Here is a 57671-nt window from a genome sequence, read left to right as displayed (position 1 = left end):
GTGCCGAGCTGACCGGGCACACTGTCGACGGCAGCGAGACCGCACTGGCCAGCCGGATCTGCGAGCGGGTGCATCGCAACCCGCTGTTCGTCCAGTTGGCGGCGGGCCGGTTGATCAGACAGCCGTTGCCCGCCATCCTGCGCGAGTTGACCGGCACCGTCGACGACCAGCGGATGCGCTGGGCCCACGGCCCGCGCGTCGGGGCCGACCCGCGCCACCGCAGTGTCGAGGAGGCCATCGCGTGGTCCTATGACCTGTGCCAGGAGCAGGAACGCCTGCTGCTGGAACGGATGTCGATATTCACCCCGGGATCCGACTCGAATCCAGTGGAGGCGACCGGCTTTCGGACCATCAGCGGCGGCGTCGACCTGCCAGCGGTGCGCGCGATCTGCGCGGACGACCCGGACGCAGACACCGCGGTGCTGCTGGCGGACGAGGACATCGAAGACCTGCTGTTCCGGCTGGTCGACCAGTCACTGGTCTCGGTCGAGCGCACCGCTGACACCGTCCGCTACTTTCTGCTGGAGACCACCAGGGTCTTCGCCCAGCAGCGGCTGCGCCGGCGTTCGCGCACCGAGCCGGACGTGCTTGCCGCCCGCCATCGCAAGTACTTCCGTGATCGGGTCGTCTATGCCGCGACCCACTGGGCGGGCCCTGCGGAGCAAGAACTGCTCGACTGGGCACGCGCCGAGTGGGACAACATTGTCGCCGCGATCGAAAGCAGCCTCGCCACACCGGATTCGGCTGTCCTCGGCGTGGAGATCGCCACCGGGCTCATCACGTTGCGCGCACCGTTCTTTCGTGGGACGCCCTGGGAGATGCGGCGATTGGCCGAGCGAGCGCTCAACGCAGCCGGTGGCGTCAGCGGACTACCGAACGATCTCGGCATCACCGCGGGTGCGATGGTCTCCTGGATGTGCCTGTGCCAGGGCAGCAATGACACCGCGGCGCGACTGCTCGACGACTGTGTCGCGGCGGCGACCGGGCGCACCGACCAGGCATGGCGGCACGCGGAGCGCTCGGATCTCGAGTTGCCCGCGGCGGTCGACTTCGCCTGGGGTGTCGAACTCTTACTGGTGCACCGGGATTCGCGGGCCATCGAGATATTGGCGGACGCCAACCGAAAATGGCACCTGCTCGGCGATCGGACCTGCGCGTTGCTCGCCGAGATGTGCCAGGCGCAGGCGGCGGGTCTGCTCGGCGCGCCGCCGCAGGCCGTCGACACCGCACGCCGTCACCTCGACAACGCGAAGGCCTCCGGTGCGACCGGGGCACAGGCCGCCGCGGAACTCACCCTCGCCATCGCGCTCACCAGGCACGGCGACCCTAATCAGGCACTGGCACTGAGCCGTTCGGCGCTGGCCTATCAGATGCGGCAACTCGACTCATGGGGTGCGCTGCTGTCGGTGCACGTGCGCGCGTGGGCGCTGGCGCGCATCCTGGCCGATCTCGTCGCGGGTGCGACCCAGCACCGCGACCGATCACGGACGCTGGCCACCGAAATCGCGCACCTCGTCGGCGGCGCGACGACGTCGAGCGCGGACATCGAGGCCGATGTCGACAAGCTCGTTCCGTTCGCCGACGAAACCCGGCGGGCGATCGCCACCGCGCGCGGCGTGCTCGGCGCGGAACGCTACGACACCGCGGCGGCCGAGGGCGCCGCGCTGCGGCCCGAGTTCGCCGAGGTCCAGCGACTTGCGTTGGGTACGTTGACCATCAACGCGGTTCCGTTGCACAACGGACGCCGCAACAGCACGACGCACTGGACCGACCTGTCCACCGCCGAACAGCAGGTCGCGATTCTGGCCGCGGCGGGCTGGACCAACACCGCCATCGCGGCGCGCCGGGGTAGTGCGGCCAAAACGGTCGACACCCAGATGACGTCCATTTTCCGCAAGCTCACCATCACCTCACGCGAAGACATCATGCGCTTCGTGCCCGAACACGAAATCCAGCATGTCCGAACCGAATCAGCGCGCAAGCCGGAACGGCCGAGCCGCGCGCTGACCGGTGAGGCCTCGTGACGCGAATCTCGAGCACTGTCTACGCCACCCCCCGATGCGGATCGACTACCTAGACGTCGAGCATCGGGGTTTCTGCTCTGTACCGAATCCCGTTACCTGCGTTGGAGTCACCTCATTGAACTCGCCCCAGAAGACCACGCCATCCATGGGATCAACGGCGTCGCACACCATCTCACCGGGCGGCACCGACGGTCCACGCGTCTGCCTCTACGGCGCCGAGTTCGCTGCCGACCCGCACCGCGCCTACCGCGAGATGCGCGCGCAGTACGGCGCGCTGGTTCCGGTCGAGCTGGCCCCCGGTGTGCCCGCCACTTTGGTGATCGACCATCGGACCGCGGTGCGCATCATGCACGACGAGTCGCACTTTCCGGCCGACCCGAGGACCTGGCAGCAGAGGATCCCCAGTGACTGCCCGGTGCTTCCCGTCCTCGAATGGCGGCCCAATGCGCTGCGCAGCGCGGGCGGCGAGCACACCCGCTACCGGCAAGCCAACACCGCGGCCATCGACGGTGTCGATCTGAACCAGCTGCACGACTCGGTGGAGCAGAGCGCGGTAGCGCTGATCAACGGCTTCTGCGCCGTGGGGGTGGCGGATCTGGTCGCCCAGTACGCCTTTCCGCTCGCCTTCGATGCCATCAACGCCATGCTCGGGTGTCCCGCCGACATCGGGCAACGGGTGACGGCCGCGACGATCGCGCTCTTCGACGGTGTCGACGCCGAACAGGGCAACCGGCTGCTCGGTGCCGCGATCGGCGAGCTGGTCGAGCTGAAACGCGCGCAGCCCGGCGACGACATCACCTCCCGGTTGCTGCGGCACCCTGCCGAATTGAACGAGGCCGAACTCGCCAATCAGCTCGTGGTCTTGTACGGGGCAGGCATCGAGCCGCTGCTCAATCTGATCGTCAACACGGTGGTGTTGATCCTCACCGATGATCGATTCGCCGGCGGCGTGCTCGATGGGAGCCTCTCGACGCGCGACGCGCTCGACGAGGTGTTGTTCAACGATCCGCCGATCGCGAACTTCAGCGTCACCTATCCGCGCCAGCCGATCCTGATCGACGAGATCTGGTTGCCCGCCCATCAGCCGGTCGTCATCAGCCTGACCGGGTGCAACAACGACCCCGCGATCAATTCGGGCGATCGAGTCGGGAACAGATCGCATCTGGCGTGGGGCGCAGGTCCGCACGTGTGCCCCGCGCGGTCTACGGCCTACTTGATGGCCGAGGTCGCCATCGACCAGCTGCTCGACGCGCTGCCCGACCTCCGATTGGGCACCCCGAAGCACGAGTTGACATGGCGCCCCGGCCCGTTCCACCGTGCGTTGGCCGCGCTGCCGGTGACCTTTCCACCTACTGCCCCGATAGCGCCGCCGACGCCGTAGGTCCGGTGTCCCAATGCGTTGTCGCCTTCGTCAATCCGCAACCTCATGGCCGAGCCGCGCGGCGAGATCGCCCATGGCCGCAGGCCTGGCGAAGGTATCGGCGAACGCGTTCGCCAGCACGGGATCCTGCTGGGCGGCGAGCGCGAGTTGCTGTAGCGGCGGGGGCGGGTCGAGCAACGCCTCGGTCCATCGGGCCGCAGGGTGGGCGATGTCGGTAAGCCACTGTGCCGCAACGGCGTCCATCCACTGCCGATCGAAGGGTCCGTCGCGATGACCCAGTATCGCCGCGGCGTAGTTGGCAGCGCAGTGCGCGGCATTGTTCGCGCCCTGCGCGCCGCCGGGATCCATGCGGCACACCACGTCGCCACCGCCGAGGATCGGACGGCCCGACGGCAGCGACCCGATCGGCCTGCGCATCGACGGCGTCACCGCCCCGACCAGGGTGGCGCCGCTGTCGGTGAGCTCGGCGGTCGCGTAGCGCTCGGCCGTGCCCGGCGGTAGGTGTGTTGCCAGTAGTCGCATGGCATGCCCTAGTCGTTCGCCCGCACTGAGCTCGGGACCGAAGACGTCGAGGCATCCGCCAGGCACCGCCTCGAAAAGCAGCATCTCGCACTGCTGTTCGCGACCGGGCAGTCCGGTCAATCCCCGATAGGAGACCACTTCCCCGTGTCCAGGCAGCACTGTGTAGCCGCCGAAATCGTCCGGATCCGCCGCAACACCGAACAGGTACAGCACCGCCAACCGCCGCTGTGGCGTCGACGGCGTGACCCATGCTGGATCGGGCGCGAAGCGGTCGGCGAGCATGCCGGTCGCCCTGGTCACGATCGTCAGTTCGTGCGCGGCGGCGTATCGGTCGAGCTGCTCCATGCTCGGATCCGCGATCCGCAGCTCGCCGCCCGCGGCCTCGACCTCGGCAAGCCATCTGGCGAAGACCGTGCGCTGATCGACGCTCTGCGCCGGGCGGCTCAGCTTGCCCGTCCACTGCACCACCGGCTGCCGGTCGACCACCATGGTGAAGCGGATCCCGTTGATCTTCGGCGCGCTCGTGTGCCACATGCCGATTCCGGCATCGGACTCGAGATCGAGCGTCGGTGCGAACTTGACTTGGGTGCTGGTGACCCCGCCTGCCAAGATGGCTTCCGCGTCACGAGCGGTCAGCAACGTGACCGCAACTCCGCCGCGCAAGAGTCGATGCGCCAATGGCAGCCCGCACTCACCAGCACCGAGAATAAGCACCTGTCCCACTTCTGGCCCTCCCAATCACGAATTCTCTTGTGGCACTGGAAGAATCATCGACCTATAGGTGTGTCGGCCACATCGGTATATCCGAAGCGGACATGACGATGTCCGCGGCGTCCAACCCAACCGGATGGTTCACTGACGGTATGTCGCGTCCCACGGCAGCCGCCACCAGCACTGGGAAGCGGCCGCACCTGTGACACCATCCCGAAGTGGCCACGCACCCGAGGCTCGACATTCCCCAGGAATAGCGCATGTTGTGGATCGATCCGGATGGCTTGCGCGCCAATGGAGCAGAGTTTCACGACCTCGGCGCGCAAGCCGCGCAGACATTCGAAGAGCTACGCGCGGCCCTGGCGCGGGAGGGCCGCTGCTGGGGTGACGACGAGCCGGGAAAGGCATTCGAGCAGAACTATCTGCCCGATGCCGAGCGCGGCCTCGACGCACTGCAACAGCTCGCAACCGCCCTGCAAACCTTCGGGGAGCAGCTCAGCGCCGCGGCCGACAGTTTCGAGGCGCAGGACGCACGCGGTGCCGAGATCATCAACACTGCGGCCGCACCCGGCACCGACAACACACCGGTCAGCTGGCTCCCCGATGGGCGATCGGCCGCCGCGCCGCTGATCAATGCCGCACCGGCCGTTGACAATACGTCGACGATGTTCGCGCCGCAGCGCACCGATACCCAGCCGAGCCAGGCCGTGCCGACCGATCAGCGCTTCCCGTCGAGTCCAGTGGCCGACCCCGCCACGGCCAACCCCAACCCGGTCGCCGCACCGATATCCAGCAGGCAACCCGGCGACGGCACCGGACCGCGCTCCGATCCGCGAGCCACCCGCCACAGCACCGCACCGGCCTCCGCCCCAGGCACAGTGACCGCCCCGGGCACTGTGACTGTCGCCGGCCCACCCGCCGCGCGAAACACCGCGCCCGCCACCGCCTTCGCGCCACGCACCACGCCGACGCCCCCGAGGACGATCGGTCCCGGCACCACCACCGCGGCGACGCCGTGGCAAGCCGGGGCGCGGCCGACCATCAGCGCGGCAATGGACCGCAGGCCACCGAACACTCCATGGTCGAACAGTCCCTACGGCGGTGCGCCGTGGTTGCGGCCAGGCGGGCGGCCGGTCGAACCCGGCGCGGCCGACCGTGCCAAGACCGGAAACCGCAGACCCACGGTGACCGCGCCGGCCACCACGCCGTGGCTCGCCAGATCGACCAAGGACTGCCATCCGCTCGTCCGCGACCTTGTCGATCGGCACCGCCTGACGTCGGCGGGATTCGACACTCCCGGACTCGACGAAACCGTCGTCCGCGAATTCGTCACCGCCGTCGACACCGTGCTGTCGGACTATCCGGTCCTCGAGCTGCGCCGCGTCACGCTCGACCAGCTCGCCGCCAACGAGGTGGTGCGCGCACAGCGACAGCGCACCGACGACGTGCGACGGCCCTTCACCTGGTCGATCGTGCTCAACCATGACCTGGCGACCGCGCCGCGCCGCATCGCCGACCTCGTCAACACGGAGATGACGTCGGGGTCCACTGTGCCGGGTGCGGCCGAACGCCCGGTGTACGCGATGACCTTGCGCGAACTCGGCGCCGCCCTCGATATCTCCGGCAACCGCCTGGCCCGCCGGATGGCCCAACGCGGACTGATCGCCGAATACCTGCACGGCAACACCGATTACCGGCGCACCACCCTCGGCACCGTGGTGCACGGCTACAAGCGATGGCGCGACCAGCTGTGCGGCCACAGCTTCGACCGCGGTTGTTTCGACCCGCCCAAGGCGCTGGCCTGGGCGTTCACCGATGTCGTCGCGAACGGACCGCGCGCGACCGAACCGGCCGAGGTGCTGCACCGGCTCGTCGTCGACGCGGCACGGATGATGGCGGCGATGCGCCGCGACGCGAGTGCTGCCGACCGCTCGCTCGGCAAGGTCGGTTGATCAAGGCCGACGCGGTCCGACGGACTTGCGGCCGGGGCGCTGCGCTGCCTCGGTGCGCACCCGGTCGAGCTTGTCCTGCGGGACGAATCCGAGAATGCCGGTGCGCGAGGTGATCATCAGCTTCTGCAGAATCGCGGTGATCTGAGCGTCGACGGTCCGGAACGAACTCCCCCGTCGCGCGGCGATCGCGGTATTGGCGAAGCCCGCCGCCGCGAGCAACGCGACCTCCTGCTCGGCCGTCGTCAAGTTGTGCCATGGCGAACCCGAGGCGGCCGCGGGCACCGGGATCGCGGGGATCGCCTCGGTCGGCAGGGTGCCGAGGGCGAGCCGCTGCACCTCCTGCGCCTCCGGACGCAACCGCGTGCCTTGCCGCAGCACCGCCGTGAAGGTCTCCGCACCGAGCACCTGACGGCAGAGGGCGATCACCCGCCCGCTTTCCTCGGTGAACGGGCTCGGTTCCGCGAGCTCGACGCCGACGGCGGAACGCAGGGTGGAAATCCCGCCGGCCAGCCACGCTATTTCGGTGGCAAGCGCAAGCACCCGATCGGTGTCGGGTTCGGGGGCCGCGTTGAGCTGATCGATGATGCGCGCCAACGCCCACATGCGGATCTGCACGGCGCACATCTCGCCCCACGGGTCGTGGAACTCCAGCTGGCCCGCCAAGGCGGTCCGCGACGAGGCCAACGAGGCGACCGGATCACCGTGGCGCGCGAGCGCGATCGCCCAGGCGAGTTCGGACCAGGCGATCGCCCATTTGGCGCCGACCGAACGCAGGCGTTCGCGGTGCCTGCGCGTCGTCGCCATGGCCTGCTCCGCGGAGCCGAACAGCCCCGCGGCCAGCGACTCGACGATTTCACACATCGCCGCACCACCGGGATAGCCTGCGCGCGTGAACTTTTCGCGTCCGCGAGCCAGCACCGTGATGGCATGGGGATCGCGATCGAGCATCATCAGCTCCATGCCCCACGCGTACTCGACGACCGGGGGCAGTCCCAGATCGTCCGCCCAGCGCTGCCGCCAGCCCTGCCGCGCCGCCGGATCCGGGATGGTGGCGGCGACGCACTCTTCCAGCCACTGCTTGGCGTCGGCGGTGCGGCCCTGGTTGTGCGCGATATAGCACCCGAATGCCATGGCGTCGATCCGCAAAGCGGCGAGCTCCGGCCCCGCATCGCTGGTCGCCGCCAGCGTGCGGTCGATCCAGGAGCGCATCTCGCGCAGCGTGCCGCGGAGCAGCGGCGCCCGCATGGTCAGCAGACCGACCGCGATCTCCAGCCCCGTCGCGGCCGCATCCGGTGTCGCCAGGCTGCTCTCCACCGCGACCCGCAGGTTGCCCCAACCGGCCCGCGCCCAGTCCAAATGCGCCAATTCCGAAGGCCCGAACCAACTTTTGCCGAGTGCGACCACCTTGTCCCGGTAGTACCGGCGATGCCGATACGCCAGCCGCGCAGGCTCGGCAACGCCGCGTTCGCGCAGGCGCTGCGCCGCGAACAGTCGGATGCTCTCCAGGAGCGAGTACCGCACCGTCGTCGGCGCGATGTGCACGATGACCAACGACTGATCCGCGAGCCGTTCCAGCAGGGCCGAGATCTCCTCGCGCACCAGCGTCGGGCCGGACACCACCGCGCCGGACACGGAATCCTCTTCGGCACAGACGATTTCGATGGCCTCCAGCTCGGCGCCCACCTCGGGGTGGACGCCGTCCTCGTCGTCCGGGTTCACATCGTGTCCTGCGGCGAACACCGACATGCGGTCGAGCAGCAAGCGCTGCTTGTCGCTGCAGAGGTCGTAGGACCAGGTGATGACATCGGCAACGCCCTGGTGCCGCGTTTCGGTCTCGGCCCGCATTCGATTCGACCAGCGCATCCGCCGGTCGTCGGCGGTACCGCTCAATTCGCGCAACACCACCGACAGCGGCTGGTAGCGCAGCCTGGCCGCGGCCAACTGGATATAGAGCGGATTGTTGTGCACCTGCCGGCAGATCGCGCCGACGGTGTCCGCGTATTGACGGTCGGTCGCCGGATAGCCGACCAGTCTGGCTCGCCATTCGAACAAGGTCTCGGCCTCCCGCTTGGTCAGCGGAGGCACCGCGACCAGACGTTCGTCGACCCAGCCGATCGCTTCTCTACTCGTCGCCAGAATCGTCAGTCCTGGCACCACATCCAGCAATTCGGCGATCAGATCACCGGCGTCGACGAGCACATGCTCGCAGTTGTCCATCACCAGCACCGTCTGCAGATTCCTGCCCACCGCGTCGGTGCGAGTAAGAGTGTCTACCAACACATTCCAGGCCGACCGGTTGGAGAAGTTGACATCGAGCACCGACTGCACGATCTCTTCCTCGATCGCGCCGCCGCCGGAATCCTTGGGCAGCCTGGCCAACCGGACCCAGAAGACCGGAATCCCGGTGCCCTTGCCGTACCGGTGCGCAGCCTCGGCGGCCAGCCTGGTCTTGCCGATGCCGCCCGAGCCGACCAGGGTGATGAGGCGCGCTCCGTCGAGTAATAAGCCACTGATCTGGTCCAGTTCGCTGCTGCGACCGATGAAACGGTTCACGGTCGCGGGCATATGACCGAAAGATCCAGTTCGGAGGCCCGTCATGCTTTCGAATCCTAGCCCGATGACCGCCTATTCGCCGCGACCTGCAATTCCGGTATCTGCCATTTCCGGATTGCTGCGCTATGCCTCACCGAGTGCGGTAAGTGGGGCAGCTGTCGACCGTGACCACCGAAGTGGCTTGATGGAGCGGAAAGCCGCGAACGGCGACGGTGCCGTCCGGCGCGAGCACTAGCGGTCCGCAGTAGGCCTTGCCGTCGAATACGGCGATGACCGAAGAGGGTTTCACCGCAGGTGTCGGTTTATCCGCGAAAGCCACCGAAAGAGCCGCGACCACCAAGGTGAGGGCCGCGAGCACACCGAAAACGATCGACCACTGCTGGCGACGGTGGATCACCTCGACGCGCCAGTCGTCCGCATCTGCGGTGATGCCCGCCGCCGATCCGGCCAGGGTAGCCGCCAGGAAAGTGGCCGCCATGGACACTGTGATATCCACTTGCACAAAGACTTTCGCCGCACCGTCGAGTTCGTCGAGCACCAGGAGGCCTGGGATCATCCCGACAAAGGCGAGCACGCCGAGCGCAATAACGAGTAACGCAGCCCAATTCGTGGCGAAACTATGTGCCGAGCGATAGGTGTCGCCGTTGTCTTGCGGCACGCGATCTCCTTTCCGAGAGGAAAAGACCCGCCCCTGGTTCCCCAGGTGTGTGGGTACAGGGGACCCAGGGGCGGGATATCACGAATCGCCGACCCGCTGCCGCGTGCTGCCGTACACGCTCGACTCGGACCACAGGGAAGAGGTTTGGGGATCCCGTGGTCACTGCGATTCGCCGGGTGGCCATTCGTGAAGATCTTCAGTGGATTGCGTTCGGCGCGAACCGTACTCGGATCAATCCGGTGCGTCGATTCGCCTTTTCCCATCGATGGGAAGCTGCTGCATCCGCCGCGCTTTCCCGACGATGGGAAGCGACCTGATAGCGGAAACACACTAACCTGTGGACCGCGTGCCGCCACTGGAAGACCGCCCTTTCACAACGCCTGACCCGCAGCACGCCGACGGCGACGACAGGAAGGCTCGACCGTGAACAGCCGGATTCTGCGATTGCGCGGTGAACGCGAGCCAGGCCCGTTCCTCGACACCCTCCGCGATATCGTCGGCCCCGCCCATGTCCTCACCGATCCGGCCACCACGCGTGGATACACCACCGACTGGACCGGCCGCTGGGCCGGATCCGCTGTCGCGGTCGTGCGCCCGGCGAGCACCGCCGAAGTGTCGGACGTGACCGCCGCGTGTTTCAAGGCGCTCGTGCCGATCACCGCGCAAGGCGGGAACACCGGACTCGTCGGCGGCGGCATCCCCGAATCCGGATCGATCGTGCTCAGCACCCGGCGACTCGACCGCGTCGAAGCCGTCGACCCGATCGGCCGCACCATTGCCGCGGGAGCAGGCGTCACGGTGGCCGGCGCCGATCAGGCGGCCTCGGTGCACGGACTCCGTTTCGGCGTCGATCTGGCGTCGAAGACCTCGGCGACGCTCGGCGGCATCGTCGCCACCAACGCGGGCGGCGCACGGATGATTCGCAACGGCGACACCCGATCTCAGCTACTCGGCATCGAGGCCGTCCTCGCCGACGGTTTCGTGCTGTCGCGCTGGACCTCGCTGTGCAAAGACAACGTCGGTTACGACCTACCCGGCCTGCTCACCGGCAGCGAAGGAACGCTGGCCGTGATCACCAGGGTGCTGATGAAACTGAGCACGCCGCCTGCCGACGCGCACGTGTTCCTTGCCGGTGTCGCGACCATCGATGCCGCGCTGCGCCTGTACGACCGGGTCGTCCGCAGCGGATTGACGGTCGAAGCAGCCGAGCTGATGACCGAGGACGGCATCGATCTGGTGTGCACGCACACCGGCGCCAAACGCCCCTTCGATACCCACTCCCCCGTGCTCGCACTGTTCGAAGTATCCGCACACCGCGACACCGAAGCGGCTGTCGTCGAAATCCTTTCCGCGAGCGAGGATCTGATCGACAACGCGGTCATGGATCCGCCGCCTGCCCGCCGACTGTGGCAGCTGCGGGAAAGCCACACCGAAAGCATCGGCCGCGAATCCAGCACGCCCGTGGTCAAATTGGATGTCTCGATCCCCCTCGGATCGATGACCTCCTTCGTGCGCGATCTCGAATCATCACTCGCACAACACCATCCCGCTGTCCGCGCGATCCTGTTCGGCCATTTCGTCGACGGCAACATCCACGTCAACCTGCTCGACGTCGCCAAGGACGACGTGGACTCGCTCACCGACGGCGTCTTCAGCCTCGTCGCCGACCACGAGGGCAGCATCAGCGCCGAACACGGCATCGGCCGCGCGAAGAACTCCTGGGTCCATCTCGGCCGCACGCCCATCGACGTGCACACGATGAACAGAATCAAATTCGCACTCGACCCACGCCGCATCCTCAACCCTGGTGTGCTGTTTCCCCGTTGAGCTCCGTCCGGCGGCAGTTGTCGCGGCACTGCTCGATGCGCGGCGCCGAGGGTCGGAATCCGAACTTTCTCCGGCGGCGGCGCGAGTGTCGGCACAGGAAGGCTGATCGCCAGGAGCGCAGGACTGCGCTGTGGTAGTCGTACAGCGTGGATGGCAAGCCCTTCGGGCGGTACCGGCTCCTCGAACTACTCGGCGCCGGCGGGATGGGGCAGGTCTATCGGGCCTACGACACCGGGACCGATCGCGTGGTCGCGCTCAAGGTGTTGTCGCAGCAACTGGCGCAGGATCCGAAATATCGCGAGCGATTCCGGCGTGAGGCGCACGCCGCGGCCAGGTTGAGCGAACCGCACGTCATCCCGATCCACGATTTCGGTGAGATCGATGGATACCTGTACTTGGATATGCGATTGGTCGAGGGCCGGGATATCACCGCGCTGCTCGCCGCCGGGCCGATCGCGGTCGAGACCGCGGTGGCCTACATCCGGCAGATCGGCGCCGCCCTCGACGCGGCACATCGGGCCGGGCTCGTGCATCGCGACGTGAAGCCGTCGAACATCCTGGTCACCGCGGATGACTTCGCGTATCTCATCGATTTCGGGATCGCCGTGAGCAGTGGCGACGCCAGTTTGACCACCACGGGCGCGACCATCGGCAGCTTCGCCTACTTGGCGCCGGAACGGCTCTTGCGCGGCACCTGCGATGCCCGATCGGATGTGTACTCGCTGACCTGTGTCCTGCATCAATGCCTGACGGGTGCCCAGCCGTTCCCCGGCGCCAGCGTCGAGCAGCAGATCGCCGCGCATCTGCACACGCCGCCGCCGCGGCCCGCCGAATCGGGCAGGGTGCCGTCGGCCTTCGACGCCGTGATCGCGCGCGGGATGGCGAAGAACCCGGGCGACCGCTATCGCAGCGCGGGGGACCTCGCCGCGGCGGCCGTCGCCGCGCTCGGGGCGACACCCGCCGCCACCCCGAACCCGGCCAGGCTGGCCACCACCCAGCTCAATCCGGCTTCGCAACCGTCGAGCCGCAATCGCTCCGGGTTGCTGCTGGTCGTCGTGGTCGCGGCTGTCGCGGCGATCGCCTGGTGGGCGCTCAGTGCCGGGAAACAGGACGACTCGCCGCCTGCGCATCCGACCTCGGTCACCTGCGTGCGGACACCGCCGACAGCGGTCACCAGCCCGGCGCTTCCGACGGCACCTCCGCTCGGCTCGCCTGCCGACCCGTGCCCGCGCTGAACCCTCTGATCGACGGCACAGCAAATATCAGAACGCGGGCTTCGGCATTGGCTGAGGTCGCGGTATCCGCAGTGCGGAACTCGGCAAATCTACGCATTCAACAGTGACGGCGTCAAGATTCCGGCAATTTTTTGGCAATCTCCCATACCTGACGAATTTCGAGGCGTCCAGAGGGTTTCTGACGCAAAACGATAACAACTATCCGCAGCGGAACCTCTCCCCAGGTCTTCTACCTGCGGTTATGTCGAATGTGTTCCAAAAGGGACTTGTCTGCGCTAGTGAGCCGTGCGAATCATGATGCTTGCGTCATCCGATCTACCCGCATGGCAAATCTGTAGCTATCTGCTCCTGCAGGGAGCGCTCAGTGTTCCTCAACGACCTTGACCGTCCGCTGTCACGCGCTCCCCCAGTACTCGTTGGCCTGCCCCACACCTTCAGGTCCCGGGGTTGCTCACGCAGTACGGGTCAGCATGATCGAAAGGCATAGGCGAGACATGCAGTCAGCAAACGACCACACACCCGGCATGAAGACCCGATCCACCAAGGCAGGTGGCAGGCACCGGAAGAAGACCGCGAGCAACTGGCGAGGCCTGTACGCGGCCGCCGCGTTCGCCTCGGTCGCAACGGCCTCGGTCGGCGCGGCCGGTGCCGCGCAGGCTGATGTCGGCGGCGTCGCCCATACCGACACCGCGCCGACCGCGCCGACCCCCGGGGTCGGCGGGCTGCTCACCCAGTTCGGGACGTCTGTCACGGCGAATCTGGACCCCGCCGTCCGCGCGCAACTGGCGGCGACGGTGGATGGGGCCGAGTCGTTGGCACAGGGAACCCCGCTGGCCCACCCGATCGGCACCTTCGCCGACGTCGTGCACGGGCCGCAGGAGCAGGCGGCGCCTGCCGTGCCGCCCGTTCCGGAAGCATTCTCCGCGCCGACGGCGACGATGCCCGTTGTCAGTCCGGCCATGCCTGTTGTCCGTCAGGCCGTACGTCCGGCCGTGGTCGAGAACGAGACAGTCGCCGCCAACGGCGAGATCGGTCGTGCGCCGACGTTCGTCGAGGAGATCGCGGGCGCGGTCGGTCAGATCGCGTCCTCGGGATTGAATCTCACGCAGATCAGCACGTGGGCCGAACAGGTGCCTGCCGGGCCGCTGGAGCAGCCGGTGCAGGACCTGCTGAGCTTCGTCAAGAACGCCACCGAGATGGCGGGCGCCAAGCGCACCGATCCGGCGGCCAACGCGATCGACACGCTCGTTGCTCGCGCGCGCGAAGTCTTCGAATTCCCGACCAAGGGTGACGATCCGACCAAGGCCCTGCGCGAGATGCTCGCGCCCGCCGCCGGTGCCGATTGGTCGCCGGTGCTCGCACAGATCGCTCCGGCGCTGCGCGACGTCGCAGCCGGCGCCGACATCACCAAAGTCCTCACCGAGCGCCTGACGCCGCTGCTGCAGTCCGGACCGCTGGCCGACGCCATCCGTCCGGTCATCATGCAGTTCGCGCCCGCGCTACGGGAAGTGGCGCCGACACTGACCGCCGTCTCCGCGGGGACGCTGCCGATGACCGCGCTGATCGGCGCGTTCGAACAGGTGGTGCAGTCCGGGACGCTGGCGGCCTCGCTCGCACCCTTCACCGGCTTCCTGACGCCGCTGCTGAGTGCGATCGCTCCTGGCACGGCACTCGGCGCGGTATTCGCGCCGGTGCGCGACACCTTGCTGCAGTCGGTGCGTGCGCTGCTGCCGACCCACAACAGCTTCGTGGTGGTCGGCGTGGCAATCGTGCCCGTTGGGCTCATCATCGCGGGCTTGGTGATCGGCGCCATCGTGCTGTCGCCAGTTATCTTGGGCGCCTTGGTTGTCGGCGCGATCGTGCTTGCGCCCTTCGTCTTGGGTGCGTTGGCGATCGGTGCCGTCGTACTGGCGCCGTTCGTGCTCGGTGCGCTGGCGATCGGCGCCATCGTGCTCGCCCCCTTCGTGCTGGGAGCATTGGCGATCGGCGCAATTGTGCTCGCGCCCTTCGTACTCGGCGCATTGGGAATCGGTGCGGCCGTGCTGGGTGGCATCGCACTCGCGCTCGGGATCGGTGCACTCGTGCTCGGCGCAATCGTGCTCGCGCCCTTTGTGATCGGTGCGTTGGTGCTCGGCGCTATCGTGCTGGCCCCGCTCGTGCTCGGCGCACTGGCGATCGGTGCGGTGGTGCTGGGTGGCATCGCGCTCGCACTCGGGATCGGCGCGCTCGTGCTCGGCGCGATCTTCCTCGGGCCGATTCTGTTGGGTGCGGGCCTCATCGCACTGCTCGGCCTGGCGGCGTTGGCCGCGGTGGTCGCCGGTGTGGTGTTCATCGGGTTGCCGCTGCTGGTGGCCGCTTTCGTGCTCTTCCAGATCGCTGCTCCGTTCATCCTGACCGCCCTGCTCGTCGGCATCGCGGTGGTGGGCGTCGCCGCGATCGTCGCCGCGGCCGTCGCGCTCGTGATCGGAATTGCCCTGACCGCAGTCGCGTTCGTGCTGGCCACGGTCGCGGCGGCGATCATAAGCACGGTGCTTGCGCCGCTGGCGCCGATCCTGCTGCCGCTGCTGTTCGGCGGCGCCCTCGTCATCCTCGTCGGCGGGCTGTTGCTGACCGCCGCGGCGACGTTCGGCCTGCTCTTGCTCGGCGCGCTCGCGGTCGGCGCGCTCGCGGTGATCACCGGTGTGCTCTCGCTGTTCACGCCGTTCGGCCTGCTGGCACTGCCGATCCTGGCCGTCCTCGTCGTCGCCTTGGGCGTGGTCGCCGTCGCGCTCGGTGTGGTGGCGCTCGTGGCGCTCGGCGTGGTGGGAGTCGCCGGTTTGGCGATCCTGTCGGTGGTGACCGGTGCCACCTTCATCGTTCATCTGGCGCTGTCGCTGGTGGGGATTGCGGTCGCCATCGTCGCCGGTGTCGTGATGGGCTACATCCTCGGTGGCATCGCGAAGTTGCTCGCGATCGCCGGGATCGTCGTTGTCGTCCTCGGCTTGGGCCTCGGCACGGTCGCGGCGGCACTGGCGATCCTCGGCCTTCCGGTCATCGGTCCGTTGATTGCTCCGCTGCTGTTCCTCGGACTGGTCGCACTTCCGGTGGTCCTCGGGCTCGGCTTCATGTTCGCCGGGTTCGCGCTTGGCACGATCGCCACAGTGATCGGTGTTGTCGTCGGTCTCGGGATCGTGGTCGGCATGGCCGGACTGGTCTTGGCCGGCTCGGTGCTCCTGATGGTGCTCATGCCGTGGGCCATTCCGTTCATCCTGCTCGCGGACATCGTCTTCGCCGCGATCGTTGCGGTGACGCTGGCCGCGATCACCTTGGGCGCCACCGCGCTCACGCTGGGTGAAGGCGGTGCCTTCATGCTGGCGATGGCCGTGGTGGCGGTCGCCGCCGTCGGCCTGCTCTTCGCCAGTGGCTTCGTGCTGACGGCGGTCGCCTTCGTCGGCTTCGTGCTTGCCGCGATCGTCGCGATCATCTTCTGCCCGCCGCTGGCACTGCTGGCAGCACCGCTCATCTTCGGTGTGATCGGGGCGAGCCTGTTGGCCACGATCGCGACGACGGTGGTCACCGGCGTCGTGGTCGCCCTGGGTGTCGCGGCCGCGTTCCTCGGCCTCGGCTTCCTCTGGGCGGTGTCGATTCTCGCGTTCGCCGCGGCCTTGCTCTTCGTCTCGGTGCTGTTCCCGCCGCTGTGGGTGGTGACGATTCCGGTCGCGATCGCGATCGTCGCGGCCTTCTGGTTGGCTACCGCCCTCGGGATCGGTGCGGCACTGGTGCTGCTCGGGGCGATGGTCGCGGTCGGCATTGTGGTCGGCCTCGCGTTCGCCGCGGTCGCGGTGGTCGCAACGGCGATCGTCGCGGTGGCCGGTATGGCGATCGCCGGAGCGCTTTCGGTCGTGTACGCGGTGTTCCTGCCGGTCGCGGTGTTCGCGTTCCCGTTGGTGGCGATCGCGCTCGCCGCGGTGCTCGGCCTGGTGTCCCTGGTCGCGCTCGCGGGCGCAGGCCTGGTAACGGCCATCCTGGCCGCGGCCGTCGTCGGGGTGCCGGTGATCGCCGTTGGCATTGCGGTGGTTTCGCTGCTGGCCGCCGGTGGCATCTTCCTCGGTGGCGGTGCGTTCGCGCTGCCGTTGCTGCTGGTCTCGAAGCCGATGGGCGGCGGGTCCACGCGGACCTTGCGCGGCGGCAGGCGCAGTGTCAGCGGGGATCTCAGCACCTCGGAGCTCGTGGCCGGGCTGCAGGACGTGTTGAGTCCCAAGCCGGTTGCGGCCGAGGCAGTTGCGCCAGCGGCGGTTGCGCCCAAGGCCGAGCTGCCGACCGTCGGAGCAGGTGTGGCCGAAGGTCCGGTCCAAGCCTCGACCAACCGCCTGGTGGCGGTGTCGCTGTGATTTCTTGACCGCAGCCCGTGGTCGGCCCACCCGCTCGGGTGGGCCGACTGCGGGTCTCATCTCCGACTTCTTTTGCGACAGTGCGTTTTTCGACGCTGGAAAGGATTCGATCATGGTGCAGAGAATGACCGCGCTCTTTCCAGGGCAAGGGGCATATTTTCCGGGTGCGTTGACGGCTGCGCGGCAGCTGCCCGAGGCCGATCAGGTGCTCAGGGAGATCGACGCGGTCGCGCAGCGATCGACCGGCGAGACTGTCTCGGACCTGTTGTTCTCGCCGGATGCCCCAGCCATCGACGAACTCTTAGCGTCGAATCCGGACCTGCTGCAGTTGGCGATCTACAGCACCTCGGTGCTCGCCCATCGCGTGCTGCTCTCGCGCGGGCTGCGGCCGGATGTGTTGGTCGGCCACAGCTTCGGCGAAATCGCCGCGCTCGTCTGCGCGGGCGCGTTCTCCGTCGCCGACGGCGCGGAGATGATCTGTCACCGGTGCGCGGCGCTGCGCTCGGTGGGTGAGCTGGACGGATATCAGCTCGCGTTGGGTACCGATCTGCTCAGGTCAGAGCGGATTCTGCAGTTGATCGGCGACCCGGATGCCGTTGCGGCAGTGGAGAATCACGAGGGCCAGACGGTCATCGCAGGCCCGCGCGCGTCGCTCGACACCGCGCGCACCATCGCCGGTGCGCTCCGGATCGGTGCGGTGACACTGAAGTCGCCGTACCCGTTCCACAGTCCGATGCTGCGCGACGCGGCCTTCGATTTCGCCAGCCGGATACGGCATATCCCGCAGTACCGGATGGAGGTCGAGGTCTACTCGCCGATCCTGGGTCGCGCATATCGCAACAGCGACAACCTGGTCACCGCGCTGGCCGGTCATCTGACCCGCCGGGTGCATTTCGCCACCGCGGTGCGGGCAGTCCGCGACACCGGCGTCGGCACGTTCGTCGAGTGTGGTTCGCTCGATGCGTTGACCAAGATCACCCGACGGGTGCTCGGCGACGGACCGGACGTTGTCCCGTTGCTGTTGCCTGGTACATCGCTGATGGAAACGCTCGCGTCACTCGGCGAGGACCGAGCCCGGTCGTCGACCCAGTCCGAGCAGGTGCGGCTGGCACTGGCTCCCGGGCTGGGCAACGCCGAGTTCGAACGACTGTGGACCGCACGTGTCGACCGCATCGCGCGGCTCGTGATCAGTGAATTCTCGGCCACCGCTGACACCTCCGGGTCAGCTCGGGCCGAGCTGCCTGTCGAGCTACCAACTCCGGCAACCGATTTCGTGCTCGATCGGGCACCTGACCCGCCACCCGTCGAATCCGGTCGCTCCGCTCCGGCCGATAGCGCCGAGCAAGCGCGCGCAGTGCCTGCTCGCGACGAGCTCTTTCAGCAACTGGTCGGCATCTACGCGGAAGCACTGGAGTATCCGCCGGAGGTTTTCGACGAGCACGCCGACCTGGAGGCGGAGCTCGGCGTCGATTCGGTGAAGCAGACCGAGTTGCTGCGCAAGATCGGCGAGACCTATCAACTCGGGCCGCTGCCCGCGGATTTCAAGATCGGTGAGCACAACACGCTCGGGCGGATCGCCGACCTGATCAGTGCGGCATAGGCAGCGGACATGGCAGGCAAATTCGAAGGGAAGATCGCGCTGGTCACCGGCGGCGCGCGAAATGTGGGACGGGCCATCGCCTTACGGCTGGCCGCCGATGGCGCACTGGTCATCATCAACCACTTTCGCTCGCCCGCCGAGGCTCGGGCCACCAAGGCCGACATCGAAGCCGCGGGCGGATGGGCACACATCATCCGCGCCTCGGTCGCGGACGCGGCCCAGCGGGATCGGATGTTCGACGAGATCGCCACGGAATTCGGGGCGCTCGACATTCTGGTGAACAGCGCCGCCGACGGCCGCCTCGCCGGCTATGCCGACGTCGACGAGGCGATGATCGATCGGGCGATCGACACGAATCTCAAAGGCGGACTCGGGTGTGCGCGCAGAGCGCTGCCGCTGATGCAGCACCGGCCAGGTGCGAGCATCGTGAATGTCTCGACGCTCGGCGGCGGTCAGCTCGTGATGGCCAATTATCTGGCCTGCGGGCCTGCCAAGGCCGCGGTCGAGGCGATGACCCGCTATCTGGCCGTCGAGTTCGCCGAATTCGGTGTCCGAGTGAACACCGCCGCCGCCGGGATGTTGGAAAGCCCTGTGGTTGACCAGTTTCCGGACGCGGTGGCGATGCAGCGGGCGACCATCGCCGCAACACCGCTGCAGCGGCTCGGCACGCCGGACGAGCTCGCCGCTATCGTCTCCTTCCTGGCCTCGTCGGATGCGAGCTGGGTGACCGGGCAGGTCCTGCTGGCCGACGGTGGTTTGTCCACCGGCGCCGCGCTGCTGTCGCCGCCGCGAGACGCTGCCGCCCAACCGGTCGTCACCCAACCGGTCGGCGCGCAACCCGTCGTCTCGGAATCGGTCGTCGCGCAACCCGTCGCGACGACCCCGGCCGACGACGCGACGGACGGTGCGAACGCGGCAGACGACCTGAACCACGCAGACGACCTCGACCAGGCGGACGCCATTGTCGTTGTCGGCATGGGCATCACGGTGTCCGGCGCCAACAACCCGGACGAGTTCTGGCGCGAACTCGTCGACGGCGACGATCGTTTCACCCGTGTCCCGTCCGATCGATGGGACAACAGCGCCTTCTACGCATCGGATCGGACCGCCGAAGACAAGTCCTATTCCCAACATTCGGCGTTCATCACCGATTTCGTTCCGCATCCTGCCTTGGCGGCGGAGCTGGCCGCCGCAGGTGAGACGCCCGGCGATATCGAATCCACCACGCTGTGGTTGCGCAACTCGGTCCTGCAGGCAATGGATTCGGTGGTCCGGCGGCCGTCGGACAAGTTCGGCTTCCTGGTCGGGTACACCGCGGACGGCAATCAGCACGCCGAGGAGGCCGTCGTCGTCGCAGGCTTCCTCCAGCGTGCACGAAAAGCACTGCGACGGATGGGGATCGATGATCCGGACGGCAAGCTTGCGGCCATCCGGGCGCGGTTGCGCCAGCGGTATCCCCGCAGTGTCATCGATCAGAATCGGGTGTTCCCGCATCAGGTCGGCGCCGGTGCGATGGCGGGCCTGCTGCCCGACGACACCGAGATGATGATGGTGGACACCGCGTGCTCGTCCTCGCTGTACGCCGTGGATCTCGGCATCAAGGGCTTGCTGGAGGGGCGCTACGACATCGCGGTGTGCGGCGGCGCGTTCGCGGTCGGCCCGCGCGGGTCGGTGCTCTTCGCGAAGCTGAACGGCCTGTCGGAGCGCGGCGCGGTGCGCAGCTTCGACGAGACCAGCGACGGCGTCCTGTTTTCCGACGGCGCGGCGACGGTGGTGCTCAAGTCCCTGCGCCGGGCGCGCGCCGACGGCGACCGAATCCTCGGCGTCGTCAAGTCTTTCGGCGCCGCCTCCGACGGCAAGGGCAAGGCGATCTACGCGCCCGCTGCCGCGGGCCAGGAGCTCGCCGTCCGGCGTGCACAGGCGCAGCCGCAGATGGCAGGGGTGATCCCGGACTGGATCGTCGCCCACGCCACGGGCACGCCTGCCGGGGACGCCGCAGAGTTCGCCACACTGCGGGCCACCATGGCGGGTCCCGAGCCGGTGCGGGTGACGTCGAACAAGTCGGTCATCGGTCATACCGGATGGGCGGCGGGGACCACGTCGCTGGTGCAGGTGTTGCTCGGGTTCTCGAACGAGCTGATTCCACCGCAGCACCGGTTCGTCCAGACGCCAGCGGAATTCATGATCGATGCGAGCAATCTGGAGATTCCGAAGACCGCGCTGCGCTGGCCCGCTGGTGGCCAGCAGCCGCGCACCGCGGCCGTGTCCGGCTTCGGCTTCGGCGGCACCAACGCGCATCTGGTGCTCGAGGAACCGCCGGTGTCCGACCAGCGGGTCGGCGGAAGTGGCACCGCGGGAGCTGTCGGTGCGGCGCGCACGCTGCCAACACCGGGACGGCTCGCCGTGGTGGCTGTCGCGTCCAGCTTGCCCGGTGCGACCGACCCGGACGAGTGGTCGGCCGCGGCGCATCCCGCGACCACCTTCGGCGACCAGTACCCGCTGCCGACCATCGAGGAGGTCAAGCTGCCGCCTGCGCTGATGCGCGCGATCGATCGCTGCCAACTGATGATCCTCGCCTGCGCCCGCGCCATCCACGCTGACCTCGGCGCATTCTGGACCGAGCAGCAAGCCGAAACCGGCGTGATACTCGGCCATTTCGGGGAAACTCGCAATGCCGTCCTCTATGCGACGCGCTGCTACCTCGACGATGCCGCGACCGCATTGCGCGCCGATCCCGGCTTGGCCTGCGAATCATGGCTCGACCAGGTGCTCGACGATGTCGCGGCGGATATCCGGGCGCTCGTGCCACCGGCGACCGAGAACACTTTTCCCGGCATGATGCCGAACGTCATTCCCGCACGGGTGGCGAACTACTTCGGGCTCAACGGCTTGAACATGACCGTCGACACCGGCTTCACCGCCGCGATGAGCGCGATCGATGTGGCATCGCGGTATCTGCGCACCGGCGAGCTGCGCATGGCTTTGGTCGGCGGGATCAACGGCAACACCACCGACGAACAGCGGACTCTGCTCGATGGGCTGCTGCCCGCCGGGGCCTGCCTCGCGGAAGGTGCCTTCCTGCTCGCGCTGACCACCGAGGAGACCGCGGCCGCGGCCGGGCTGCCGGTCATCGGCTTCCTGGAACCGGTCGCCGCTGCGGTCGGCGCCGACGTCGAATGCGGTGCGCGCAATGACTCGGGGCGACCGAACTTCCTCGGTGGTGAGGGTGCCTTCGGCATCATCTCGGCCCTGCGTACCGTCGCGGCCGACGGCGCGGTGGTCGTGCGGTGCCGCGGCGAGGAAGGCGCGCCGGACGCCGCGATCCGCGTAAGCGGTCCGGAGGCCGGCGTCGATCGGCGCTCCGGAGCCATCGGCGCTGCGGTCGCGCCGGGCATTGTCGTTCCGCGTCCTGTCGAAAGTTCCACGCTTGCTGCGGATTTCCTCGACCCGGCGCAGTTCCGGGACGAGAACGGCGCCCTCGCCCCCACGGTCGTCGACAGCCACGGTTGGGGCCTGGTGCCTGACGCCGGGGTTGCGGTACACCCGTCGACCCGCTTCCTGCCTGACGAGCCAACGCTGCTACTCGTCGAGGATCCGCAGCTGCTGCACAGCACCGCAATACCGGCGCAGACCACCGTGCTGTCACTGCGACCCGGTGCGGGTGTCCGGCACGTGCCGGAGTTGACGCAGGCGGCGGTTGCCGATCTGCTGGCGGAGTGCGGTAGGCCTCGGCACCTGCGGCTGGTCGCCGACCTGCCGGATGCAGTGGGTACCGATCGCACGAATACGCTTCGCGCGCTGCACGATCTGTGGTTCCTGGTGGCGCAGCAGCTCTCGGACGTACTGGCCGAACCCGATGCGTCCACCGTGGTGCTGCTGACTCGCGCGCTCGCGGAAACCACGCCGGCCCCCTACGTCGGCCTGTTCACCGGAGCGGTCAAGGTCGCCGCGCTCGAACGGCCGCTCGGCACCACGTTCGCCGTGGTGACCGACGGCGACTTCGGACAGGGCTGCGCGGTGGTCGAGGCGGAGTCGATGCTCGATCGTTCGATGCCGATCGCCTACTACGCCGACGGCGTCCGCTACCGCAGCGCGCTGACCGTGCTCGACGACGTGTTGGACGAAACCCCACGGCTGGAACGGAATTCGGTGGTGGTCGCCGTCGGCGGCGGCCGAGGCATCACGGCCGAGCTGCTTGTTGCCGTTGCCGAGAATTTCGGCGGCCGGATCCAGGTGCTCGGCACCAGCGCACTCGATTCGATTCCAGCGCAGTATCTCCGGCTCAGCGACGCCGAATTCGCCGCGACGAAACGGGAATACATGCGACGGCGGCGCACCGAGGACCCCGCGGCGACCGCACGCGAGCTGAACGCCGAGTTCGAGCGAATGGCCAACGTGCGCAAGACGATCCACAATCTTCAGCGCATCAGGGAAGCGGGCGCCGCCACCGTCGAGTATCTCGTCTGCGACGTCAGGGATCGTGCCGCGGTCGAGCGCACGATGGCGCACATCCACGCGTCGATGGGCCGGATCGACCTGCTGATCAACGCGGCAGGCTTGAATCGGTCGGCGCCGATCTCGGCCAAGGATTTCGGCGAGTTCCGCAGCATTCGCGATATCAAACTGCTCGGCTACACCAACCTCGTCACGGCGCTTGCGACCCGCCCACCGCGCATGTGGTGCAACTTCGGGTCGCTGCTCGGGGCCACCGGCCAGATCGGCGAGGTGGACTACGCGTCGGCCAATGATTTCCTCGGCACCGCGGCGCTGGCGGCGAGCGCGGGCCGGGACGAGTTCACCATCGGGTGGACGCTCTGGAACGAAGTCGGGCTCGCCGCAAACGAATTGACGAAGGCCTACTTCGACCGGACCGGTCAGTACTCGAACATGTCGACAGACGAGGGTGCGCACCATTTCATCCGTCAGTTGCAGGCGGTCCAGCGCAGTCCCTATGTGGCGCACCTGGGTACCGCGGAATACGGTGCGGTCGACGCGCTGTTGCCCGGCTTCCTCGGGCCGACACCGCGCCCGTTCTACCTCGATCGCCAGACCGCGGGCGGTGTCATGGACGGGCGTTCGTGGGCCGTATACGAGCGCACCTTCGATCTGGGCCGAGACGATTATCTGGCCGATCATCGGGTCAACGGTGTGCCGACGCTGCCAGGCGCGTTCGTCGCGGAGCTGGCGCTGGAGGCGGCGCGTGCACTGGTGCCGACGATGCAGGTGTATGCCTTGGAGGACTTGGTATTTCATCGCTTCCTCAAGGTGTACGCGGCCGATCGGCCTGTCCTGACGCGGATCAGGGCCGAGGTGCTCGACGAGTGCGCCGACCTCGGCCAGGTGTCGGTCGGCATCGAGGTGACCTCCGATGTCGTCGCGCCCAACGGCGCCATGCTGGTGCAGGACCGGGTGCACTTCAGCACCACCGTTCTGATGGCGGCCGCGCTACCCGCGGCACCGCGCTGGACGCCCTGGTATGCGGCGGCGGAGCGTCCCGTGGTCGACCCCTATCACCTGAGTGGCTCCCCGGTCCTGCTGACCGGAGTCTTCGAATCGACCTCCGACACCAGGCTGCATCCGCTCGGCAAGCGTGCCACCTACTGTCTGCAGCTCGCCCCTGGCGACCCGACCTTCTCGCACTTCCGCGTTCCGGTCGTGCTGCTCGACGGCCTGCTGCGGACCGGGGTGTTGTCCGCGGGCGACGACCGGGGGCTGCCGGTCGCGGCGCCGCTGCGGATCGATCGGCTTGATCTCTATGAGCACACCAACGACGCGCTCGTCGCCGGCTCAGGGCCGGTCGAGCTGTATGCCGTGGTTCCTGGGCGCGACGCGGCGGAGAATCTGTTCGTCGCCACCCGGCCAAACGGTCAAATCATATTGGCGCTCAAAGGCATTCACTGGATCGTCACCGACTATCTGAAAGAGGTCGATTGATATGGTCGCCATCGACACCGCTACCTCGCTCCGACTGCCGCCTGGCCCGCTCGGGGCCCGCCGGATTCCGCAGAACGTGACAGCGCTGCGCACCAACGCCCCCGGCTTGTTCGAATCGCTGTGCCGGACCTACGGTCACACGGTCCGCTTGCCGCTCGGGTTGATGACGGCCACGCTGGTGTGCCACCCGGACGGCATCAAGCATGTGCTGCAGGACAACAACGCCAACTACATCCGCGGCATCGGCTACGAACGATTCAAGATCTTCATGGGCAACGGACTGCTGACTGCCGACGGGGAGCCGTGGCGGCAGCGGCGCAGGGCGATGAATCCGATGCTCCATCGGATGGCGATCGACACGATGGTCGACCTGATGGTGTCCACCACCGCGCGCGTGCTCGAGGACTGGGAGCGGCGCGGGCCGGACGGATACCGCGGTGACGTGATTCCGGAGATGATGCGAATCACCATGGGCGCGTTGGGCTTGATCATGTTCGACACGGATCTGGACGGCGACCGGGAGCGGATCGGGGTGGCCATGGACACGGCCGTCAAGGCGATGGTGTTCCGCGGCACCCTGCCGGAGCTGCTGCCCCCGTGGCTGCCGTTCCCGTCCAACCTGCGCACCACCCGCGCCAGGGATGCCATGCACGACGTGATCGAGCGGATCATCGAAGCGCATCAGACCGGAGCCCACGCCGAACGGCCGGATCTGGTCAACCTGTTGTTGGCGAGCACCGAGGGCGAGGGCGGCGCGCCGCTGTCGCACGAGGAGGTGCGTGACGAGCTGATGACCATCTTCATGGCCGGTCACGAGACCACCGGAATGGGACTGGCGTGGGCGCTGTACGAGCTGGCTCGCGCGCCCGAGATCCAGCAACGACTCTTCGAGGAAACCCAGCGCGTGTTCGGCGGCCGGACCCCGGTGACCGCGGATCTCGCCGAGCTGACCTACACGAAGATGGTGGTCGACGAGTCGCTGCGGCTCAACCCGCCCATCTGGGTCTACCCCCGTGCGGCGCTGGCCGACGACGAGATCTCCGGGTGGCACGTCCCGGCGGGCGACTGCGTTTTCGTGAGTCCGTATGTGACGCATCGGCATCCGGATTTCTGGCAGGCGCCCGAGCGCTTCGATCCTGAGCGATTCACCGAGGCCGCCAAGAAGAACCGGCCGAAGTACACCTTCTTCCCCTTCGGCGGCGGTCAGCGCAAATGCGTCGGGGAATCGATGGCCTTGACCCAGCTGCACCTCACGCTGGCAATGCTGGTGTCTCGCTTCACGATCCACCCCGCCGCAGGCGGCGACGTGCACTTGTCGACGGCGGTGTCGCTGCGCCCGGTCGGCGGCATCCCGCTGCGCCTCATACCGAGGAATCCATGACACGCGGACGATCGAACGGCTCGATCGCGCCGACGCACGACCGCGAACCCGCCGACATCGATGTGCCCGCCGATCGTTCGGTACTCCCCGTGCGCCGATTCGTCTGGCACCCAAGGGAAATCGCCGCGGCGCCACCCGAGCCGAGCGCGCAGCTGCGCGGCCGTCGGATCGTGGTGCTCGGCGGGAGCGACGCATCGGCCGAGCGAGTCATGGCTGCCTTGACCGGCGCCGGTGCGGCACCGTCGCGGCTGGCACCGCCGCACGAGGGCGCCGACGTTGCCGAGTTCTCCCGGACGGTCGGGCGCATCGACGGCATCATCGATCTGAATTACGAACGGCCCTTCGATCTTTCGCCGACCGGTGACTGGAATGCCCAGCTGCTGCAGACGATCGAGCTGTTGCAGCACACCTACGACGACTGGCGCACCGAATCGGATGCGCAGCGCCTGTTCTATGTCGCCGTGACCAGGATGGACGGGCGGCACGGCTATGCGGACGGCAGCATCGCCCAACCACTCGGCGGGTTGTGGGCGGGTTTGGCGAAGGGGCTGCCACGGGAATTCGACAACGTGAACGTCCGGGTGCTTGACTTTCCGGCCGACGGCGCGCGGATCGCACCACTCGACGACGAGATGGCAGGCCTGATCTGCCGCGAACTGTATCGGTGGGGCTACTTCGAGATCGGCCACCACGCAGGCAGGCGCTACACCCTGGCGGCCGATCAGGTGGACGTGCCAGGTCCGGTGGTCGATCTCGGCCCCGGCGATGTGGTCGTGATGTCCGGCGGCGGCCGAGGCATCGGTTTCGCACTGGCGCGTCGCCTGGCGCAGCAGCACCGCTGCCGGGTGATCATCAGCGGCAGAAGTCCCATGCCGGATCCGGACGACCCGATTGTGCTGTTGTCGGACAACGACTTCCGCCAGCATCGCGATCGCATGCTGATCGAGGCGGCCCGGCTGCGCACGCTCGGCCGGACCCGCGCAGTGCTGGCACGCGCCGAATGGAACCGGCAGCTCGCGGCCAGGTTGGCTGCCGCACGGGCCGAAGGGCTCGACATCAGCTATCACCGATGCGATGTCACCGACCCGGAGCAGGTGCGCGCGTTGCTCGCGGCGGCCGGGCCTGGACTGGCCGGTGTGGTGCACAACGCAGGCGTGGACGCACCGGTCCGGCTGCCGTCCAAGTCACCGGAGGTGATCAGCGGGACGGTCGGCGCGAAGGTCACCGGGTTAATGAATATCCTTGCCGCGCTGGCGGATTACCCGGCAATTCGGTTCGTCAGCACGGCCGGATCGCTCGCCGGGCGCTGGGGCGGGATGGTCGGCCAGCTCGAATACGGCGCGGCCAACGACGCGCTGAGCCGGATCGGGTTGTGGGCGGCCAGCGCGGCCGACCAGCCGGGTCGCCCCGTCCGGGTTCCGGTGGCCACGATGTGCTGGCCGACGTGGGAACGCCTCGGCATCATCACCAATTACGAAGCGACCCTGGCCTACATGTCGGCGATGCGGGTCGACGAAGGGTTGCAGCATTGGGAAAGCGAGGTCCTGGCGGGCAGCACGGGCGAACTCACCTTTGTCGGCGAGTTCGGTAAGGCCATGCTGCCGACACTACTGCGCGGATATCCGCCTGCGACCGACCTGGCCGGGATCGAGCGCCTCGCCAACCGCCTGCTCTTCCTCGGCAATCCGATCCGGTTCGTCAGCGGAGCACTGTTGGAGACCGAGGTCGAATTCACCGCGGACCAGCTGCTCGCCTGTGGCGACTTCCGCGTGGATGCCAGCCCCGCCGTTCCGCTCAGCGTGCTACTCGAATTCCTGCGCTCACTGGGCGATTGGGTGCAGCCGGACGGCGAAGAGCAGCCGCTGTCGGCTATCCGGGACGTCAGCATCGATCTCACCGCCACCCGCGCGCACAGCAACGGCGCCCGGTTCCAGGCAAGCGCGCAGGGCCGGTGGGCCGCCGACCGCACCTGGGAAGTCCGCGTCGAGATCCGCCGTGACACGGACCTGGTCGCGACGGCGACCCTGCGCTACGGAGACGGACCCGAAATATCCTCCGCGCCGCTGGCTCTCGTGACCGACGGACGTGTAGAACCGGGCCGCGCGGTGCGCAGGCTCGGCTGGCACGGCCAGGTCTTCCGTCTCGGCCGGTGGACACCGGGCGCCCGGTCTGTCGAGGTGGACGCCGACCGGATGCGTGATCTGGTGCTCGGCGTGCCGTCGCCGCTGCCCGAACTGCCGCTGAACCAACTGGAAACGATGCTGCGCGAGGCATATTCGCGCCGGATCGGCGATTCGGCGCGCTTGCTCACGATCGACTCGATCGATATTCCCGGCCCACTGGTCGGCTCCGCAGGCCAGGTCACGGCCTACGGCGACACCTCGACCGCGTACACCCCGGAGGGAAGGGTCCGGCTGGTCGCCCATGGAATTCGCTACGGAAAGGACGATTAGACCGTGGAAACACTACTCGAGCCGACGGTGGCCAACACCGCGTGCGAGGACCGCTCCGATCGCTACTGCGTCATCGGCGCGGGCGCCGCAGGCCTGACCGCGGCGAAGAACCTGCTGGAGTACGGCATTGCGGTCGATGTGATCGAACGGGCGTCAGATGTCGGCGGCACCTGGAATCCGGGCTGCCCGACCAGCGCCGCGTACCCGTCGATTCACCTGATCACCTCGAAGCCGTTCATCCGGTACACGGACTTCCCGATCCCGGACGACTACCCGACCTACCTCGGCCAGCGTCACATCATGTCCTACCTGCGTTCCTACGCAGCACATTTCGGCGTGCGCGAGCACATCGAGTTCGACAGCTCGGTCGAATCGGCGGACCGGGTCGACGGCGGGCCGGACTGGATCGTTCGGGTCCGCACCGCCGACGGCGTCTCGGAACGCAGGTACGGCGGCCTGGTCATCGCGAACGGGCACAACTGGTCGCCACGCCGACCGGAAATACCGGGCGTCTTCCACGGACTGACGATGCATTCGGCGGACTACAAGGGCCAGGATGTGTTGCGCGGCAAGCGGGTACTCGTCGTCGGCGCGGGCACCTCCGGATGCGATATCGCGGTGGAGAGCAGCCAGAGCGCCGCGCAGACCTTCCTGAGCGTCCGGCGCGGCAACTACATCTGGCCGAAGTACATGTTCGGCATCCCGACCGATGCCTACTACGAACTCATCCTGAAGTTTCGCATGCCGCGGCCGCTCGTCCGCGCCATGGGCAAACCGCTGCTGCGGTTGAACAGCCCGGGCAATCCACTTCGCTTCGGCCTGCCCCGACCCGAACACAAGCTGCTGGAAGAGCATTTCGTGATGAACTCCACGCTGCTCTACCACCTCGGCCACGGCGAGATCGGCGTCAAGCCGGACATCGTCGAATTATGTGGTGACCGTGTGCGTTTCGCGGACGGCTCAACCGAGCAGGTCGATGTCATCGTGTACGCCACCGGCTACCGTCAGGCCGAGTTCCCTTTCATCGACCGCAAGCACCTGAACTGGTCCGACGGCCCGATCCCGGAACTGCACCTGCACGCCTTCCACCCGGAGTACGACAACCTCTTCGTCATCGGCTATGTCCAAATCTCCACCGGCACTTGGCCGATCATGGACTATCAGTCGCAGATCATGGGCAGGTACCTGTATCTGCTGAAGACCGATCCACGGCGGGCCGCGCGGTTCCGCGCCGCGAAAGCGAATCCGGTGCACGGGCCGGAGTTGAACGGAGGCATCGACTTCTACCGGTCCGAACGCCACTGGTTACAGGTCGAGCACGTGTCGTACCGGAAGCGGTTGCGCAAGTTGGCAAAGCAACTCGCGGTCACTCCGGTCGGGTCCACACCGCGATAGCCAGGGTTCACTTGGTCAGTTGCTGGACCCGCCGTTCATGAGGATTTCCTCGCCGGTGATGAAGAACGACTGGTCCCCTGCGAGGAATTCGGCGATATCGGCGACGTCGCCAGGGGTGGCGAGGCGGCCGAGCGGTACCGAGTCCAGCAGCGCCTTCTGGTAGGGATCGGTGTCGTTGACATCGGTGAAGATGCCCGCGCCCGCAATAGGCCCTGGGACCAAGGAGTTCACGGTGACCTTGCGGTGGCCGATCTCTTGCGCCAGCACCCGAACCAGGTACTTGGGTGCGGTTTTGCTGGTGCCGTACAGCCCGAGTCCCGGGTGCGGTCTGGCGGTGGAGCTGGAGGAGATGTTGATGATGCGGCCGCCGTCGGCGATGTGACGGGCCGCGGCCCGCATCACGAAGAACGGTCCCTTGGTGTTGATGCGGAACAGCAGGTCGAAGTCCTCCTCGGTGATCTCGGTGACCGGGATGTCGACCTTCTCGATGCCTGCGTTGGCCACCACGATGTCGACCTTCCCGAACGTCTCGATGGCGGTGGTGAACAGCTGGTCGATCTGGTCGACGTCGGAGACATCGGCTTTGACCGTGATGGCTTTGCCGCCTGCCGCGCTGGCGATGGCCTGCACCTCGGCCGCGGCGGCGGCGTCACGGGCGTAGTTGATGACGAGATCGGCGCCGCGCTCGGCGTAGCGCAGGGCGATCGCGCGGCCGATGCCGCGGGAGGAGCCGGTGACGAGAGCGACTTTTCCGTGCAGAGACATATCGGATTCCTTGCTGTGGAAGAGATTTGGCCAGGGCGGGGACAGGAACACCTGGCCCCGCCGGACCACAGGATGGGCAGAGATCAGCGTTCACTGTCGAGTTCGGTCATCAACGGAGCCGCGTAGCGGTCGCCCGCGGCGGCGCCGACGGGAACGGCCTGCTCGATGGTGGCCAGGTCCTGCGGGCTGAGCGTCAGGTCGGCCGCGCCGAGCGCTTCGGCCAGGCGGCCGCGACGGCGGGCGCCGACCAGCGGCACGATATCGACGCCCTGAGCGGCGACCCAGGCGATGGCGACCTGCGCGACGCTGCGATCCATGGTCTGCGCGACGGTGCGCAGCGCGTCGACCAGCGCCAGGTTGTGCGCCAGGTTCGGGCCTTGGAATCGCGGACTGATTCCGCGGAAGTCGTGGCCGTTCAAGGTGCGGTCCCCGGTCCAGTGCCCGGAAAGCAGACCACGGGACAGCACGCCGTATGCGGTGATCCCGATCCCCAATTCCCTTGCGACCGGCAGGATCTCGGCTTCGATGCCGCGGGAGAGCAGGGAGTACTCGATCTGCAGGTCGGAGATCGGGTGCACGGCCGCCGCACGGCGCAGCGTGTCGGCGCCGACCTCGGACAGACCGATGTGACGGACGTGACCGGCCTGCACGAGTTCGGCGATGGCGCCGATGGTGTCCTCGATCGGCACGGCCGGATCCAGGCGGGCCGGGCGGTAGATGTCGATGTGGTCGGTGCCGAGCCTGCGCAGGCTGTAGGCGACGAAGTTCTTCACCGCCTGTGGACGGCCGTCGTAACCGCTCCAGCCGCCGTCCGGATCGCGAAGGGCGCCGAATTTCACGCTGATCACCGCGTTGTCCCGATCGCGGCCGCGCAAGGCCTGCCGCACCAGGAGTTCGTTGTGGCCCATCCCGTAGAAGTCGCCGGTGTCGAGCAGGGTGATCCCCGCGTCGAGGGCGGCGTGGACGGTGGCGATGGATTCGACGTCGTCGGCGGGGCCGTACAGGTCCGACATGCCCATCATGCCGAGGCCGAGTGCCGACACGGTCGGCCCGGTGCGGCCAAGGATGCGGTGGCTCACGGGTGTGGTCGGTGCGCTGTTGGTCGTGGTCATCGAAATACTCCGTTTCCGTGTCCGATACCAGCGGTTATCACTGATAACGACATCAAGGTAGCACTGGTTCGATATCAGCGCTAGCCCCATTCTGTTATCGTCGATACATGCCTGCTGTGACAGCCTCCACCCGGGAACGCATCCTCAATGCCGCCGCCGACCTGCTGGCCACCGGCGGTACCGAGGCGGTGTCCACCCGTGCGGTCGCCGCCGCCGCCAACGTCCAGGCGCCAACCCTCTACCGCCTGTTCGGCGACAAACAGGGACTCCTCGACGCGGTGACGGCGCACGGCTTCGCCAGCTACCTCGCCGCCAAGAAGACGCTCGCCCCCACCGGCGACGCGATCGCGGATCTGGCCAGAGGGTGGGACAGCCACGTCGAGTTCGGCCTGACCCATCCGGCGTTCTACGTCCTGATGTACGGCGTGCCCCAACCCGAACGGCGCCCCGCCGCCGCCGAGGAGGCGCACCAACTGCTGATGGGCCTGCTCGAGCAGGCGGCCGCCGCCGGACGACTTCGGACGCCCGCCGATGCCGCGGCCCGCCTGATCCTCGCCACCAACACCGGCGTCACCCTCAGCCTCATCGCCACCCCCTCGGCCGACCGCGACCCCGAATTGTCCGCTCGCACACGCGATATCGTCCTTGCCGCGATCAGCACAGGACCCGAACCCACCGACACCACCGCGGCCACACTGGCCAGCCGGGCCCTCGCACTCGACGCCACCCTCGACGATAACGCCCACCCACTGAGCACCACCGAGACAGCGCTTTTGCACGAATGGCTACAGCGGATCGCCGCACACTCGTAGCGCTCAGCTACCAGCCAGGGTTGCCCGCGAATCGCCTCAGCAGCGCAAGCTCAAGCGCCGAAGAAGGCCAGGCGGCCGATCAGCTCACCACGGCTGCTGACGCCGGTCTTGGCGAAGATGGCTTTGAGGTGGTCCTGGACCGTGTACGCCGACAAATAGAGCTGGCGGGCGATCGTCGCGGTCCCCTGGCCCCGCAATACTCGCGCCAAAACGTCGCGTTCGCGGGGCGTCAGTCCGTAAGCGGCAGCCAGCAGAGGCACCATGTCCTTCGGATGCGGGCGATCCAAGGTGACCACGACATTGTTGGTCGCTCCGGACAGCAGACCCGCGCGCACCGTGGTCCACCCGCCGTCGGCATTGGGGATTCGCGCGGTCGCCGGAACGGAATTGCGCGCCCGCGCCGCTGCCACCACCGCCAGGATCGAGGCGGGCAATGAGCCCCTGCCGAGGTCGGCCAGGCCGTGCAGGCACTCCTCGGCTACCGCGGTGGTCTGCACGACCGTGTTGGCGTGGTCGACGATCAGCACCCCGGATCGATCGGTATCCGAGTCCGTCAGGCGGGCCACTCCGACGAGGAGTCCCCGGCGGATACCTCGAGCAAGCACACCCGTCAGGCCTGCGACGAATGCGGCCTCGTCGTCGCTGAATCCGGTCGCACCGCCCGCGCGATAGATTCCGATCGCGCCCCACACCCCGCTGGCATCGCGGAACACGGATCGCAGTTCGTGCCTGAAATCGAAGAGTGGGCACAGGAACTCGCGATATCGGTAGCTGCGGGACGGGTCGCCGGACGTGCTCGCGTGCAGTATCCCGATCGGCACCGATCGCCGGGTCAGCTCGGCAAACCGGTTGACGTCGGCGATCGCGGGATCGTATTCCAGCCGGGCGAACTCGGCATCGTGCATGTCGACATCGGGACGTTTGACCGTGGCCGTCACCAGCCCACTCGCCGGATCCGTCGTTCCGGCACACACGGATTCGTAGGGCACCGCCTCGGCCAGGTGCTCACACACCGCACCGAGGAACTCCGTTGCGCTCAACCCCGCCTCGGCCAGGACGTCGAGGCGCGAACGGACTCGATCACCTCGGCTCGATCGCACCTCGCCATCGTCCCGCAGCCGGGTGCGCAGGCACAGCCCCAGTTTCTGGGATAGACCGCCGCCGCAGGTCACTGCGACGGTGAAGCGGTGAAGACCGAGTCGAATGCCTACGAATTCGACGACCTCGTCGATACCACCGACATGATCGTCGTGCACACCGCCCTGTTGCGCGAGCTCCACCAGGCTCCGGCGCTGGTCGAAGGTGCCGAGGGAAAGCAGCGAATGCGGGTGGCACGCCACCTCTTCCTGGTCCTCGCGCTGCTGCACCATCACCACGAGGGTGAGGATCGGCGATTGTGGCCCGCGCTGGCACCCCGCATACCCGCTGCTGCCACCCACTACTTGGACGACGTCATCGCCCAGCACGACCGGATCGCCGTCCTCGTCGACCGGGTCGAGCGTGCGCTGACCGCGTGGGCCGAGGACGCCGCTCGAACAACAGGTCCGGCGCTGCGAAATGCCTTGGCAGATCTCCACGCGGGGCTGGCCGAGCATCTGCACACCGAGGAGGAGCACCTGCTGCCCCTGGCCGCTGTGCATCTGACTTCCGACGAATGGCACGCGGTCGGCGCGGCCGCGGTCTCGGCGCTGCCGAAACACCGACTGCCCCTGATCTTCGGCCTGCTCACGTACGACGCCGACCCAGCAGCCGTGCGGATCATGCTCGCGGCGATACCCGTCGTGCCACGCATCGTGCTCCGCGCCACCGCGAGAACGAGTTACGCACGCTACGCCCGCAGACTCTATGGGCGAGCGTTGTTCCCGGGAGATCAAACCTGAACAACGCACGGGGCGAACGGATTTCGTTGGTCGAATGAAGGGTCGATGAACTCCCACTTGAACAACTGGCGTGGGAACCGGACCTCTTGCAATGGTCTAGACCATGAGATCACCGCAAGGGAAATTTCTGAGCCACCTCGCGATCGCACTGGTCACGGCGCTGCCGGTGACCGCGGGTCTGGCGACCACCGCACCTGCCCATGCCGACACCACGGTGAACAAAGTGGTGGTCATCGGACTGGATGGGGTGATGTACAAGAAGATTCAGGAAGCCAAGGCCCCGAATCTATTGAAACTCGCTGCCGAGGGCACCCTCGGGCGAACGTCCATCGCACCGCACATCACCATTTCCGGACCGTCGTGGTCGACGGTGCTGACCGGCGTGTGGGACACCAAGCACGGCATCAAGGACAACAACGTCACCACCGCGCCGTTCGCGAAGTATCCGACGGTGTTCACCCGGCTGGAGAAGGCCAAGCCTGCCCTGCGGACCGAGTCGATCGCCACGTGGCCGACCATCGGCATCATCGCGGGGGCCGGTGACCCGCACGCGGATGTGAACGTCCGCAGCCCACAGCAGCCCAACGACCCGACGGAAGCGAAGATCGACGCCGTCACCGCCGACTCGAGTGCGGCCACCATCGCGAAAGCAGGACCCGACTTCCTGTTCACCCACCTCGACCAGGTCGACGCGGCAGGCCACAACCACGGCGGCGCCTCAGCGGCATACCTCGCCGCCGTCCGGAGCGTCGACACCCAGGTCGGCAAGATCGTCGCCGCCGTCGACGCACGCGCCAAAGCACAGCCCAAGGAACGGTGGCACATCCTGGTCACCGCTGATCACGGGCACCGCCCGCTCGGCGGCCACGGCGGCCAATCCGCCGACGAGACAGCCAATTTCCTGATCGCCCGCGGACCCGCGTTCAAGGCCGGAGCCACCAACTCCAGCAACTCGCTCGTCGATATCACCCCGACCGCACTCGATCTGCTCGGCGTGCCGCTGAGCCCCGAATTCGACGGCAAGTCCGTCGCCAAGACCGGCTCGGTGAGCTGACCAAGGATCGCGCGCCCGGTCGCCTTCCCGGCGACCGGGTACGCGGACGAGGACGCCGATGGCCGGCGCATGGCGACCTTTTCGCGATATCACGTGGCAGCTGGTGTGGTTGTGACCGGTGCGGTGCTGCAATACGTTTCGGTGCATGCAGCTGACTTACCGGGACGGTGCAGGGTTTTCGTTGTACGCCGAGGTCGTCGGGAGCGGGGACGAGCGCCCGCTGGTGCTGCTGCATGCCGGCGGGCCCGACCATCACAGTCTGCTGCCGCTGGCGGACCGGCTCAGCGATCGGTACACCGTCATCCTGCCCGACGTTCGCGGCTACGGCCGGTCCGTCTGCCGGGATCCGCAGCGCCACACCTGGCGCCGATATGCCGAGGACGTCAAGGATTTGGCCGATCACCTCGGCCTGTCCAGCATCACGCTCGGCGGTGCAGGCCTCGGCTCGACCATCACCGCGCGCGCTGCGATCGCCTTTCCCGAGCTGGTGTCGGCGGCGATCCTGATGGGCGTCGAGGACATCCAGGACGACGCGGCGGTCGACGCCGAAGTCGCGTTCCTCGATGCCTTCGCCGAACGCGTCGCCACCGACGGCATCGAGGCCGCCTGGGCGCCCATTCTCGCCGCGATGCCTCCGGTCGTCGGCGCGATGGTCCGCGACGCCATCCCCCGCTCCGATCAGGCCAGCATCGCCGCCGCAGCCGCCATCGGCCGCGACCGCTCTTTTCGTGACGTCGCCGAGCTTGCCGAAATCGCCGCCCCCACACTCATTTTCGCGGGCACCGACCCCCGCCATCCCACCGCCCTCGCCGAACGCGTCGCCGCGACCATCCCGCACGCCACGCTGGCAACAGCGACCGTCTCGGACGAACTGCACTCACCCGAGGAGCTCGCCGAGACCTTCGCTCCAGAAATCCGCAAGTTCCTCGAACCCTGACCGAACCGCCCGCCCGGTCTGCACGCGCCAGCCTTTTCGGGGGATGCACCGATCTCTCCCCTCCACTCAATGGAGATCGGTACATCCCCCGACGAGGCTGTGTGGCGACAGCAGCAGGGGATCATGCGGCGAATGTTACACAATCCCATCACAGAACCCATATAGATTGCCCACAATCCCCACATCATCCGCACACCTCACGCAAGAGATGGCACAAACAAACCATAATTTTGGTATTAATGTTCACGATCTCCGTTCAAAAGATGTCAACAACCAGGTAGGCTTGCCGCGTTTTGAGGTTGTTTCTGCATAGACTCGAGGCGATCAGACGACAGGGTTGAGGACGATGGCGACGACAGATGTGGTGCGTTTCGGACGCCTGGTCACCGCACGACGACGCGAGCTCGGGCTCACGTCCCAGCAGGTGCGCGACGCGGGCGGTCCCGGTTTGGTCACCCTCGGCAAGATCGAATCCGGTACTGCGGGAAAGCTTCACCTGGAGACCTTCGCCAAGCTCGACCATGCCCTGCAGTGGCAGCCGGGCGGCGCCACCGCCGCGTACGACTCCGGCGCGGTGCCGATACCGCTCTCGGCCGAGGTGCCCGCGCACACATCGGACGTGCTGACAGTGCCGCCGCCCAACGTGCACTATGTGGCGTTTCCGCCCGGTGTCATCGACGAAGTAGTCGGTCTCGCGAAGCGCCTCGAGGCACTCGCGGCGGACGATGCGCGGCTGGCCGAGGTCTCCGAAGGGTTGGACGAGGTCGCGGACCGGATCCTGCGCGCTTGGACAATCGCCGAAATAGAACGGATGCGGGTGGCGGGCACCCTCACCACGTCGATGATCGAAATGCTGCTCGGCCACTACTGGCGGCGGACTCCCCAAGCCCCGAATCCGCAGGACCAAGAGGAACTCATGTACATGCGCTGGCTGCTCGACCGCGCTCCGGAAACCACATCACCCGAACAGGTTTCGCGGTTCGCCGCACGCTGGGCAGCGGTGCAGCGCATGCTCGCCAATCTCCCTGCGCCCGACCGAGGATGAACCGAATGCCGTTGCCGCTACCCGCCAAGATCGACCGGCTCGTCGAATACTCGCATCGGTATGGCGAACCCGCCATGACCAACCCCCAAATCGCTGACGCGTTGACCGAACGACTCGGCCGCACAGTGACCTCGGCGTTCATCGCGGCGCTGCGCGACGGCTCGACCAGCGACATCCCGAAGGATCTCGCCGCGGAACTGTGCGCACTGTGCCGATGTCCCGACCCTGCTTATTTGACGCCTGCCCGGGACGAGGACGTGGACATAGACCAACGACTCAGGCTGTGGACCCTCGCACGGGACCGCGGACTGAAGCATCTCGCTGCCCGCGCCCCCGGTGCGATGACTCGCGAGATGATGGAGGAGTTGATCGCGGACATCGGAGCACTGCCACTCCGTGCCTAGTGTCCTGTCGGACAACAACATTCAGCACTGGACTCACACCACGCTCAGCGGCGAGCTCGGCACACCCTGCTGCCACTCACGTGCTACCTCGAGGATGAATTTCTCGTCGTCGATCCACTCCGGCGCCCTGGCGTCTCGGTCACCACCACCGACGGCACCATCGGACAACGCGGACCGCAAAGCCGCGCACACCTGCGCAGGCGTCGGCTGGGTACCCAGACAGGTCAGCCATGGGGCAGCCGAGATCGTCACGTCCTCGATTTCGATCCACATCCGGTGCTCGGTCACCTGCGGCAGCGAATTGCGTACGTGCACATGCAATCTGGTCTCCGGGCGGGCTGCCATCATGTCCGCCCACATCGGCGACAGGATCCGGATGTTCCGGCTCGCTCGATCGCGCCGCAGGCGGATGGTGGCAGAGACAACGATGGACGGAATCGTCATCAGCATGAATCCGGCGACCGGCACCAGAAACAGCCAATCGTTGCTGGCCGCGCGACCGGTGGTGAAACTGTTGTGGACGCCCGCGAAATGTAGCCAGGCCGAAAGCACTCGGCTACCACTGTCGACCATGCTCAATGTAATGCACACTGTCGCAACGCCTCCGAAAACGGCGCGCGGCAGACTCTGACGCCAGCACCGCAGCAAGCCGACAAAGGTGACCAACATCGGGACTTCGGCCAGCGGGGTCGGCAAGCTGTACACCATCATGTACGCGGGCGTCCGCCAGTCGTGCAACTCCTCGATCGCGATGTTCGCGGACCTGGCCGACACCGACAGCCATGCCAGCGTTGCACCGAGCACCGCGACGCAGGCGATGATCCACGCCGCCGTACGCCACGACACCGGCTTCTGCCCTTGCCACAGCAGACCGACCCAGAGCAGCGCCCCCGCCATGGAGAGCGCGGCTATGTGTGTCGCCAACCGGATATCCGCCAGTGACAGCCACGGCGTGAGGACGGCTTGTGCTGCGCGGTCCCGCAATACGGCTGTGGCCAGCATGGCCGAGACCAATATCGCGACCGCCCAATCCAATCGACTTCGCTCCAGCAGCAACACCATTCGCAACACCAGCGCGGCCGCGATCCACCCCATCAGCGCCGCGGCGGCGGCGCCGGGCACGAGCGAGGTCGCCACCGTCGCCAGTAACGGGCTCGGTTCCACGATCAGCGCCGCATCAGCTCGAACAGCGAGGCCGCGCGATGCGCCGCGCCGTCGGTGTCATCGGGCCGCCCTCGGCTCAGGCCAGCCAGGTGCGTCCCGAGCCACTCCGCCGCGGCCTCCGCATCCGTGTCGAAGCTGCTGCGCAGCATGATCTCTCGGACCCAGGTCGGATCCAGGCCCTCGGTCAACAGCGATTCCGATACCTCGTAGGTGCTGCTGCCCCGGTGGTCCAGCAGGACGTGACCTACCTCGTGCATGATCTCCTGCCGCTGTCCGCGCGATGACCTGTTCGGATCGAACTTGATGATCATCCGATCGTCCAGCACCCACAGCGCCCCGCACCGAGTCGCTGCCGGGACATGCATCCGCCAGGGATCCAGCACAATCGTCTTGCCAACGCGCTCAGACAACCAGCCGAGGAACTCCCGGACAGTCCATGGCGGTGTCAGCGGGATGTTGTCCAGGATGCCGCGTACTCGACTCTCGTCCACCTGCGGCCATACCTCCAGATCCGTACCGATACTGCGACGACAGCAGGCGGGTCGTAGCGACGACTACGACCCGCCTGCCGTATCGTTCGTCAGCTGACGCGATGTTCCAGTGTGGCGTACAGGTTTTCGGGCTTGAGTGTCAGTTGCTCATGCACCGCGAGGGTGTAGTCGGAGTCGGGAACGAAGTTGTATCGCCGAGTCGCCAACGCGAGCGTGAGTACGGCTTCGTGCAGCGCGAACTGGCGGCCGATACATGCGCGTGGACCGACCCCGAACGGCCGGTAGGGGCCTTTGTCACGGCCGGGCAGAAACCGATCCGGGTCGAAGGTCAGCGGATCGTGCCAGTCCTCGTTGCGATGCAACCCGAGCGTGAGCACGAAGATCGGTTCACCCTCGCGAACCGGCCAGCAACCACCGAGCTCGGTGTCGGCCCTGGCAGCGCGGAAATAGCCTGGGGCACTTGGCCACAGGCGCAACGTCTCGTCGACGACGCAGCGGGTGTAGCGCAGTTTCGCGACCTGCTCATAGGCGATCGGCGAATCCCCGCAGACCTCTTGTACTTCCGCGCGCACCCGGTCGGCGATCTCCGGCTGCTGCATCAGATAGTGCAAAGCGAATCCGAGGGTGCCCGCGGTCGTCTCCTGTCCTGCCAATAGGAACGACACCACCTGGTAGGCGATGTTCTCCGCAGGCAGCTTCTCGCCGGTGTCCGGATCGACGGTGGTCAGCATCAGGTCGAGCAGGTCTTTCGACCCCTGACGCGGCTCAGCGGCGCGGGTGCCGGCCAGTTCGAGACCGTACTCGTGTAGGGCAACGAGATCGTCCTTGTACTGCTGGCCGTGCTGGCGTTCGAGCCGAACCCGTTCCATCGGAGTGGAATTCGACACCGTCGAGATCCACCACATGGCCCGGTTCAGCTGCGTCAGGAATGGATGCAGATCAGCATCCCCGCCGTGGGCGAAGGCCGAGAACGAGGTCGAGAAACCGGCACGGCCGATCAACTCGAAGGTCAGACTGTTCAGATCCTGAGTCAGGTTGACCCGAGGCCGTGCCCCGGCACCCTGCCAGTACTCGAACATCGACTCGATCGACGCGACCATGGCGTCGTGATAGATCGCCATCGCGGGCTTGACGAAGCCAGGGGTCAGAATCCGATGGGCGATACCCCAGACCGGCTCGGAGCTGTAGGCCATGAACAGTCCATCGCCCGTCACCTCACGTAACCGCTCCAACGGCGCAGCAACATGCTTCTCGAACCGCGTCTCGTCCCAAACCTCTTGCGCGAGTTCAGTTCCGGTCACCACGAGCAATCGATAGTCGGGCCCGAACATCAACTCATAGATCGGTCCGAGTTCCTGCGCGAGCTGGTACTCGGTCTGCGTGGGACGCGACGGATCGATGGCTTTGGCATCACCGAACAGCGGATGACGATCCTTGGGATGGGGAAGGGCAACAGTAGGGCTGGAAGCACCGGACATGGCGGCTAGTCTGCACTACGACCGTAAATTCTTCGCATCGCGCAGGAACAATGTGTGGTTCTTTCGGCGAACCAGCTGGTCGCCGAATTCCCACTTGAACAACCGACGGCTACCGCAACCACCGCAGGGCGGCAGCCGCGGTGTCGTCCGGACTGTTGTCGCCGCAAGCACCGGCTCGGGATCCCACTCGGTCAGTGTGGTGGGGTCCAGTCCGATGACGAGTACGCGCCCGAGTGCCATGGGTCTTCCTTACCTCAGGCCGCCCCCGTCTTTCCCGGTTTTGGTGACGCTGCTCTCTGGGAGAAACTGAGGTGTAACAGTTTCACCTCGCGGACAGACGGAGTGGTGGGGAACTGGGGCGGCAGTGTGCCGGTCGAGGCACAGTCAGCAAAGGGAGTAGTAGACAGATGCGTTTTCGATTGCCGGGACAGTCGGCATGGGCAATGCGGGCCACCGCGGTAGCGCTCACCACCATGGTGTCGGTGACGTTGCTCGGCGGCACCGCCCACGCGGAACCGGCAAAGCCAACGAAGCCGTCGGCCGTGACCTCCATCACGAAGGCCGGGCGCAACTGGCAGCTGAAGGTGTACTCGGCATCGATGGACAAAGAGTTCAAGGTCGAGGTGCAGCGTCCGGCCGACGAGTCGAAGCCTGCGCCGAACCTCTACATGCTCAACGGTCTCGACGGTGGCGAGGGCACGGCCAGCTGGAACGCACAGACCAACGCGCTGGCGTGGCTGGCCGACAAGCCGGTCAACGTGGTGCAGCCGATCGGCGGGCGCGGCACCTACTACACCGACTGGCAGAAGCCGGACCCGAACCTCGGCCTGAACAAGTGGAAGACCTTCTTCACCGAGGAGCTGCCGCCGCTGCTGGACAAGGCGCTGCAGTCAACCGGTCAGAATGCGTTGGTCGGCTTGTCGACCTCCGGCACGTCGGTGCTGCAGTTGGCCGAGGCCAAGCCCGGCCTGTGGAAGTCCGTCGCCGCCTACAGCGGTTGTGCGCAGATCGCCGACCCGATGGGTAAGCAGTTCGTCAAGATGGCGGCCGGGCTGTGGGCAGGCGGCAACACCGAGAACATGTACGGTCCCGACGACAGCCCGCTGTGGGCGGAGAACGATCCGGTCATCAACGCGGAGAAGCTGCGCGGCACCCTGCTCTACATCTCGAGCGGCAGCGGCATCCCGATGCTGGAGGACGTCGAGTACTACCTGAAGACCGCCCCCGGCCCGATGGGCGCCGTCAACCTCGGGCTCGGTGTCGGTATCGAGGCGGCCGTCAACGGATGCACGGCCAACCTGAAGAACCGGCTCGATTCGCTGGGCATCCCGGCGACCTACCAGTTCAACCCGGTCGGCACCCACTACTGGCCGTACTGGGAGGAAGCGCTGCACAAGTCCTGGCCGCTGCTCGCCGAAGGAATGGGCCTGAGCTGAGCATCGCCGGTTCCCCACTGCCACAACAGCCACACCGTGGCGGTCGCGCCCCCGAAGGAACTCTTCGGGGGCGTTTCCCTTCTTCATCGAAGACAGAGCTGGTGCCACGGTCTGGCGACCGCACCCGAAACTGTTCGACAATGGTGGCGGCCAGCCCTCGACCGCGACGTCTCGCTAGTCGGAACCTGGCCGTCCGATGACCTTGCGGACGTCCGTGGTGTCGATGGTCGTGGCGTGCGCGGCAACGGCGTCGACGAGTCGGGTGCGGAGCAATGCCAACGACGCGTCACCGACAGCCCCGCCTGCCTCGGCCAACGCGTCGGGCAACGCGGAGACCAGCTCACGAGTTCGGGCGATCAATCGATCAGGGTCCGTACCGGCCTTCTGCGCGAACTTCGCCACATGATGGAGAGTGACTTCGCCGAACCTCGCGCGACCACCGATCGGCATCGCCACGCGACTCAGACCCGACCTCGAATTCCGAAGGTAGGGTAGTGAACTCGCGACGTCGTAGACCGGCGCGAGCGTGACATCGACGCCGTTCAGGATGACCGAATAATTCTTGGCGTGGGCATCGGGCGCGCCGAGCAAGTATTGCGCGACAACGGCATCGGCGAATCGATCGACGTCGCCCTGTGTCGCCTCCTTGGCAAGCAAGTGCGCGATCTCAGTGGCCGACGGTCCGCCATCGGCGGCGTACTTGCGCTCGGGCCGCACCGAGAGTGCTTGGCACATGTCCTCCTGATGCAGCCGCAGCACACTGCCATCGGTGCGGCGCAATCGGTCGTACCGCTCGACGACAATCGCGGCGACCCCATCGAACTCGATGAACTCCGATGCGGCAGTGGCGATTCCGACGGCATCCAGCGCGCGCAGGCATAGGTGCTCGTTGAATGCCTGCCCGGAGAAGTGAGCAATCCCCGGTTTGACGATGTGGGTACTCGCGGCGTTGCCGTGCGCGTACGCCCACTGTCCGTCCACAGTGCGCACCACGGCAAACTTGGACTGCGCTCCCGCCAAGCTCCATCGTTCATCGGCGCGCGTCCATGCCTGCGGTGCGGTGTGCAGCGCCCGCAATCGCTGCCCGATTTGCGCATCGGTGACGATCTCCAAGGTGCCGGGCCTGGTCAGTACATCCTCGACATCCTGCGGAAGCATCAGCTGCACGGCGCCTGCACAATCGCGGCCGACGTGTTCCAACAGTGCGGTGGCACTTCCGATCTGCGCATCGAACTCGCGAGCGAGGCTGTCCAGGACGTTGGCGTCATCGGGGAGCAGGTTCATCAACCATGGTGCGACCACACGTTGGTCGTAGGTGCGTCCGGCCACCAGTGGCATCGACAGCGACAGTGGGGTTGCCTCGACGTCCTCGGCGTAGTCGTCGAGATACGTGAAGCGGGACCGACCGGCTTCATGGGTTACCGCCCCGATCAGCGATCCGTTCAAGACGACGACGAGATCAGTCATCTGACTCCGAAGCCTGGGGGTTGGGTGCTGGTTCAGTGCGCCGGATCCGGCTGAGCATGTCCTGAATGGCCAGCTGGTCCGCGGAAGGCGCAGTGCGCTGTGACGCGGGTACTGCTACCAGCCGCAATCCCAGCGCGGTCGCAATCTGGGCTACCCGGCCGATTTCTCCGCGCGCACTGCCGTCCTCGACGCGACTCACGAGCTGTCGAGAGACACCGGCCAACTCGCCGAGTTGTTCCTGGGTCAACCCGGCTTCGACACGAGCCTTACGGAGCATCGCGCCGAGTTGCACCAGCTGACGCCGGGTCCGCGGCTGGGTCATCATGTCATAGTACTGCAACCTAGCCACCATGTCATGGATCCATAACATCGATGGATCGAAGACTTCCGATAAAGCACTGATGAGGTGGGAAATCTAGGAACGATGTTATGGATCCATAACATCGGCACCATGTTATGGATCCATAACATTCACCTCATCTGCACGATCCGGATGGCCCGAGGTGTTCAGCGGATGGTGTCGAGGAAGGTGGCGGTGTCGGCGGCTATTTCGGTGGGGTATTCGCCGTTGATGGCGTGGGAGGCGTTGTCGTAGACGCGGACAGTGGCTGTGCTGAGGGTGGTGCGGGCGCGGTCGGCGGCTGCGGTGGTGTCGTGCATGACGGACTTGCCTGCGAGGATGGCGAGGACGGGCATGGGGAGGGAGCGCAGTTGGTCGGTGCTGAATTCGGTGGGGGTCGGCAGGTGTAGTGCGTAGGTCTGCATGCCGGATTCGATCATGTCGGCGACGGGGACGTCTTCGACCGGGGCGCCGCCTGCGGTCCAGCTGTTGAAGCTGTCGCGCCAGCTCTTCGGAAACCAGCGCACCGAGGCGGGGATCGAACGCAGTATGGCCTGAAAAGACATGGGCGCGAACGTCAGCACCGGGTCGAGCACGGTGAGGCCTGCGATCTTCTCCGGTTCGTGGATCGCGAGATTGGTGGCGGTCCAGCCGCCGATCGAGACGCCGAACAGATGTAATTGCTTGTCCGGCAACTGCTTCAGGGCCTGATGCAGCCAGCGGGCCTGATCTCGGTCGTCCTCGATGGGGCAGGTCTGGATGCTCTTTCCCGGTTCACCGAGCAGGTCGATGGTGTAAACGGTGCGCAGCTTCCGCAGCGCGGGCAGGTTATCCGCCCACATCGGCGTGGCCGCCGAGCGCCCTGGCAACAGAATGAGCGGCGCCGCAGTCGGATTCGCGCCGTCGAAGCGATACATCCGAACCACGCCGTAGTCGGTCCGCAGATCCAGCGTCGCGTCCGGCGCAGGCATCGCCCGCATCGCACGGTCATAGGCCGCGAAGAACCGATCGTGCCCGGCCGCCGAGGTGAAGTGGCCGACCGGCGAGGTGTCGCGAATCGCGAGCCACCCCACCAAGCCGACCGCAACGATCGCGGCGCCGCCGGCCAGCAGCCTGCGCGGCCACCTGCGCCGCGACGGCGCGACGTCCGACTTCTCCTCCGGCTGCACAGGGGTGGACATGCCGCGAGCCTATCCAGCCCACCGCCGCCGAGTCGCGTCATTTCTTGCCCCTGCGGTTCCGCACCAGCCGGCATTCGGGCAAATCCCCCATCCGCCGAGGGACAAAACCATACCGAAAATTTGGTTTGAGCTGCGTAAACACCGTATGGACAGCAAACGACCGGCTAGCGCATCATGGTCACTACGTCCGGTGCCGTTTGTCGGGGGAACGTCAAAGGAAACCCGCACGGATTGGAAGACCCATGTTCATCAGGAAATTGGTGGCGACAGCAGTATTCGCCATTGCGGCCACGGGCATCACCATGGCAACGGCACACGGAGAAGCACAGCTCGCCGATATCAGCGTGAGCGGAATCGACGGCTCGGTCGGCTACACGACCACCCTCGCGGCAGACCACTCGAATGCGCTGATCACCCTCGCCTCCGGCAAGTTCGTCCTGACCGAGGACGCGGTGCAGGTGGTCGCGGACGACGGCGCGGTCGTCGGCGCGATCCCGACCACGCTGCGCGTCGACGCGGGCCGGGCATTGACCGTCAGCCCCACATTGAACAGCGACACGTCGTTGACGCTGACCCCGACGAGCGGACCGACGGCCGCGGCGGTCAGTTCGCAGAACCTGCCCTTCATGCATACCGTCGGCGGCGGCGGAGCCATTCTCGCCGGTGCGGTGGTCGGCTGCGTGGTCGGCATCCTGATCGGGATCTGGTTCTTCCTGGTCGGCGCCATCTTCGGGTGCGCCATCGGTGCCGCCATCGGTGGGTTCATCGGCGCGGTGTCGTGAGTGTCCGCGCCGGAGCCGCCTAGCTCCGGTGCACAGAAGTTCCCCACCCGAACACGGCAGGCCAGGTCTGGAAACACCAGATCTGGCCTGCCGCTCAGGTTTACGGAACGGACCCGAATCGCTGCCCTCTGAAATAGGGGCACGGCGCGGCTGTCTGTAGCGTCGGCCCTCCCATCACTTCGACGAGGGCGAGGATCGACTGATGTTCACGTTCGCCAGACTTGCCGTGGCCGCCACCGCGCTGACAGCCATCGCGTTTTCCGGTGCAGGCACCGCGTCGGCCGCCGACAGCTGGATCGTCACCTACTGCCGTGGCATGAGCCCGAATGTTGTCGACGTGCCGTACTCCGGGCAGATCATCGGGGCGCAGTACAACTCGCCCGGCGTGCCGACCTTCACCATTCACGCGGGTGGCAGCGTCTGGGGCGGATACGGCACCGAGGTCACACTCAACTGGACCAACCTGGCGACCGGCGCCTCGGGTTCGGAAACCCAGCGTGGCTCCGTTGGTTTCGTGATCGGCAACGGCAGCACGATGTACTTCCGGCCGCCCACCGGCGGTGGTCCGGTGCGGACGGATTTCACGGTCCGCAACTCCGGCCTCCTTCCGCAGGAGGTCAATTGCTCAGGGGTGTCCGAGATCGCCTAGGCGATCAAGACACTCGATATGCCGAGGGCCCGGTCGTCGCGACCGGGCCTTCGTCATCGGCGGATCTGAATTCCGCTGCCCCGCACCGTCAGTGCACCCTATTTCTGCCTGGCCCGGTAGGCGGCGACAGCATTGCGGTTTCCGCAGGCCGTGCTGCAGTAGCGGCGAGATCGGTTGCGCGACAGGTCGAGCACGATCCCGGCACACGTGCTGTCGGCGCAGAGCGACAGCCTGCTCATCTCGTCGAACCGGATCACGTCGACCATCGCCATCGCGGTCTCGACGGCGATCCGCACCGGCAGCGGCGCCGAGGTCGGGGTCGCGTGAATGTGGTAGTCGACGTCGCCGTGTCTGGCCAGTTGCGGCACCGCCCGATGCTCGGCCAGTGTCTCGTTGACCAGCCGCACGGCCGATTCGCGGTCGCTGGTCAGCATCCGGCGCAGGGGTTCACGCAGCGCGCGGACCGCGGCGAGCTCCTCGGCGGTGCCCGCGTGCACGCCGGTGTAGCCGTGTCGCGCGAAAAACTCTGCCAGTTGGGCGATCTCGGTCAAGGTGTCCGGTTCCTCCGCCGAATTCACCAACTCCACCGCGGCGACCAGGGACGCCTCCGTGTCATGGTCAAAAGTCATGTTGACATATTACTCGATCGACCTTAGCGTCATTAGTCATGACGACGATGACTCATGACACAGCCGTTCAGCGGCGCCTGCGATCCGGATTGATCTTCGCGGTGCTCTCCGCATCGTCGTTCGGGCTCTCCGGACCACTGGCCCGCGGACTGATGAACGCGGGCTGGAGCTCGGCGTCCGTGGTGGCGGTGCGGGTCCTGCTCGCCGCCGCTGTGGTGCTGCCGATCGCGCTGACGCAACTGCGCGGCGACTGGGGGCTGTTGCGCCGCAACGCATCCCTGATCGCCGTGTACGGACTGGTCGCCGTCGGCGGCACCCAGCTCGCGTACTTCAACGCCGTCGCCCACATGGAAGTCGGGGTGGCGCTGCTCATCGAGTACACGGCGCCGATCGCCGTGGTCGGCTGGCTGTGGTTGCGGCACCACCAACGGCCCGGCAGCGCGACCGTCGCGGGCGCACTGCTCGGTATCACCGGCTTGGTCCTGGTCATCGACCTGCGCGCGGGAATGTCCACCAGCTGGATCGGCATCGCGTGGGCCCTCGCCGCCATGGTCGGTGCGGCAGGCTACTTCGTGCTGTCCGCACACGGTGACGGCAGCCTGCCAGGCACCGTGCTCGCCGCAGGCGGATTGCTCATCGGCGGGCTCGGGCTGCTCGCGGCCGGTGCGGTTGGCATCCTTCCACTGCACGCGACCACGAACCCCGTTGTCTTCGAAGGCTTCACGGTGACCTGGTGGATTCCGGTGCTGCTGCTCGGCACGGTGACCGCGGCGCTCGCCTACGTCTCCGGGATCGCCGCGACCCGTCGCCTCGGCTCCCGCCTCGCCTCGTTCGTCGGCCTCTTCGAAGTCCTTGCGGCACTGGTCTTCGCGTGGGCCTTGCTCGGGGAAGCACCCCGCGCGATCCAATTGCTCGGCGGCGCACTGATTCTCACCGGCGTCATCCTCGTTCGCCGCGGTGAGCCAGACGACTCGCCCGCCTAGGGACCGCCCACCGATCCGCACCCTTTCTGTGGATCCGCACTGGTTCCAGCAGCCCGGAAACAGTGCGGATCCTCAGAGAGGGTGCGGATTTCGGCTAGCCGTCCAGGAAGGTTGCGGGGGTGCGGCGGCGGCGGTCGACGGTGACGGCGAAGACGTCGGGGCGGGAGTAGTGACCGGCCGGGTCGAAATTCTGGCGCTCCCTGGCGATTTCCGCAGGATCGAGATCGGCGATGACGAGGCGCTCCTCGCCGACCACCGGCTCGACCAGCCAGTCGCCGTTCGGGCCTGCGACCGCAGAGCCACCGTCATAGCCTGCGGGCTTCCCGAGTGCGAGCAACTCGTCGCGGAGCGGGAAACCCGCAGGCACGTCGGCATAGTCGAGCACGGCGCCGACGGCCAAGGAGTAGACCCGGCCCTCCATGGCCACGAACCTGGTGATGTCCTTGGTATTACGTTTCGAACCGGGCCAGGTGGAGATGTGCAGGGTTTCGCCGTCGGCGTAGAGCGCATGCCGCGCCTGCGGCATCCAGTTCTCCCAGCAGGACAGCCCGCCCACCCGGAAAGCGCCGACCTCGTGCGTGCGCAGCCCGTGCCCGTCCCCGATCCCCCAGACCATCCGCTCCTCGTGCGTCGGCATCAGCTTGCGATGCGCGCCGACCACACCCCGAGCCGGATCGATCGCCACCAGGGTGCAGTACACCGTGCCGCGCACCCGCTCGGTGATCCCGAGGTAGCAGAACACACCGAGGTCACCGACGGCCTCGCGCACCGTCGCCACCTGCGGGCCGTCGAGCGTGACTGCGGCCTCCAAATAGCATGCGTAGGCGGCCTTCTGAACCGGATCGTCGAATCGCGCCCCGCCGGTGTCGGCCACCCAGATCGGATAGCCGGACAGAAACGTCTCCGGAAACGCGACAAGCTGCACCCCCGCCGCCGCAGCCTTCGTCAACCATTCGACAACAACCTTCGTCCCGGCCGTCGGGTCGAGCCAGGCCGGTCGCGCCTGAGCCGCAGCAATCCGCATCCCCCGATGCTAGTGCCGCCACTCGCTACCGGACACCCACTCGCCTGGCCTAGTCGAGACGCGGCGGCTAGCCAGATTCACTTGAGTCACTGGATGTTTCGGCCCGCGCCTCGAGATACTCGGGCGCGTCGACAAGGCGCAGGATCCGCCGACTGAACCCCGAAGACCACCCCAAGGTGGGATCGTTGACCACCACCGGCTCGACCAACCGCACCCGCCGACCCCGCATCTCGATCTCGAATTCCCCCGCCGCAAGCACATTCCGCACCCAGTCCGCACTTCGCCCGTAGGTCAGCGCGACGCAGTACCACTCACCGCGCCGAAACACACTGACCGGCGTCCGATACTCCCGCCCAGACTTGCGCCCCCGATGCACAACCAACACCAGATCCCGCGCCCGCCCGACCAACGGCCGCGCGGCCCGATTGGTAATCGCTCGATTGAATATGGCCAATGCCCGAGGTAACGGCATGGTCAGCCCTATCCCGGCCGGCCTTGGGTATCGGGATGAGCGCGGGGAATCCACCGCTGGAGTGTGTCGTCCCAGCCAAGAACCTTGCCGCGGAGCGCGGATTCGGTGGGATCGATGTCGAGCAGTGCGAGGCGGGCCTCGTCGGGCAGACCCTCGGTCACCAGGATCGCTGCGGCTCCTGGTCCGCCTTCGATGTCGAGAATGGCGGCGAGATCTGACGATTCGGCGCCAGTCCGGCCGAACCAGCGCTTACGGATCGTCCGAGGCAGCTGGACGACGCCGTCGGCGGTGTGCGCGGCAAGCGATTCCAGCAAGGCTTTTCCGTAGATCGCGACCACCGGGCCCAATAGTGCGGCGACCGTGGACAATTCGGGCAAGCCTCCTGGATTCGGCATGCCGTATCCGGGCTCCGACGAAGTTGGCGGCGCCACCCCCGGCGGCAGGGCGTCCCAGTCTGATCCATCCACGATGAGCAATCCCCCGATCATGTTGTTGCAGGCATGATCCTACGTCAGTGGGTGCTCGCGCGGAGTCCGTCGATGATGAGGTCGAGGATCCGGTCGATTCTGGCTGCGCCGCCGGTGGCGGGGTCGATCCGCCACAGGACGCTGAGTTGCAGCAGGACGTCCTCCGGGTCGAGACCTGGTTTGAGGGAGCCGTCTTCGGCACCCGCACTGAGTAATTGGGCGATGGCGGCGACGAAGGGGCGGTAGTACTCGTCGTCGAGGCCGCCGTTGGTCGCGGCGTGGATGACCTCGGCGGCACCGAATTTCCGCTGGGCGTAGCGGGCGACCTCGGCGCACCACAGCCGGAGGGCGTCGAGGGGTGGGTTGGCGCGCAAGAGGGTCGGCGCGAGGTCGATCAGTTCGCCGATCTGGTGCTGATAGAGCGCGAAGATCAGGGCTTCCCGGTTCGGGAAGTGGCGGTAGAGGGTGCCGATGCCGACGCCTGCGCGTTTGGCGATCGCGGTGAGCGAGACCTCGGTCGATTCGGCGAAGGCCGCGAGGGCAGCGGCGAGGATCCGCGCGCGATTGTTGCGGGCGTCGGTTCGGGTCGGCTCTGGTCTTGCCTGCGTCATTCGGGTCCTTCGTGCCTCGCTTGCGAAACGGAGGGGGCTCCGTTACCGTGGAAACCGGACCGGAGGCCCCTCCGTTTCATTCTGGCACACGGAGGTGAATCCGCATGGCCGAGCTGGTACTGGTAACCGGAGGAACCGGCTATGTCGCCGGGTGGTGCCTCGTCGAACTGCTCGGACGCGGCTACCACGTGCGCACCACCGTGCGGGACAAAGACAAGGCGAACGCGGTCACCTCGGCGGTGGCCGCCAAAATCGACCCGGCCGGACGGCTGAGCTTCGCGGTCGCCGACCTGACCTCCGACCACGGCTGGGACGCCGCGATGGCGGACGTCGACTACGTGCTGCACGTCGCCTCACCACTCGGCATCGCCAGCACCGGCAGCGCCGACACGCTGGTCGCCACCGCACGCGACGGCGCGCTGCGGGTGCTGCGCGCCGCGACCGCGGCCGGAGTGCGCCGGGTGGTGATGACCTCGGCGGCAAACGCGGCAAGCCCGTCTTCCTATGCGACAGAAGGCATTACCGACGAGACACTGTGGACCGATCCCGAAGATCCAACGCTGATCCCCTACCGCCGATCCAAGACCGTCGCCGAGCTGGCGGCGTGGGACTTCATGCGCGACAACCAGAGTCGCACCGAGCTCACCACGGTCCTGCCCGGCGCGGTCTTCGGCCCTGTCCTCACCGCCGCCAATACCGGCTCGGTCAGCATCATCGCGCGGATGCTCTCGGGCACCATGCGCGGCGTGCCGCGCATCGGATTCGAGATCGTCGACGTCCGCGACCTCGCCGACATCCATATCAAGGCGATGACCGCACCCGGCGCAGGCGGCGAACGGTTCTTGGCGACAGGCGAGTTCACCTGGATGCGGGATATGGCGCAGACCTTGCACACCAAGCTCGGCGCGCAGGGCAGCGCCGTCGCCACCCGGCAGCTCCCCGATTTCGCGGTCCGGCTCTTCGCCCGCCTGGCCGACCCGTCGCTGCGCGAGATCACCCCCGCCCTCGGCCGACGTAATCGGCACAGCATCGAGAAGGCCGAGCGTGTCCTCGGCTGGCGGCCGCGCCCCGCCGAGCAGGCGGTGCTCGACTGCGCCCGCAGCCTGATCGCCATCGGCGCTGTGTAGTTCCGCGCCTTCGACGCTGCAATCCCGACCGCCCTCCAGCGCTCCACCGCCCACATCGAGTAGCAACAGAGGCCATGCGACGCCACGTCGTCAGCCCAACGCCGCGTCCGCTTTCCGCCAGCGCCCGCACCGCGGCGACGGCACCGTGGCCCTATGCATCGCGTAGTTGATCTCAAGGTCCTGTATTTCGGCACCCCGGTCGTGTTGATCAGTACCCGCAACCCGGACGGGACGGCGAACCTGGCACCGATGTCGTCGGCGTGGTGGCTCGACGATCAGTGCATGCTCGGGATGAACACCGGCGCACAGACCACCATCAACCTGGCCCGTGAACGCGAGTGCGTGCTGAACCTGCCCTCCGCGGACCTGGTCACCGCCGTCGACCGGCTCGCCCTGCTGACCGGTTCGCCGACACTGTCACCGCATAAGGTCAACAAGGGCTACCGGCACGAGCCGGACAAGTTCGGCGCCGCCGGGCTCACACCGGTCCCGTCCGATCTCGTCGCCGCCCCTCGGGTGGCCGAGTGCCCGATCCAACTCGAATGCGAGCTGCTCTCGGCCGCGCCGTTCGGCATCGATACCGACGCCATCGCACACACCGTCCGGGTCGTGCGCGCCCACGTGGCCGACGACCTGGTCCTGCCTGGCACCCAGTACATCGACCCGGTCGGGTGGGATCCCTTGATCATGAAGTTCTGCGAATTCTTCGGCGGCGGCGCACAGGTGCACCCCTCCCGGTTGGCCGAAGCGTGGCGGATGCCGCATCCGGAACCGAGTCGCTGAACGGTCGGTCCCGGTGACCGGGACCGTGTGTCGCACTGCGCCGGAAACGGTCTGAGCGGCAGCTTCGCTCGCTATCGTCGGAGATCAGCGTCGCGCGCCCGCCAGGCACGTCGTGTCAGCACCCGCGCGCCAGCACGGATCGGAGTGCGCCTGATGGGATTTCGCGAGCCCGAACTGCCGGTGGTCGACATGGCGGAGTGGAGCAAGGGCACCCGCGGCGAGCGGATCCGGCCGATGGCCAGGCATTGGGCCGAGGTCGGCTTCGGCACCCCGGTCGTGCTGCACCTGTTCTATGTCGGCAAGGTCGGCCTCTACATCCTCGGCGGCTGGCTGATCGTCCTGTCCACCAAGGGCATCGACGGGTTCACGGCCGTCGGCGACTGGTGGTCGGAGCCGATCGTCTTCGAGAAAGTGGTGCTGTACACGCTGCTGTTCGAGGTGATCGGGCTCGGTTGCGGGTTCGGGCCGCTGAACAACCGGTTCGTGCCGCCGTTCGGCTCGATCCTGTATTGGCTGCGGCCCAAGACCATTCGGCTACCGCCGTGGCCGAATCGGGTGCCGCTGACAAAGGGATCCAGCCGCACGCCGGTGGATGTCGCCTTGTACGCGGCGCTGCTGGTGCTGACCTCGATCGCGTTGCTGTCCAACGGCACCGGGCCGATACCGGCGCTGGACACGACGGTCGGGATCCTGCCGACCTGGCAGATCGCCGGAATCCTCGGCGTGCTCGCGGTACTCGGGTTGCGCGACAAGGTGATCTTCCTGGCGGCGCGCGGCGAGGTCTACGCGCCGCTCACCATCGCGTTCCTGTTCACCGCCGCCGACCCGCTGATCGCCGCGAAGGTCGTTTTCCTGGTGATCTGGATGGGCGCGGCGATCTCGAAGCTGAACAAGCATTTTCCGTTCGTGGTGTCCACGATGATGTCCAACAGCCCGGTGGTGCGCCGAAAGTCGCTCAAGCGCAAGTTCTTCGAGAACTTCCCCGACGATCTGCGGCCAGGCAGGCTGTCGCGTCTCGTCGCGCACGCCGCCACCGCGGTGGAGCTGGCCGTTCCGGTGGTGTTGTTCTTCGCGCACGGCGGCTGGCCGACGGCGATCGCCGCGTTCGTGATGGTGTGTTTCCATCTCGGGATCCTCACCGCCATCCCGATGGGAGTTCCGTTGGAGTGGAACGTCTTCATGATCTTCGGCGTCGGCACGCTGTTCGTCGCGCACGCCGATCTCGGCCTCGGCGAGCTGACCCGACCGGTGCCGGTGGCGCTGCTGTTCGTGGTGGTCGCAGGCACGGTGATCGCGGGAAACCTGTTCCCGCGCAAGATTTCGTTCCTGCCTGGCATGCGTTACTACGCGGGCAACTGGGATACGACGCTGTGGTGCGTGAAACCGTCGGCGGCCGCGAAGATCGACGCGGGCATCGTCGCGATCGCCAGCATGCCGCAGGCGCAGCTGGAGCGGTACTACGGCAAGGACCGCGCCCAGATCCCGATGTATCTCGGCTATGCCTTCCGCGCCATGAACACGCACGGGCGGGCGCTGTTCACACTCGTGCACCGGGCGATGCCTGCGAGCCGTGAAGACGAGTACGTGGTCACCGAGGGCGAGCGCCTCTGCAGCACCGCCGTCGGCTGGAACTTCGGCGACGGCCACATGCACAACGAGCAGCTGATCGCCGCGATACAGCAACGCTGCCACTTCGAACCGGGCGAGGTGCGCGTCGTCCTGCTCGACGCCCAGCCGATCCACCGGCAAACCCAGGAATATCGCCTGGTAGACGCTGCTACCGGCGAGTTCGAGCGCGGTTATGTGAAGGTCGCCGACATGGTCACTCGGCAACCGTGGGCCGACGATGTCCCCGTGTACGTCCACCCTTGACGGCCAGACCAGAGGAACAAGACACCGGTAGGTGCCGCCGCACAGGAAAACCGGTCAGCGCGTCACCGGCGATGCGCCGCGTCGTACCACTGATGCGGAACGGACCAATCCCAGCACTCCACGTCCTTGGCGTCGGCGGGGTTGGCGCCTGCCCACTCGACGTAGCAGCGAGCGGAGCCGCCGACGCACGCGCCGATGAGGATGAGACCACGGACCAGGTGGCGCCACATGGGGCGTATTGATACGCGTCGCCGCATTGCGACCTCCTCGGCACGACAGGTGGTTCTGAGCAGAGGCATTGCCTCTGATCAGGGACGATACCGGCGAGCGGCGGCGAACGGAGGTAAACGCGGACTTCTGTCCGGTGAGCGGTATTCGCCGGGAACGAGACTCGACTCACAACCCGTGGTCAGCGGGCTATGACTGAGTCGCGCGCCGACCCCGCACCCGCTGCGCGTGCCGTAATGTCGCCGCTGTGATGCCGAGCGAAGTCGAGGAGTGGCGCGCGGGCGGGCGACAGGTGCGCACGCGGGCGGGCACGCTGTTCGTCCGGTCCGCCGCGGGCGCGGGGCCGACTGTCGTTCTGCTGCACGGCTACCCGTCGAGCTCCTTCGACTTTCGCGACATCGTCGGCCGACTGGGCGGCCGCGCCTGGCTGACCATCGACTTCCTCGGCTTCGGGCTGTCCGACAAACCGCGGCCACACCGCTACAGCCTGTTCGAGCATGCCGACACCGTCGAAGAGATCGTCGCCGCGAACACCGCAGGCCCGATCGTGCTGCTCGCACACGACATGGGCACCTCCGTCGCCACCGAGCTCATCGCCCGCGACATCGACGGGACGCTGACCTGCGCCCTCGACCGCGTGGTCCTCAGCAACGGCAGCGTCATCCTGGAGAAGGCGAGCTTGCGGCCGATCCAGCAGATCCTGCGCGGCCCACTCGGACCGGCGGCGGCGCGGCTGGCGAACCGCCCGGTGTTCACCCGTGAGTTCGCGCGATTGTTCTCGGCCCGACACCCTTTGACGAAGGAGGAAGCCGCAGCGCAGTGGGCGTTGCTCGCGCACGCACGTGGTCATCGGATCGCGCATCTGCTCACCGCCTACCTCGACGAGCGCGTCACCAACGCGGCGCGCTGGCACGGGGCGGTCCGCGACTGGGACAAGCCGCTCGGCTTCCTCTGGGGGACTGCGGATCCGGTCGCCACCGTCGCGGTTCTCGACGGTCTTCGCGCGTTGCGCCCGGCGGCCCCGGTACTCGAACTCGCAGGCCTGGGCCACTATCCACAACTCGAGGACGCCGAAGCGTTCGCCGCGGGCGCGAGAACGCTGCTGGCGATCGACGGATCCTGAGCGTCGTCGTCGTAGATTCGACTGCCACATAAACCGTTTGGCTGCGGTCGAGCCGGGAATGTCGCGAACAATCGGTGCGCAGGCATCGGGAGAGCGATCCAGAGGAGTCATGCACGTGACACGAAGCGCCCTAGTTCTCGCCGCCGCTGCCGCCGTACTCGGCGCCGCACCCGCTGTCGCCACCGCCGAGGCGCCGCCTGCGATCGGCGGCGGCTCCGGCATCACGATCGACGAGGCCGTCGGCTGCACCTTGACCACCATCGGCCGCGACAGCGAGCAACGGCTGGTCGGCTTGACCGCAGGACACTGCGGCAAGCCGGGCGCACGCGTCGCGGCCGATATATATCCGAGCTATGGGACAGTGGGTCGCATCGTCCACTCCGATTCCCGTCTGGATTACGCGGTCATCGAATTCGATCCGCAGCGCGTCACCCCGATGAACCACGTCGGCGGCACCACCATCACCGGAATCGGCGGCCCCGCACAGTTTCCCGCGATCACGTGCAAGCGGGGCAGCACCACCGGGACGAGCTGTGGCGTGGTCTGGGGCGATGTCCGGTCCACCAACACCGAGACCTGGACCCAAATGTGTGTGATGAAGGGCGATTCCGGCGCTCCGGTGGTACTCGGCACCACTCTGGTCGGCATGGTCAACGCCTATTACGGCATCGGCTGTTTCGGGCCGGAAGTCGGCACCAACATCAACGCGATCATGGCCGACCTGGACGCCCGCGGCGATATCGGCACCGGATATCAGCCGCTGTAACCGGATTTCGTCGCAGGCTACGGCAAATAGGGCGCGAGCTGCGGAACAGCTTCGGCCACATGATGCGCGTACAGGCCTGCGCCTATCCCCACGAAATGCCAACAAGGTTGGGCCCGAACGAGTTTGCCGAGCACTACCCCGGTGTGCGGGCCGTTACCGATTGCGCACCTGGCAATTTCGGTGCCGGTCATGGTGTCGAGCAACCGGTAGTACACGTTGTCGATCTGGGCGAGGCTCTGTCCCGAGTAGCTGGTGACAAGAAGGATCACGCTCGTCACCTGCGGGTCGATCTGCGCCAGCTCGAGACTGATCACCTCGTTGTCGCCGCGCCCCTCCCCCGTCGGGCTGTCGCCGCTGTGGCTGATCGCCGCGTCACGCGAACCGAGCTGCTCGTGATACACGGCGTCCACCAACTGGTCGCCGGCGAAAAGCACTGCCGCCGAATTCAAGTCGACCCGGCGCTCCGCGTTGATCGTGCCGTCGACTTCGGACCATATCGCGGCGGCATCCCACCCCACCGCCATGGCGACCTGCTCGAGCGCGGTGCCAACGGAATCGACCAACGGCATGGACACCGGGGTCCCCTTTCTCGG

At 67.0% G+C, this 57671-nt stretch carries 46 protein-coding genes (1 of these 46 only partly in view); 26 read left to right on the top strand and 20 right to left on the bottom strand.

Features of this window, described 5'->3' with window-relative positions:
- Together NA11_RS00495 and NA11_RS00490 are read left to right on the top strand one after the other, a co-directional pair.
- Positions 1-2024 carry the 3' portion of an ATP-binding protein gene (locus NA11_RS00495; protein WP_084653832.1) on the top strand. It extends 577 nt beyond the left edge of the window, so 2024 of the gene's 2601 nt are visible here — the last part of the coding sequence; its start codon lies beyond the left edge, outside the window; it ends in the stop codon at positions 2022-2024.
- Positions 2025-2169: 145 nt separating this feature from the next.
- Complete coding sequence (locus NA11_RS00490; protein ID WP_069159673.1) at positions 2170-3405, top strand: cytochrome P450 family protein; 1236 nt, start codon at positions 2170-2172, stop codon at positions 3403-3405.
- A gap of 30 nt (positions 3406-3435) precedes the next feature.
- On the opposite strand, the gene NA11_RS00485 is transcribed toward NA11_RS00490, so the two are convergent.
- Positions 3436-4650: a styrene monooxygenase/indole monooxygenase family protein gene (locus NA11_RS00485; RefSeq protein WP_069159672.1), complete on the bottom strand. Its 1215-nt coding sequence runs from the start codon at positions 4648-4650 to the stop codon at positions 3436-3438.
- A 248-nt stretch (positions 4651-4898) separates the two neighbouring features.
- Here NA11_RS00485 and NA11_RS00480 point away from each other — a divergent pair, with 248 nt between their 5' ends.
- A complete protein-coding gene (locus NA11_RS00480) occupies positions 4899-6590 on the top strand; it encodes a hypothetical protein (protein WP_069159671.1) in 1692 nt (563 codons plus the stop codon).
- Here NA11_RS00480 and NA11_RS00475 read toward each other — a convergent pair whose 3' ends face one another.
- Positions 6591-9143 carry an ATP-binding protein gene (locus NA11_RS00475; protein ID WP_141717295.1) on the bottom strand — a complete coding sequence of 851 codons (2553 nt, stop codon included), beginning with the start codon at positions 9141-9143 and terminating at the stop codon, positions 6591-6593. It abuts the gene before it with no gap.
- Between the two features lie 130 nt (positions 9144-9273).
- Positions 9274-9801, bottom strand: coding sequence for a hypothetical protein (locus NA11_RS00470; RefSeq protein ID WP_069159669.1), 528 nt, complete (start codon positions 9799-9801; stop codon positions 9274-9276).
- 423 nt (positions 9802-10224) lie between these two features.
- Here NA11_RS00470 and NA11_RS00465 point away from each other — a divergent pair, with 423 nt between their 5' ends.
- From NA11_RS00465 to NA11_RS00430, 8 genes are all read left to right on the top strand, one after another.
- Positions 10225-11628 carry an FAD-binding oxidoreductase gene (locus tag NA11_RS00465; protein WP_245745634.1) on the top strand — a complete coding sequence of 468 codons (1404 nt, stop codon included), beginning with the start codon at positions 10225-10227 and terminating at the stop codon, positions 11626-11628.
- 146 nt (positions 11629-11774) lie between these two features.
- On the top strand, positions 11775-12863 hold the full coding sequence (locus NA11_RS00460) for a serine/threonine-protein kinase (RefSeq protein WP_069159668.1): 1089 nt from the start codon (positions 11775-11777) through the stop codon (positions 12861-12863).
- Positions 12864-13387: 524 nt separating this feature from the next.
- A complete protein-coding gene (locus tag NA11_RS00455) occupies positions 13388-17233 on the top strand; it encodes a ribonuclease E domain-containing protein (RefSeq protein WP_141717294.1) in 3846 nt (1281 codons plus the stop codon).
- 112 nt (positions 17234-17345) lie between these two features.
- A complete protein-coding gene (locus tag NA11_RS00450) occupies positions 17346-18833 on the top strand; it encodes an acyltransferase domain-containing protein (RefSeq protein WP_084653827.1) in 1488 nt (495 codons plus the stop codon).
- A 9-nt stretch (positions 18834-18842) separates the two neighbouring features.
- Complete coding sequence (locus NA11_RS00445) at positions 18843-24767, top strand: SDR family oxidoreductase (protein WP_069159665.1); 5925 nt, start codon at positions 18843-18845, stop codon at positions 24765-24767.
- A gap of 1 nt (position 24768) precedes the next feature.
- The gene (locus tag NA11_RS00440; RefSeq protein ID WP_069159664.1) at positions 24769-26148 is read left to right on the top strand and encodes a cytochrome P450; all 1380 of its coding nucleotides are present in this window, start codon (positions 24769-24771) and stop codon (positions 26146-26148) included.
- Positions 26145-28601, top strand: coding sequence for a KR domain-containing protein (locus tag NA11_RS00435; RefSeq protein ID WP_069159663.1), 2457 nt, complete (start codon positions 26145-26147; stop codon positions 28599-28601). The genes NA11_RS00440 and NA11_RS00435 overlap by 4 nt, the downstream gene beginning before the upstream one ends.
- Before the next feature lie 3 nt (positions 28602-28604).
- Complete coding sequence (locus tag NA11_RS00430; RefSeq protein ID WP_069159662.1) at positions 28605-29996, top strand: flavin-containing monooxygenase; 1392 nt, start codon at positions 28605-28607, stop codon at positions 29994-29996.
- Between the two features lie 15 nt (positions 29997-30011).
- On the opposite strand, the gene NA11_RS00425 is transcribed toward NA11_RS00430, so the two are convergent.
- Both NA11_RS00425 and NA11_RS00420 read right to left on the bottom strand, forming a co-directional pair.
- Complete coding sequence (locus tag NA11_RS00425; protein WP_069159694.1) at positions 30012-30761, bottom strand: glucose 1-dehydrogenase; 750 nt, start codon at positions 30759-30761, stop codon at positions 30012-30014.
- Positions 30762-30844: 83 nt separating this feature from the next.
- A complete protein-coding gene (locus NA11_RS00420) occupies positions 30845-31873 on the bottom strand; it encodes an aldo/keto reductase (protein WP_069159661.1) in 1029 nt (342 codons plus the stop codon).
- A 107-nt stretch (positions 31874-31980) separates the two neighbouring features.
- Between NA11_RS00420 and NA11_RS00415 the strand changes: the two genes are divergently transcribed.
- Positions 31981-32685, top strand: a complete 705-nt coding sequence (locus tag NA11_RS00415) for a TetR/AcrR family transcriptional regulator (protein ID WP_069159660.1) — start codon at positions 31981-31983, stop codon at positions 32683-32685.
- Positions 32686-32735: 50 nt separating this feature from the next.
- Here the strand turns inward: NA11_RS00415 and NA11_RS00410 are convergent, their stop codons facing one another.
- The gene (locus NA11_RS00410; RefSeq protein ID WP_167837516.1) at positions 32736-33785 is read right to left on the bottom strand and encodes a response regulator transcription factor; all 1050 of its coding nucleotides are present in this window, start codon (positions 33783-33785) and stop codon (positions 32736-32738) included.
- An 87-nt stretch (positions 33786-33872) separates the two neighbouring features.
- On the opposite strand from NA11_RS00410, the gene NA11_RS00405 reads away from it, so the two are divergent.
- From NA11_RS00405 to NA11_RS00385, 5 genes are all read left to right on the top strand, one after another.
- Entirely contained in the window at positions 33873-34565 is a 693-nt protein-coding gene (locus NA11_RS00405; RefSeq protein WP_069159659.1) for a hemerythrin domain-containing protein, read from the top strand.
- Between the two features lie 103 nt (positions 34566-34668).
- Complete coding sequence (locus NA11_RS00400) at positions 34669-35619, top strand: alkaline phosphatase family protein (RefSeq protein WP_069159658.1); 951 nt, start codon at positions 34669-34671, stop codon at positions 35617-35619.
- A 145-nt stretch (positions 35620-35764) separates the two neighbouring features.
- Positions 35765-36556 carry an alpha/beta fold hydrolase gene (locus NA11_RS00395; protein ID WP_069159657.1) on the top strand — a complete coding sequence of 264 codons (792 nt, stop codon included), beginning with the start codon at positions 35765-35767 and terminating at the stop codon, positions 36554-36556.
- 346 nt (positions 36557-36902) lie between these two features.
- A complete protein-coding gene (locus tag NA11_RS00390) occupies positions 36903-37601 on the top strand; it encodes a helix-turn-helix domain-containing protein (RefSeq protein WP_069159656.1) in 699 nt (232 codons plus the stop codon).
- A 5-nt stretch (positions 37602-37606) separates the two neighbouring features.
- Complete coding sequence (locus tag NA11_RS00385) at positions 37607-38005, top strand: hypothetical protein (RefSeq protein ID WP_141717291.1); 399 nt, start codon at positions 37607-37609, stop codon at positions 38003-38005.
- 33 nt (positions 38006-38038) lie between these two features.
- Here NA11_RS00385 and NA11_RS00380 read toward each other — a convergent pair whose 3' ends face one another.
- From NA11_RS00380 to NA11_RS00365, 4 genes are all read right to left on the bottom strand, one after another.
- On the bottom strand, positions 38039-39169 hold the full coding sequence (locus NA11_RS00380; protein ID WP_069159654.1) for a DUF6545 domain-containing protein: 1131 nt from the start codon (positions 39167-39169) through the stop codon (positions 38039-38041).
- 2 nt (positions 39170-39171) lie between these two features.
- Positions 39172-39660 carry a hypothetical protein gene (locus tag NA11_RS00375; protein WP_245745632.1) on the bottom strand — a complete coding sequence of 163 codons (489 nt, stop codon included), beginning with the start codon at positions 39658-39660 and terminating at the stop codon, positions 39172-39174.
- An 89-nt stretch (positions 39661-39749) separates the two neighbouring features.
- Positions 39750-41138 carry a cytochrome P450 gene (locus NA11_RS00370; protein ID WP_069159652.1) on the bottom strand — a complete coding sequence of 463 codons (1389 nt, stop codon included), beginning with the start codon at positions 41136-41138 and terminating at the stop codon, positions 39750-39752.
- Positions 41139-41153: 15 nt separating this feature from the next.
- Positions 41154-41378, bottom strand: coding sequence for a programmed cell death 2 domain-containing protein (locus NA11_RS00365; RefSeq protein ID WP_069159651.1), 225 nt, complete (start codon positions 41376-41378; stop codon positions 41154-41156).
- Between the two features lie 167 nt (positions 41379-41545).
- Here NA11_RS00365 and NA11_RS00360 point away from each other — a divergent pair, with 167 nt between their 5' ends.
- Positions 41546-42574 (top strand): alpha/beta hydrolase, encoded by a 1029-nt coding sequence (locus NA11_RS00360; protein ID WP_069159650.1) that lies wholly within the window; start codon positions 41546-41548, stop codon positions 42572-42574.
- Positions 42575-42748: 174 nt separating this feature from the next.
- On the opposite strand, the gene NA11_RS00355 is transcribed toward NA11_RS00360, so the two are convergent.
- From NA11_RS00355 to NA11_RS00345, 3 genes are all read right to left on the bottom strand, one after another.
- Positions 42749-44041, bottom strand: coding sequence for a type II toxin-antitoxin system HipA family toxin (locus NA11_RS00355; RefSeq protein WP_069159649.1), 1293 nt, complete (start codon positions 44039-44041; stop codon positions 42749-42751).
- Positions 44034-44363 (bottom strand): helix-turn-helix domain-containing protein, encoded by a 330-nt coding sequence (locus NA11_RS00350; RefSeq protein WP_069159692.1) that lies wholly within the window; start codon positions 44361-44363, stop codon positions 44034-44036. Before NA11_RS00350 ends, NA11_RS00355 begins: the two co-directional genes overlap by 8 nt.
- Positions 44364-44548: 185 nt before the next feature.
- On the bottom strand, positions 44549-45562 hold the full coding sequence (locus tag NA11_RS00345; protein ID WP_084653818.1) for an alpha/beta fold hydrolase: 1014 nt from the start codon (positions 45560-45562) through the stop codon (positions 44549-44551).
- Positions 45563-45804: 242 nt separating this feature from the next.
- On the opposite strand from NA11_RS00345, the gene NA11_RS00340 reads away from it, so the two are divergent.
- Together NA11_RS00340 and NA11_RS00335 are read left to right on the top strand one after the other, a co-directional pair.
- Positions 45805-46344, top strand: coding sequence for a DUF8020 domain-containing protein (locus NA11_RS00340; protein ID WP_069159648.1), 540 nt, complete (start codon positions 45805-45807; stop codon positions 46342-46344).
- Positions 46345-46546: 202 nt separating this feature from the next.
- Positions 46547-46993, top strand: a complete 447-nt coding sequence (locus tag NA11_RS00335) for a hypothetical protein (RefSeq protein WP_069159647.1) — start codon at positions 46547-46549, stop codon at positions 46991-46993.
- A gap of 98 nt (positions 46994-47091) precedes the next feature.
- Here NA11_RS00335 and NA11_RS00330 read toward each other — a convergent pair whose 3' ends face one another.
- Positions 47092-47622: a CGNR zinc finger domain-containing protein gene (locus NA11_RS00330; protein ID WP_069159646.1), complete on the bottom strand. Its 531-nt coding sequence runs from the start codon at positions 47620-47622 to the stop codon at positions 47092-47094.
- Between the two features lie 38 nt (positions 47623-47660).
- On the opposite strand from NA11_RS00330, the gene NA11_RS00325 reads away from it, so the two are divergent.
- On the top strand, positions 47661-48605 hold the full coding sequence (locus NA11_RS00325; RefSeq protein WP_069159645.1) for an EamA family transporter: 945 nt from the start codon (positions 47661-47663) through the stop codon (positions 48603-48605).
- A 94-nt stretch (positions 48606-48699) separates the two neighbouring features.
- Here the strand turns inward: NA11_RS00325 and NA11_RS00320 are convergent, their stop codons facing one another.
- The 4 genes from NA11_RS00320 to NA11_RS00305 all read right to left on the bottom strand — a co-directional run bounded on the left by NA11_RS00320 (position 48700) and on the right by NA11_RS00305 (position 51179).
- Positions 48700-49629, bottom strand: coding sequence for a carbon-nitrogen hydrolase family protein (locus tag NA11_RS00320; RefSeq protein WP_069159644.1), 930 nt, complete (start codon positions 49627-49629; stop codon positions 48700-48702).
- Positions 49630-49696: 67 nt separating this feature from the next.
- Positions 49697-50083: a nitroreductase family deazaflavin-dependent oxidoreductase gene (locus NA11_RS00315; RefSeq protein ID WP_369691105.1), complete on the bottom strand. Its 387-nt coding sequence runs from the start codon at positions 50081-50083 to the stop codon at positions 49697-49699.
- Between the two features lie 26 nt (positions 50084-50109).
- Positions 50110-50496 carry a hypothetical protein gene (locus NA11_RS00310; RefSeq protein WP_141717290.1) on the bottom strand — a complete coding sequence of 129 codons (387 nt, stop codon included), beginning with the start codon at positions 50494-50496 and terminating at the stop codon, positions 50110-50112.
- Between the two features lie 116 nt (positions 50497-50612).
- Positions 50613-51179: a TetR/AcrR family transcriptional regulator gene (locus NA11_RS00305; RefSeq protein ID WP_069159641.1), complete on the bottom strand. Its 567-nt coding sequence runs from the start codon at positions 51177-51179 to the stop codon at positions 50613-50615.
- 104 nt (positions 51180-51283) lie between these two features.
- Between NA11_RS00305 and NA11_RS00300 the strand changes: the two genes are divergently transcribed.
- The 3 genes from NA11_RS00300 to NA11_RS00290 all read left to right on the top strand — a co-directional run bounded on the left by NA11_RS00300 (position 51284) and on the right by NA11_RS00290 (position 54961).
- Positions 51284-52306, top strand: a complete 1023-nt coding sequence (locus NA11_RS00300; protein ID WP_069159640.1) for an NAD-dependent epimerase/dehydratase family protein — start codon at positions 51284-51286, stop codon at positions 52304-52306.
- Positions 52307-52459: 153 nt separating this feature from the next.
- A complete protein-coding gene (locus tag NA11_RS00295; protein WP_069159639.1) occupies positions 52460-53089 on the top strand; it encodes a flavin reductase family protein in 630 nt (209 codons plus the stop codon).
- A gap of 153 nt (positions 53090-53242) precedes the next feature.
- Positions 53243-54961, top strand: coding sequence for a DUF3556 domain-containing protein (locus NA11_RS00290; protein WP_069159638.1), 1719 nt, complete (start codon positions 53243-53245; stop codon positions 54959-54961).
- Positions 54962-55023: 62 nt separating this feature from the next.
- Here the strand turns inward: NA11_RS00290 and NA11_RS44530 are convergent, their stop codons facing one another.
- Positions 55024-55218 carry a hypothetical protein gene (locus NA11_RS44530; protein ID WP_141717289.1) on the bottom strand — a complete coding sequence of 65 codons (195 nt, stop codon included), beginning with the start codon at positions 55216-55218 and terminating at the stop codon, positions 55024-55026.
- 221 nt (positions 55219-55439) lie between these two features.
- On the opposite strand from NA11_RS44530, the gene NA11_RS00285 reads away from it, so the two are divergent.
- The gene (locus NA11_RS00285) at positions 55440-56312 is read left to right on the top strand and encodes an alpha/beta fold hydrolase (RefSeq protein WP_069159690.1); all 873 of its coding nucleotides are present in this window, start codon (positions 55440-55442) and stop codon (positions 56310-56312) included.
- Positions 56313-56421: 109 nt separating this feature from the next.
- Entirely contained in the window at positions 56422-57078 is a 657-nt protein-coding gene (locus tag NA11_RS00280; protein ID WP_084653817.1) for a chymotrypsin family serine protease, read from the top strand.
- Between the two features lie 17 nt (positions 57079-57095).
- Here the strand turns inward: NA11_RS00280 and NA11_RS00275 are convergent, their stop codons facing one another.
- Positions 57096-57647: a TerD family protein gene (locus tag NA11_RS00275; protein ID WP_069159688.1), complete on the bottom strand. Its 552-nt coding sequence runs from the start codon at positions 57645-57647 to the stop codon at positions 57096-57098.
- Positions 57648-57671 lie beyond the last annotated feature (24 nt).

Origin of the sequence: Nocardia altamirensis NBRC 108246, assembly GCF_001612685.1 — a bacterium.
In the GTDB taxonomy this organism is placed as follows: domain Bacteria; phylum Actinomycetota; class Actinomycetes; order Mycobacteriales; family Mycobacteriaceae; genus Nocardia; species Nocardia altamirensis.
This window is presented reverse-complemented; position numbering and strand designations above follow the sequence as displayed.

Bases quoted from the DNA above. Each gene is read 5' to 3' on its own strand.
- NA11_RS00325 (WP_069159645.1), top strand. From the start codon at position 47,661: ATGACGACGATGACTCATGACACAGCCGTTCAGCGGCGCCTGCGATCC.
- NA11_RS00345 (WP_084653818.1), bottom strand. From the start codon at position 45,562: ATGTCCACCCCTGTGCAGCCGGAGGAGAAGTCGGACGTCGCGCCGTCG.
- NA11_RS00275 (WP_069159688.1), bottom strand. From the start codon at position 57,647: ATGCCGTTGGTCGATTCCGTTGGCACCGCGCTCGAGCAGGTCGCCATG.
- NA11_RS00320 (WP_069159644.1), bottom strand. From the start codon at position 49,629: ATGCGGATTGCTGCGGCTCAGGCGCGACCGGCCTGGCTCGACCCGACG.
- NA11_RS00340 (WP_069159648.1), top strand. From the start codon at position 45,805: ATGTTCATCAGGAAATTGGTGGCGACAGCAGTATTCGCCATTGCGGCC.
- NA11_RS00310 (WP_141717290.1), bottom strand. From the start codon at position 50,496: ATGCCGAATCCAGGAGGCTTGCCCGAATTGTCCACGGTCGCCGCACTA.
- NA11_RS00350 (WP_069159692.1), bottom strand. From the start codon at position 44,363: ATGACCCAGCCGCGGACCCGGCGTCAGCTGGTGCAACTCGGCGCGATG.
- NA11_RS00445 (WP_069159665.1), top strand. From the start codon at position 18,843: ATGGCAGGCAAATTCGAAGGGAAGATCGCGCTGGTCACCGGCGGCGCG.
- NA11_RS00435 (WP_069159663.1), top strand. From the start codon at position 26,145: ATGACACGCGGACGATCGAACGGCTCGATCGCGCCGACGCACGACCGC.
- NA11_RS00415 (WP_069159660.1), top strand. From the start codon at position 31,981: ATGCCTGCTGTGACAGCCTCCACCCGGGAACGCATCCTCAATGCCGCC.
- NA11_RS00370 (WP_069159652.1), bottom strand. From the start codon at position 41,138: ATGTCCGGTGCTTCCAGCCCTACTGTTGCCCTTCCCCATCCCAAGGAT.
- NA11_RS00480 (WP_069159671.1), top strand. From the start codon at position 4,899: ATGTTGTGGATCGATCCGGATGGCTTGCGCGCCAATGGAGCAGAGTTT.
- NA11_RS00490 (WP_069159673.1), top strand. From the start codon at position 2,170: ATGGGATCAACGGCGTCGCACACCATCTCACCGGGCGGCACCGACGGT.
- NA11_RS00285 (WP_069159690.1), top strand. From the start codon at position 55,440: ATGCCGAGCGAAGTCGAGGAGTGGCGCGCGGGCGGGCGACAGGTGCGC.
- NA11_RS00455 (WP_141717294.1), top strand. From the start codon at position 13,388: ATGAAGACCCGATCCACCAAGGCAGGTGGCAGGCACCGGAAGAAGACC.
- NA11_RS00305 (WP_069159641.1), bottom strand. From the start codon at position 51,179: ATGACGCAGGCAAGACCAGAGCCGACCCGAACCGACGCCCGCAACAAT.
- NA11_RS00365 (WP_069159651.1), bottom strand. From the start codon at position 41,378: ATGGCACTCGGGCGCGTACTCGTCATCGGACTGGACCCCACCACACTG.
- NA11_RS00420 (WP_069159661.1), bottom strand. From the start codon at position 31,873: ATGACCACGACCAACAGCGCACCGACCACACCCGTGAGCCACCGCATC.
- NA11_RS00300 (WP_069159640.1), top strand. From the start codon at position 51,284: ATGGCCGAGCTGGTACTGGTAACCGGAGGAACCGGCTATGTCGCCGGG.
- NA11_RS00440 (WP_069159664.1), top strand. From the start codon at position 24,769: ATGGTCGCCATCGACACCGCTACCTCGCTCCGACTGCCGCCTGGCCCG.
- NA11_RS00450 (WP_084653827.1), top strand. From the start codon at position 17,346: ATGGTGCAGAGAATGACCGCGCTCTTTCCAGGGCAAGGGGCATATTTT.
- NA11_RS00295 (WP_069159639.1), top strand. From the start codon at position 52,460: ATGCATCGCGTAGTTGATCTCAAGGTCCTGTATTTCGGCACCCCGGTC.
- NA11_RS00335 (WP_069159647.1), top strand. From the start codon at position 46,547: ATGTTCACGTTCGCCAGACTTGCCGTGGCCGCCACCGCGCTGACAGCC.
- NA11_RS00360 (WP_069159650.1), top strand. From the start codon at position 41,546: ATGCGTTTTCGATTGCCGGGACAGTCGGCATGGGCAATGCGGGCCACC.
- NA11_RS00395 (WP_069159657.1), top strand. From the start codon at position 35,765: ATGCAGCTGACTTACCGGGACGGTGCAGGGTTTTCGTTGTACGCCGAG.
- NA11_RS00280 (WP_084653817.1), top strand. From the start codon at position 56,422: ATGCACGTGACACGAAGCGCCCTAGTTCTCGCCGCCGCTGCCGCCGTA.
- NA11_RS00425 (WP_069159694.1), bottom strand. From the start codon at position 30,761: ATGTCTCTGCACGGAAAAGTCGCTCTCGTCACCGGCTCCTCCCGCGGC.
- NA11_RS00330 (WP_069159646.1), bottom strand. From the start codon at position 47,622: ATGACTTTTGACCATGACACGGAGGCGTCCCTGGTCGCCGCGGTGGAG.
- NA11_RS44530 (WP_141717289.1), bottom strand. From the start codon at position 55,218: ATGCGGCGACGCGTATCAATACGCCCCATGTGGCGCCACCTGGTCCGT.
- NA11_RS00355 (WP_069159649.1), bottom strand. From the start codon at position 44,041: ATGACTGATCTCGTCGTCGTCTTGAACGGATCGCTGATCGGGGCGGTA.
- NA11_RS00385 (WP_141717291.1), top strand. From the start codon at position 37,607: ATGCCGTTGCCGCTACCCGCCAAGATCGACCGGCTCGTCGAATACTCG.
- NA11_RS00390 (WP_069159656.1), top strand. From the start codon at position 36,903: ATGGCGACGACAGATGTGGTGCGTTTCGGACGCCTGGTCACCGCACGA.
- NA11_RS00290 (WP_069159638.1), top strand. From the start codon at position 53,243: ATGGGATTTCGCGAGCCCGAACTGCCGGTGGTCGACATGGCGGAGTGG.
- NA11_RS00400 (WP_069159658.1), top strand. From the start codon at position 34,669: ATGAGATCACCGCAAGGGAAATTTCTGAGCCACCTCGCGATCGCACTG.